The organism is Gemmatimonadaceae bacterium (assembly GCA_036504815.1).
Classification (GTDB): domain Bacteria; phylum Gemmatimonadota; class Gemmatimonadetes; order Gemmatimonadales; family Gemmatimonadaceae; genus PNKL01.
Genome location: DASXUN010000021.1, coordinates 1 through 57,671, shown reverse-complemented (window position 1 = coordinate 57,671; position 57,671 = coordinate 1). Strand labels below are relative to the sequence as shown.

General features: G+C 67.4%; 49 protein-coding genes. 34 read left to right on the top strand and 15 right to left on the bottom strand.

The genetic code is table 11. From position 1 onward, the window contains the following. Position 1: 1 nt before the first annotated feature. Positions 2-2,218 (bottom strand): SulP family inorganic anion transporter, encoded by a 2,217-nt coding sequence (locus VGJ96_09970; protein ID HEY3287428.1) that lies wholly within the window; start codon positions 2,216-2,218, stop codon positions 2-4. A gap of 252 nt (positions 2,219-2,470) precedes the next feature. Here VGJ96_09970 and VGJ96_09965 point away from each other — a divergent pair, with 252 nt between their 5' ends. The 4 genes from VGJ96_09965 (at position 2,471) to VGJ96_09950 (ending at position 9,756) form a co-directional block, all read left to right on the top strand. Beyond that, complete coding sequence (locus tag VGJ96_09965) at positions 2,471-3,490, top strand: cytochrome c peroxidase (GenBank protein ID HEY3287427.1); 1,020 nt, start codon at positions 2,471-2,473, stop codon at positions 3,488-3,490. A gap of 121 nt (positions 3,491-3,611) precedes the next feature. After that, a complete protein-coding gene (locus tag VGJ96_09960; GenBank protein HEY3287426.1) occupies positions 3,612-6,788 on the top strand; it encodes a protein kinase in 3,177 nt (1,058 codons plus the stop codon). Between the two features lie 134 nt (positions 6,789-6,922). Beyond that, entirely contained in the window at positions 6,923-7,612 is a 690-nt protein-coding gene (locus tag VGJ96_09955) for a VIT family protein (GenBank protein HEY3287425.1), read from the top strand. A gap of 1,400 nt (positions 7,613-9,012) precedes the next feature. Next, the gene (locus VGJ96_09950) at positions 9,013-9,756 is read left to right on the top strand and encodes a thioredoxin domain-containing protein (GenBank protein HEY3287424.1); all 744 of its coding nucleotides are present in this window, start codon (positions 9,013-9,015) and stop codon (positions 9,754-9,756) included. 845 nt (positions 9,757-10,601) lie between these two features. Here VGJ96_09950 and argG read toward each other — a convergent pair. Beyond that, entirely contained in the window at positions 10,602-11,936 is a 1,335-nt protein-coding gene (argG, locus tag VGJ96_09945) for an argininosuccinate synthase (protein ID HEY3287423.1), read from the bottom strand. Positions 11,937-12,108: 172 nt separating this feature from the next. Here argG and VGJ96_09940 point away from each other — a divergent pair, with 172 nt between their 5' ends. Genes VGJ96_09940 through VGJ96_09930 form a run of 3 tightly spaced genes read left to right on the top strand, consistent with a single transcriptional unit; the run spans position 12,109 to position 13,662 of the window. Continuing rightward, positions 12,109-12,636 carry an SRPBCC domain-containing protein gene (locus VGJ96_09940; protein HEY3287422.1) on the top strand — a complete coding sequence of 176 codons (528 nt, stop codon included), beginning with the start codon at positions 12,109-12,111 and terminating at the stop codon, positions 12,634-12,636. Continuing rightward, entirely contained in the window at positions 12,633-13,043 is a 411-nt protein-coding gene (locus tag VGJ96_09935; protein HEY3287421.1) for a DoxX family protein, read from the top strand. Before VGJ96_09940 ends, VGJ96_09935 begins: the two co-directional genes overlap by 4 nt. 19 nt (positions 13,044-13,062) lie before the next feature. Further along, complete coding sequence (locus VGJ96_09930; protein ID HEY3287420.1) at positions 13,063-13,662, top strand: MBL fold metallo-hydrolase; 600 nt, start codon at positions 13,063-13,065, stop codon at positions 13,660-13,662. 18 nt (positions 13,663-13,680) lie between these two features. Here the strand turns inward: VGJ96_09930 and VGJ96_09925 are convergent, their stop codons facing one another. Beyond that, complete coding sequence (locus tag VGJ96_09925) at positions 13,681-14,202, bottom strand: RsmD family RNA methyltransferase (protein ID HEY3287419.1); 522 nt, start codon at positions 14,200-14,202, stop codon at positions 13,681-13,683. After that, a complete protein-coding gene (locus VGJ96_09920; GenBank protein HEY3287418.1) occupies positions 14,199-15,953 on the bottom strand; it encodes a serine hydrolase domain-containing protein in 1,755 nt (584 codons plus the stop codon). The genes VGJ96_09925 and VGJ96_09920 overlap by 4 nt, the downstream gene beginning before the upstream one ends. A 71-nt stretch (positions 15,954-16,024) precedes the next feature. On the opposite strand from VGJ96_09920, the gene VGJ96_09915 reads away from it, so the two are divergent. The 4 genes from VGJ96_09915 to VGJ96_09900 all read left to right on the top strand — a co-directional run bounded on the left by VGJ96_09915 (position 16,025) and on the right by VGJ96_09900 (position 20,678). Continuing rightward, on the top strand, positions 16,025-16,801 hold the full coding sequence (locus VGJ96_09915; GenBank protein ID HEY3287417.1) for an NmrA family NAD(P)-binding protein: 777 nt from the start codon (positions 16,025-16,027) through the stop codon (positions 16,799-16,801). Next, positions 16,798-18,720 (top strand): ABC transporter ATP-binding protein, encoded by a 1,923-nt coding sequence (locus VGJ96_09910; GenBank protein ID HEY3287416.1) that lies wholly within the window; start codon positions 16,798-16,800, stop codon positions 18,718-18,720. The genes VGJ96_09915 and VGJ96_09910 overlap by 4 nt, the downstream gene beginning before the upstream one ends. 105 nt (positions 18,721-18,825) lie before the next feature. Continuing rightward, complete coding sequence (locus VGJ96_09905) at positions 18,826-19,260, top strand: hypothetical protein (protein HEY3287415.1); 435 nt, start codon at positions 18,826-18,828, stop codon at positions 19,258-19,260. A 14-nt stretch (positions 19,261-19,274) separates the two neighbouring features. Beyond that, on the top strand, positions 19,275-20,678 hold the full coding sequence (locus VGJ96_09900; GenBank protein ID HEY3287414.1) for a carboxypeptidase regulatory-like domain-containing protein: 1,404 nt from the start codon (positions 19,275-19,277) through the stop codon (positions 20,676-20,678). A 65-nt stretch (positions 20,679-20,743) separates the two neighbouring features. Here the strand turns inward: VGJ96_09900 and VGJ96_09895 are convergent, their stop codons facing one another. Then, positions 20,744-21,460, bottom strand: a complete 717-nt coding sequence (locus VGJ96_09895; GenBank protein ID HEY3287413.1) for a peptidase E — start codon at positions 21,458-21,460, stop codon at positions 20,744-20,746. Between the two features lie 214 nt (positions 21,461-21,674). On the opposite strand from VGJ96_09895, the gene VGJ96_09890 reads away from it, so the two are divergent. Genes VGJ96_09890 through VGJ96_09875 form a run of 4 tightly spaced genes read left to right on the top strand, consistent with a single transcriptional unit; the run spans position 21,675 to position 29,595 of the window. Then, the gene (locus VGJ96_09890) at positions 21,675-23,879 is read left to right on the top strand and encodes a penicillin acylase family protein (GenBank protein HEY3287412.1); all 2,205 of its coding nucleotides are present in this window, start codon (positions 21,675-21,677) and stop codon (positions 23,877-23,879) included. A gap of 22 nt (positions 23,880-23,901) precedes the next feature. After that, on the top strand, positions 23,902-27,204 hold the full coding sequence (locus tag VGJ96_09885) for a hypothetical protein (GenBank protein ID HEY3287411.1): 3,303 nt from the start codon (positions 23,902-23,904) through the stop codon (positions 27,202-27,204). Then, complete coding sequence (locus VGJ96_09880) at positions 27,201-27,803, top strand: DUF305 domain-containing protein (protein ID HEY3287410.1); 603 nt, start codon at positions 27,201-27,203, stop codon at positions 27,801-27,803. Before VGJ96_09885 ends, VGJ96_09880 begins: the two co-directional genes overlap by 4 nt. A 31-nt stretch (positions 27,804-27,834) precedes the next feature. Next, positions 27,835-29,595: a hypothetical protein gene (locus tag VGJ96_09875; GenBank protein HEY3287409.1), complete on the top strand. Its 1,761-nt coding sequence runs from the start codon at positions 27,835-27,837 to the stop codon at positions 29,593-29,595. A gap of 70 nt (positions 29,596-29,665) precedes the next feature. On the opposite strand, the gene VGJ96_09870 is transcribed toward VGJ96_09875, so the two are convergent. Next, entirely contained in the window at positions 29,666-30,913 is a 1,248-nt protein-coding gene (locus VGJ96_09870) for an aminotransferase class V-fold PLP-dependent enzyme (GenBank protein HEY3287408.1), read from the bottom strand. Positions 30,914-31,054: 141 nt separating this feature from the next. Here VGJ96_09870 and VGJ96_09865 point away from each other — a divergent pair, with 141 nt between their 5' ends. The 4 genes from VGJ96_09865 (at position 31,055) to VGJ96_09850 (ending at position 34,032) form a co-directional block, all read left to right on the top strand. Next, on the top strand, positions 31,055-31,930 hold the full coding sequence (locus tag VGJ96_09865; GenBank protein HEY3287407.1) for a hypothetical protein: 876 nt from the start codon (positions 31,055-31,057) through the stop codon (positions 31,928-31,930). 111 nt (positions 31,931-32,041) lie between these two features. After that, the gene (locus VGJ96_09860) at positions 32,042-33,034 is read left to right on the top strand and encodes a multicopper oxidase domain-containing protein (protein HEY3287406.1); all 993 of its coding nucleotides are present in this window, start codon (positions 32,042-32,044) and stop codon (positions 33,032-33,034) included. A gap of 74 nt (positions 33,035-33,108) precedes the next feature. After that, on the top strand, positions 33,109-33,519 hold the full coding sequence (locus VGJ96_09855) for a DUF3224 domain-containing protein (protein HEY3287405.1): 411 nt from the start codon (positions 33,109-33,111) through the stop codon (positions 33,517-33,519). A 24-nt stretch (positions 33,520-33,543) separates the two neighbouring features. Beyond that, complete coding sequence (locus VGJ96_09850) at positions 33,544-34,032, top strand: LURP-one-related family protein (GenBank protein ID HEY3287404.1); 489 nt, start codon at positions 33,544-33,546, stop codon at positions 34,030-34,032. A 14-nt stretch (positions 34,033-34,046) separates the two neighbouring features. Here the strand turns inward: VGJ96_09850 and VGJ96_09845 are convergent, their stop codons facing one another. Continuing rightward, the gene (locus VGJ96_09845) at positions 34,047-34,460 is read right to left on the bottom strand and encodes a DUF2177 family protein (protein ID HEY3287403.1); all 414 of its coding nucleotides are present in this window, start codon (positions 34,458-34,460) and stop codon (positions 34,047-34,049) included. 94 nt (positions 34,461-34,554) lie between these two features. Here VGJ96_09845 and VGJ96_09840 point away from each other — a divergent pair, with 94 nt between their 5' ends. Together VGJ96_09840 and VGJ96_09835 are read left to right on the top strand one after the other, a co-directional pair. Beyond that, the gene (locus VGJ96_09840; protein HEY3287402.1) at positions 34,555-35,352 is read left to right on the top strand and encodes an SGNH/GDSL hydrolase family protein; all 798 of its coding nucleotides are present in this window, start codon (positions 34,555-34,557) and stop codon (positions 35,350-35,352) included. An 18-nt stretch (positions 35,353-35,370) separates the two neighbouring features. Beyond that, positions 35,371-35,826, top strand: coding sequence for a PaaI family thioesterase (locus tag VGJ96_09835; GenBank protein HEY3287401.1), 456 nt, complete (start codon positions 35,371-35,373; stop codon positions 35,824-35,826). Here the strand turns inward: VGJ96_09835 and VGJ96_09830 are convergent. Further along, positions 35,823-37,802, bottom strand: a complete 1,980-nt coding sequence (locus tag VGJ96_09830) for an amidohydrolase family protein (GenBank protein HEY3287400.1) — start codon at positions 37,800-37,802, stop codon at positions 35,823-35,825. The genes VGJ96_09835 and VGJ96_09830 overlap by 4 nt on opposite strands. A 135-nt stretch (positions 37,803-37,937) precedes the next feature. Between VGJ96_09830 and VGJ96_09825 the strand changes: the two genes are divergently transcribed. Then, a complete protein-coding gene (locus VGJ96_09825) occupies positions 37,938-38,348 on the top strand; it encodes a RidA family protein (GenBank protein HEY3287399.1) in 411 nt (136 codons plus the stop codon). A gap of 61 nt (positions 38,349-38,409) precedes the next feature. Here VGJ96_09825 and VGJ96_09820 read toward each other — a convergent pair whose 3' ends face one another. Further along, positions 38,410-39,186, bottom strand: a complete 777-nt coding sequence (locus tag VGJ96_09820) for an arginine deiminase family protein (GenBank protein ID HEY3287398.1) — start codon at positions 39,184-39,186, stop codon at positions 38,410-38,412. Positions 39,187-39,449: 263 nt separating this feature from the next. Between VGJ96_09820 and VGJ96_09815 the strand changes: the two genes are divergently transcribed. Both VGJ96_09815 and VGJ96_09810 read left to right on the top strand, forming a co-directional pair. Further along, on the top strand, positions 39,450-40,784 hold the full coding sequence (locus VGJ96_09815; GenBank protein ID HEY3287397.1) for an acetyl ornithine aminotransferase family protein: 1,335 nt from the start codon (positions 39,450-39,452) through the stop codon (positions 40,782-40,784). 64 nt (positions 40,785-40,848) lie between these two features. After that, the gene (locus VGJ96_09810; protein HEY3287396.1) at positions 40,849-42,210 is read left to right on the top strand and encodes an amino acid permease; all 1,362 of its coding nucleotides are present in this window, start codon (positions 40,849-40,851) and stop codon (positions 42,208-42,210) included. Here VGJ96_09810 and VGJ96_09805 read toward each other — a convergent pair. Genes VGJ96_09805 through VGJ96_09790 form a run of 4 tightly spaced genes read right to left on the bottom strand, consistent with a single transcriptional unit; the run spans position 42,197 to position 46,137 of the window. Continuing rightward, on the bottom strand, positions 42,197-42,697 hold the full coding sequence (locus VGJ96_09805) for a hypothetical protein (GenBank protein HEY3287395.1): 501 nt from the start codon (positions 42,695-42,697) through the stop codon (positions 42,197-42,199). The two genes, VGJ96_09810 and VGJ96_09805, sit on opposite strands and share 14 nt — an antisense overlap. A 25-nt stretch (positions 42,698-42,722) precedes the next feature. Further along, a complete protein-coding gene (locus tag VGJ96_09800) occupies positions 42,723-43,061 on the bottom strand; it encodes a cupin domain-containing protein (GenBank protein ID HEY3287394.1) in 339 nt (112 codons plus the stop codon). Between the two features lie 44 nt (positions 43,062-43,105). Then, positions 43,106-44,653: a helicase HerA-like domain-containing protein gene (locus VGJ96_09795; protein ID HEY3287393.1), complete on the bottom strand. Its 1,548-nt coding sequence runs from the start codon at positions 44,651-44,653 to the stop codon at positions 43,106-43,108. A 32-nt stretch (positions 44,654-44,685) separates the two neighbouring features. Beyond that, positions 44,686-46,137, bottom strand: a complete 1,452-nt coding sequence (locus VGJ96_09790; protein HEY3287392.1) for a sulfatase-like hydrolase/transferase — start codon at positions 46,135-46,137, stop codon at positions 44,686-44,688. Between the two features lie 151 nt (positions 46,138-46,288). On the opposite strand from VGJ96_09790, the gene VGJ96_09785 reads away from it, so the two are divergent. Then, on the top strand, positions 46,289-46,867 hold the full coding sequence (locus VGJ96_09785; protein ID HEY3287391.1) for a histidine phosphatase family protein: 579 nt from the start codon (positions 46,289-46,291) through the stop codon (positions 46,865-46,867). Between the two features lie 66 nt (positions 46,868-46,933). Then, positions 46,934-47,566, top strand: coding sequence for a carbonate dehydratase (gene can / locus VGJ96_09780; protein HEY3287390.1), 633 nt, complete (start codon positions 46,934-46,936; stop codon positions 47,564-47,566). Between the two features lie 229 nt (positions 47,567-47,795). On the opposite strand, the gene VGJ96_09775 is transcribed toward can, so the two are convergent. Next, a complete protein-coding gene (locus VGJ96_09775) occupies positions 47,796-48,842 on the bottom strand; it encodes a fatty acid desaturase (GenBank protein ID HEY3287389.1) in 1,047 nt (348 codons plus the stop codon). Between the two features lie 157 nt (positions 48,843-48,999). Continuing rightward, on the bottom strand, positions 49,000-50,259 hold the full coding sequence (locus VGJ96_09770) for a hypothetical protein (protein ID HEY3287388.1): 1,260 nt from the start codon (positions 50,257-50,259) through the stop codon (positions 49,000-49,002). Between the two features lie 155 nt (positions 50,260-50,414). Here VGJ96_09770 and VGJ96_09765 point away from each other — a divergent pair, with 155 nt between their 5' ends. From VGJ96_09765 to VGJ96_09730, 8 genes are all read left to right on the top strand, one after another. Then, positions 50,415-50,801, top strand: coding sequence for a surface-adhesin E family protein (locus VGJ96_09765; protein HEY3287387.1), 387 nt, complete (start codon positions 50,415-50,417; stop codon positions 50,799-50,801). Between the two features lie 20 nt (positions 50,802-50,821). Then, positions 50,822-51,586: a creatininase family protein gene (locus tag VGJ96_09760; GenBank protein ID HEY3287386.1), complete on the top strand. Its 765-nt coding sequence runs from the start codon at positions 50,822-50,824 to the stop codon at positions 51,584-51,586. Beyond that, positions 51,583-52,245 carry a hypothetical protein gene (locus VGJ96_09755; protein ID HEY3287385.1) on the top strand — a complete coding sequence of 221 codons (663 nt, stop codon included), beginning with the start codon at positions 51,583-51,585 and terminating at the stop codon, positions 52,243-52,245. Before VGJ96_09760 ends, VGJ96_09755 begins: the two co-directional genes overlap by 4 nt. 57 nt (positions 52,246-52,302) lie before the next feature. Beyond that, positions 52,303-53,187: a nuclear transport factor 2 family protein gene (locus tag VGJ96_09750; GenBank protein HEY3287384.1), complete on the top strand. Its 885-nt coding sequence runs from the start codon at positions 52,303-52,305 to the stop codon at positions 53,185-53,187. A 69-nt stretch (positions 53,188-53,256) separates the two neighbouring features. Further along, entirely contained in the window at positions 53,257-54,714 is a 1,458-nt protein-coding gene (locus VGJ96_09745) for a pyridoxal-dependent decarboxylase (GenBank protein HEY3287383.1), read from the top strand. Positions 54,715-54,778: 64 nt separating this feature from the next. Beyond that, the gene (locus VGJ96_09740) at positions 54,779-55,264 is read left to right on the top strand and encodes a MarR family transcriptional regulator (GenBank protein ID HEY3287382.1); all 486 of its coding nucleotides are present in this window, start codon (positions 54,779-54,781) and stop codon (positions 55,262-55,264) included. Positions 55,265-55,415: 151 nt separating this feature from the next. Then, positions 55,416-55,949 carry a YceI family protein gene (locus VGJ96_09735; GenBank protein HEY3287381.1) on the top strand — a complete coding sequence of 178 codons (534 nt, stop codon included), beginning with the start codon at positions 55,416-55,418 and terminating at the stop codon, positions 55,947-55,949. Positions 55,950-56,113: 164 nt separating this feature from the next. Next, positions 56,114-57,622 (top strand): amidohydrolase family protein, encoded by a 1,509-nt coding sequence (locus VGJ96_09730; protein HEY3287380.1) that lies wholly within the window; start codon positions 56,114-56,116, stop codon positions 57,620-57,622. Positions 57,623-57,671 lie beyond the last annotated feature (49 nt).

Below are 57,671 nucleotides of genomic sequence, written 5' to 3'. Positions count from 1 at the left end.
GCTACCGCTCTTCGAGCACCCGCAGTTCAGTGTCGGCCGAGCGAAGCCGCTTGGAGATGGCGACGGCAAGCCGCTCGAAGATGGTGCCGCCCAGCGCTGGATACTTGCCGGCCACTTCATTGAACCGGGCACGCGACAGCACGAACAACTCCGTGGGCGTGACGGCCTCCACGCTCGCCGAGCGAGGCTCCTGGTCAATGAACGCCATCTCGCCGAAGAAGTCGCCACGGCAGAACGTCGCCACGTGGTGCCGCTTGCCCGTCTCGAGCGGCAGCAGCGCGCTCACGCGGCCGCGACGCAACAGGAAGAGCTCGTCGCCCGCGTCGCCCTGTTTGCAGATGGTGCCGCCGGCCGGCACGCTGAGTGTCGTGACCGCACCCGACAACTCGCGGATGGTCTCGGCGTTGAACTCGGAGAAGATCTCGATCTCGTTGAGGTCGAGCGCGGCGCCCTCGTCCTCCTCCGTGTAGCCGTGCGTGCGGAGGATCTGTTCCTCGATCCACTCGATGGCGCTGTCACGCGTCTCGAAGAGGCGGATGCCGTGCCCGCTGCCAACCAAGCCGAGTTGAGCGAGGTAGCTCTCGATGTCGCTGCTGCGCGCGAGTCCAGACGGCATGGAGCTGAAGATGAGCTCGCCCTTGTTGTCGGCCACACGCGCCTTCATCTGCTCGAACAGGTGCGCCGCGGTGAAGTCCATGCTCTGCACGCGGCGCATGTCGAAGAGCAGGTAGCGGCAGTGCGTGAGATCCGCCTCAAGCTCGCTGAACAGCTTGTCGGTGGTCCCGAAGAAGAGGTTGCCATGCAGCTGCACGGCCACGGCTTCGGTGCCGAACTCGTCGAGGATCTCCGACTCGGCGAGCAGGCGCCGCCGCTTGGAGTGCACCGTGCGCAGGTCGCGCTTGTTGACTATCACCGAACTGCGCGCCTGGTCGCGTATGAAGAGCAGGATGGCAAGGAAGACACCGACTGCCGACGCGGCGATGAGCTCGTGCTGGGCGACGGCAATCACCGTGAGGATGACGATGAAATCCACGCGCGTGGACGGATTGCGCACGAGTTTGAACATCGTCCGATCGAACATCCGGAACGCGACGACGAGCAGGATGCCGGCCAGCGCGCCGATCGGGACCCAGGCGATGAGCGTGCCGAGGACGAGATAGGCGAGCAGGACGAAGACGCCCTCCGCCACGCCGGACCAGCGGCTGCGGCCGCCGCTCGTGACGTTCACGAGCGTGGCGCCCATCGTGCCGGCGCCGGCCATGCCGCCGATGAAGAACGACGCAAGGTTGGCGGTCCCCTGGCCAATGAGCTCGCGGTTCGAGTTGTGGCGGCTGCGCACCAGCGTGTCCAGCACGACGCCGGTCTTCAGGGTGTCAATCGAGAGAAGGACGGCCAGCGTGATGGCCGAGCTGAACACCAGCGAGACGTCGGACGGCCCGATCTGGAGGAGCGACGAGGCGCGCGCACTCACGGAATCCACGAACGACCCAGACGCCGTAATCGGGCCGATAATCAGCTTGTTCCCCTCGAGCGTCAGCAGGGAGGCGTCCACGAAGGTCAGCGCGAAGTACGACGCCACGCCAATGGCTAGGCCAATGATCGCGGCGGGCACCTTGGTGGTCACCTTGGGTGCGAGCAGCACGCCGGCGATGGTGATGAGACCGACGACGATGCCCTGCCATCGCCAGAGGTCCGGCGACACCAGCATGGTGCCGAGATGCGTCCCCTTGGGGACGCCGAGCAGCTTGGGCAACTGGCCGACGGCGATGATCAGTGCGACACCGGAGAGGTAGCCGCTCACCACCTGATACGGGATGAACTTGATGAGCCGCCCCACGCGCGCCACACCGAAGACCAACTGCAAGAGCGCGGAGAGCAGGGCGGTGAGTCCGAGCAGCGCGATGATGCGGTCGGGGGGCATCTGCCCCTGCGCGGCGAACGCGGCGGCGAGCGCCGACAGGATAGCGGCGGCCGGTGCGCACGGCGCGGTGATGAAACCGCCGTTGCCACCGACGAGCGGCGCCACGATCCCCAGCGCGGCGGCGCCGAGGATGCCGGCGAGAGCGCCGGCTCCGGCCTGCTCGGGGCCGATGGCGCTGTAGATAAGGACGCCAAAGGCGATGGAGGAGGGGAGCGCGACCAGCATCGCCGCCAGTCCGCCCCAGAGATCACCGGCGCGCGACGGCGCGCTGCCGGTGGGGAGTTCCATGGTTGCCATTGTTCCCTCGTGGCTCGACGCCCCGGTGGCCCGGAGCGTGCCTGCTATCATGGCATGAATTGGGAGCGCCGGCGAGAGTACGGGGGATTATCCCACGTCCGACCCGTGGTTGCCCGACTGACGATGCCGGCTGATGGTCGCACAATAGAGCTATCGCTCCAGACGACGATGTCTGTCACGAATGCGGCGCAACCAGCGGACCGCTCGGACGCGTGCCCGAGTTCCGCTCATCGGCACAGGAGGGATTCCCAGATGAATCGGTATTCACTCGTGGGTGCGGCGATCCTCGTGATCGCTGCGGGATGCGGCACCAGGCAGGAGCAGGGAGGCGGCAACGCGCCGATCACCAAGGCCGATCTCGCCGTCTTCGCACCGCTTCCGGCGGTGGTGGAAGTCGCCAATCAGCCACTCTCCGACGCGAAGATCCAGTTGGGGCGTGCGCTGTACTACGAGACGGTGCTCTCGGAGAGCCACGACGTGTCGTGCAACGGGTGCCATCCGTTGAATGGCTGGGGAGCAGACGGCCGGAGCGTGTCGCTGGGCCACAACGGCAAGGCGGGCAACCGCAACGCGCCAACCGTCTATCACGCCGCCGGGCATATCGCGCAGTTCTGGGACGGGCGCGCCGCCGATGTGGAGGCACAGGCGAAGGGTCCGATCCTGAATCCGGTCGAGATGGGAATGCTGGACACCTTGGAGGTGCTCGCGCACTTGCGCGGATCGCCGGCGTACGTGGCGCAGTTCCGCGCGGCGTTTCCCAATGATCGGCAGCCCGTGAGCTACGACAACGTCGGCAATGCGATCGGCGCCTTCGAGCGCAAGCTTCTCACGCCGTCGCGTTGGGACAAGTTCGTCGCCGGTGATTCCACGGCGCTGACGGCCGAGGAGCAGAAAGGGTTGAGAACGTTCCTCAACACCGGTTGCCAGGCCTGTCACATGGGGACGTACATGGGCGGCGATCGCTACCAGAAAGCCGGGGCGCAGGTGGCCTGGTTCTCGCAGGCGGACAGCGGGCGCTTTGCGGTGACCAAGGACGCGAAAGACCTGTTCGTCTTCAAGGTGCCGTCGCTGCGGAACATCGAGAAGACGGGGCCGTATTTCCACGACGGATCCGTGGCGAGCCTCAACGAGGCGGTGCGGCTGATGGCGCACCACCAGCTGAGCAAGGAGCTTCCGCCGGCGGACGTCCAGTCCGTCGTCACGTGGATGGGCTCGATGACCGGCGATCTCAACACCGACTATATCGCGTTCCCGCAGCAGCCGAAGAAGTAGCGGAGGCGGGGCGAGAACTGGGGCGGGGCGGGCGTGCGAGCGCCCGCCCCGCTGGCGCTCCGGCGGGAGTGAACCGCATATTCGAGGCTAATCGTCGGACCGTCCCCCTCCAGCCCCCCGCATGGACGATCTTCGGCAGCGCCTCGAGACGGCACTCGAGGGCTCATACATTTTCGAGCGCGAACTCGGTGGCGGCGGCATGTCGCGCACGTACCTCGTTCGCGAACGCGCCCTCGATCGGCGCGTCGTCGTGAAGGTGCTGGCTCCCGAGCTGCTCGCGGGCATCTCGGTGGAGCGCTTCCGTCGCGAAGTGATGATGGCGGCCAAGCTCCAGCATCCGCACGTCGTCCCGGTCCTCACGGCCGGTGACGTGGACGGTCTTCCGTGGTTCTCGATGCCGTATGTGGACGGTGATTCGTTGCGACAGCGGCTGGGTCAGGGGCCGATGTCTATCACCGAGATCGTCGGGATCCTGCGCGACGTGGCGCGCGCCCTCGCCTACGCGCACGCCAACGGCATCGTGCACCGCGACATCAAGCCCGACAACGTGCTCCTCTCCACGGGGAGCGCGACGGTCACCGACTTCGGCATTGCCAAGGCCATCAGCGCCGCGCGCACCACCAGCGAGGACTCGGCGCCGAACACGATGCTCACGGTGGCCGGCACCTCCATCGGCACGCCGACGTACATGGCGCCCGAGCAGGCGGCGGGCGATCCGGGCACCGACAGTCGCGCCGATCTCTACTCGTTCGGGGCGATGGCGTACGAATTGCTCGCGGGCCGCCCCCCATTCCACGGGATGACGCCAGCGCGGCTGCTGGCCGCGCAACTGGGCGAGACGCCGAAGGACGTGCGCACGCTGCGAACGGACTGCCCGGAGACACTGGCCGACCTGGTGATGCGCTGCCTCGAGAAGGAACCGGCGGCGCGTCCGCAGCAGGCGCTGGACCTCGTGCGGGTGCTCGACACGATCACGTCGAGCGGCGCGGCCGCCGCGGCGCCGGCCATCCTTGCCGGCGGGCGCATCAACCTTGGCAAGGCGTTCGCGCTCTGGGCCGGCGCCGCGGTGCTGACCGTAATCACCGCCTGGGCGGCGATGCGCGTCATCGGCCTCCCCGACTGGGTGCTGCCGGGCTCCGTCGGCGTGATGCTCGCGGGGCTGCCCGTCATCGGCATCACCTGGTACGTGCAGAAGGTGGCACACCGCGCCTACACGGTGACGCCGCAGTTCACGCCCGGCGGTTCCACGGCGCCGCAGGGGACGATGGCGACCCTGGCGATGCGGGCCGTGCCGCACGTCTCGTGGCGGCGCACCTGGCTGGGCGGGAGCATCGCGGTGGGCGGCTTCGTGGCACTGGTCATCGCCTTCATGGTGATGCGCGCGATGGGCGTGGGGCCATTCGGTTCATTGCGCGGACGCGGCACCTTCGGTGATCGCGAGACGATTGTGGTCGCGGACTTCCGCAGCCCGGCCGGCGACTCGACGCTCGGCGGTACGGTCGCGGAAGCGCTGCGCACGGACCTGGGGCAGTCCAGCTCGCTGCGCGTGCTGACGCGCGCCAACATGCGCGACCTGCTGGGGATGATGCAGCGCCCGCGGGAGAGCGTGGTGCAGTTTGACGTCGCCCGCGAGATCGCCACCCGCGAGGGCGCCAAGGCGGTGCTCGACGGTGAAGTCGTACGGCTCGGCAAGGGCTACGTGGTGTCGGCGCGGCTGGTGAACGCGCTCGACGGCAACGAGCTGGTGACCTTTCGCGAGACGGCGGGTGGCGAAGACGACCTGATCACCGCTCTCGGGAAGCTGTCCCGCGCGGTGCGCGAGCGCGCCGGCGAGTCGTTGCGCAGCATCCAGAAGAGCTCCGAGCTCGAGCGCGTCTCCACGCCCTCGCTGGCGGCGCTGCGCAAGTACGTGCAGGGCTCACAGGCCTCCGACGAGCTGGGCGACGCCGAGCGCGCCGTGGCGCTGCTGCAGGAGGCGGTGTCGATCGACAGTGGATTCGCCATGGCGTGGCGCAAGATCGCCGTGGTGCTCGGCAACGAAGGGACGAACCGCCCGCTGCAGCTGGCGGCCATGGAGGCCGCGTACCGGCACCGCAGCCGGCTCACGGAGATGGAGCGCCTGCTGACCGAGGGGTACTACTTCACCCGCGGTCCGAAGCACGACCGGGATAAGGCGCTCGCGGCCTACGATGCCGCGGCGCAGCTCGATTCGCTGAGCACCGCGGCACTCAACAACGCCGCGGTCATCTACGGCGAGAAGCGCGAGTTCGCGCGCGCCGAAGAGCGATACCGCAAGGTGACGGAACTGCCGCGCAGCTTCGGCGGCGCGTTCACCAACCTGATGCAGATGCAGACGATCCTCGGCCACATCTCGGGGCTCGACTCCACCCGCAAGGCGTTCCACGCGAAGCTGCCGAACAGTGCCGACCTGTGGGAGGCGGACGCCTATGTGGCGATCGGCACCGGCGACCTGCGGGCGGCGGATTCCGTCGGCCGCGCGGTGCACGCCGTTGCGCGCACGACGCGTCAGGCGACGCGCAGCGCGAATACCGTCGCGTCGGTCGCTGAGTTGCGCGGGCAGCCACGCGAGTCGCTGCGCTGGTCTTCGCAATCCAGTGAGGCGTCGCTCAAGGCGGCCGCGACGCCGGTGAACCAGCTGCAATTCTATCTCGACAGCGCGTACATGCTGGCCGGGACGCTGGACCGGCCCGCCGAGGCGCGCGCGGTCATCGCACGCGGCCTGGCTCGCGTCCCCCTCAGCAAGCTGGCCCCGTCCGAGCGGCCGTACCGCTACCTCTCGCGGATTGCAGCCAAGATGAGCGATCCGGCCACCGCCCGGCTTGCCGCGCAGGGGTGGGAGAAGGACCAAGTCGGCGAATCGCCGGACGTCATTGGTGACCGCGCGTTCTACGCGGGACAGGTGGCGCTGGCCGAGCATCGGTGGGATGCGGCGATCGCCCAGGTCCTCGAGGCCGACAAGCGGGCGACCATCAACTGGCGCTATGCGTGGGTCGCCTTGGCACAGGCGCACGACAATGCGAGCCGCCCCGACTCGGCCATCGCGTACTTCGAGAAGTTCACGAACTCGCGGGGCTCGCTCCCCGACTTCGATGCCGAGTTCCGGGCCGGGTCGTACAAGCGTCTCGGCGAACTCTATGACGCGAAGGGGAACAAGGCGAAAGCGATCGAGAACTTCGAGAAGTTCACCGCGATGTGGAAGGACGCCGAACCCGAACTGCAGCCCAAGGTGCGCGAAGTGCAGGACAAGCTGAAGCGACTGCGCGGACTGAAGGGGTAGCGGCGCCGGCGGTCGCGTTCCGGGACGCGACCGCGAACACAGCGCCCTCGCGCCTTCGTGGCGCGCGGGCGTCTGTGTTTCCGCCTGCCCCTGGGTGCTTGTGTCATCAGCACCGATGGGGCTAAGCTGGCTCCATGACCCACACCGAACGGCATCGCACGGAGCACATCGGCTGGCTGCGCGCCGCCGTGCTTGGCGCCAATGACGGACTGATCTCGACCAGCAGCCTCGTAGTTGGCGTGGCTGCCGCCCAGACCGAGAGTGCGCCCGTCTTGCTCGCGGCGACGGCGGGACTCGTCGCCGGCGCGCTCAGCATGGCGGCCGGCGAGTACGTCTCCGTCAGCTCGCAATCAGACACGGAGATCGCGGACCTCGCGCGCGAACGCCAGGAACTGGCGACGATGCCGGAACATGAGCACGCCGAACTGACCGGCATCTACATCGAACGCGGCCTCACGCCGGAACTCGCCAAGCAGGTGGCCCAACAGTTGATGGCGAAGGATGCGCTGGGTGCCCATGCCCGCGATGAACTCGGCATCCATGAACTCACCCGCGCCCGCCCGATCCAGGCGGCGTTGAGTTCGGCGGCGGCGTTCGCCGTTGGCGCGGCCCCGCCGCTGATTGTGGTCCTGGCCGTTCCGCTCGCGCAGATCACGCCAGTGGTGATGGGGGTGACGCTCGTGCTGCTGGTCGGACTCGGTTCACTCGCGGCGCGGCTTGGCGGAGCGCCGATGCTGCGCGGGGCAGTGCGCGTCGCGTTCTGGGGGTCGGTGGCGATGGCGGCGACGGCTCTCGTCGGAAAGCTGTTCGGCGAGGTGGTTTAGGCAGAGCCTAGACGCTGTCAGAGCTTTCCGCGAAGAATCGTTCCTTCCGGCGACGCTGTAGCGTGGAGTGCTATTGTGTTGATGTGCTCGGCGCAAATCTCGTAGCCTGGGTCAACACGAATCCTGCTCCATGTATCTGCACGTGGCATTGAAATTCCCTGAGCGCCAAGCCCGACTGTCGCCGAACCAAGCGCCGAAGGGACCCAGCGTCAATGAAACCGACAAGGCAAGCGACATCGCCGGTCGGCGTGGGCGTGCGCGCGAGGACGTTTGCGACGACGGCGAAACGTGCGCGACTCAGAATCACCTTGACCGAACAGCCAGCGTTCTTCTTGCACAGTCCGTGCAGTGAAGATCGGCTGATGCCGAGGTGGCTCGCCAAGCGTTTGGCGCAGATCTGTGAGACGCCGGTCAGGAAGATATTGTCGACGAGTTGATGCGCGATTGGGTTCGTCGTAGTCCGCAACGCGCACCAAGCGTCGACCGCTTCTGATGGGAATCGGTCGTTAGCGCGGGCGATCAGTTTGGCGATATCCTCATCCGCGGCGGGTGCCCGACGCCGATCATGTGTCCCCCGTGACACCGACTCACGATTAGGCGAGTACCGTGCGAATGACACGACGCTCGGCTCACCCGTTGCAAGGTCTCGCAAGGGTCCCCCTTATCAAGCCAGGCGCGCAATGCGCCACTCAGTTCATGGCGGCCTGGGCGTTATGACGGGGGGCAACCGTGAGGTCGGGACGGAGGCACCACCGTACATTGCGCGGCGCCGTGACCCCAAGCTAAGGCAGAACATTGCCGAGCGCCATTACATCACGTAACGGTCTGCCCCAACCGTCGCCTGACACATTTTGGGGCTTGCGAGATAGGTGGAGCGGGGGGGGGATATTGAGTTCGGCAAAAGGAATGGCGCCCCCTGAGTTGTCGCCAAAGCGGCTTGCTCTGCAGATCCAATGGCGGCTTTGCCGCCGCACCGCTGTGTTCTTGTTCACACTCAGTATCTTGGAGGAGCCAAGTCATGACGAGACGAAGACTGATGCTGAAGGCCGCCGCGACGTGCATACTCTCGGTCGCAGCCCTTCTTGGTCAGCGAATGCCCGCCGCCGCATCACCGGTACAATGCGGCATTTGCGGGCAAGCAGGAGGATTCTGCCCGGGTCTTGAAGTGCTACCGGAGTATGACATGCAGTGCAGGTTCGTATGCGGCTACACAACTTACGCTGGTGCGTGTGTAGAACCTCCGAACGACGACTGCCCGCCCGGACACTGGAAGGTGCTCTGCTATTACGAGCAGTAGTGGCTAAGCCAGGAAGCTACTTGACAGAGATCCCCGCCTTGCGTCCTGAGACGGCAGCCTCTATCTCCGACTGACGATGTGGTCATCGGAGGGGTGACTCATCATGGACACGACACTTGATCGCGTACTGACGATCACGCTTACGGTGGCTGCCGTTGGGCTCGTTGGCATCGCCATTCACCGTGAGTTCTCCGGCGCATCCGCCAAACCTGGCCCAAGCGTGCCGGTAGAAGCACTGAAACGCGAGTCAAGCTGGAAGAAGTTGAGGGACGCCTCAGTGGCGATTGGCGACAGCGTTGCGTCCGTCGAGATTGTCGTGTTCACTGACTTCGAATGCCCGGCGTGTCAAGAGTTTCATAAACGCGTCATGCACCTGAAGCAAAAGGAGCCGAGTGCGTTTGCGTTGCGCATGGTGCACTACCCGCTTGCGATGCATCGCTTTGCGAATGCGGCCGCACGCGCGGCAGATTGCGCCGCACGACAGTCACGCCTATCGTCAATGTATGATCTGCTCTTCGCGAAACAGGACTCGTTTGGCCTGAAGGAATGGACGGCATACGCGAGAGATGCTGGCATCACCGATACCGCCGCATTCGCCAGATGTGTTCGTGACGAGAACTCTCACACAGCGATTGAAGGTGGTCGACAGCTCGGCCAGGCACTGGCAATCGAAGGCACCCCCACGGTGTTGTTAGTGGTTGGCGGTTCGCGAGGCCACCCGATGACTCGCAATTGCTCCGAACCATCAATGCATTGCGCGCCGGCAAGGATCCTACTCGATAGTGAACCTGCGAGTCCGATGAAGTACGACGAAGGTGACGCGGATCATGAATTAGTAGGGGAGTGATGTCGAATTGCGGATGAGCAGAATCACATGGTCATGGATCTGCCTCCTGTGCGGAGTCGCGTCACTGGTGCGCGCGCAGAGCCCCGTGCGCACCATAGTACGCGTGACGACAGGCGAAGGACACCCCGTACCGTACGCGTGGGTGAGCATCAATGGCGGGAATGCTGTCACGGCCGACTCAACCGGCGCCGCGGTGTTTCTTGTTGCTAGGCGCGATACAGTCTCCGTCGTGGTCCGGCGAATGGGATTCCGACTTTTCGATGCGCGACTTCCTCGTTCAACCTCCGATGGGGACGTGCACGTGACGTTGACAAGACTCACTCCCATTCTGGACACCGTGAGGGTGATGGCCACTTATGCAACGCCACTAGCAAGCCGAGGGTTCTATGATCGCCTCGAGCGCGCAAAGCGTGGGGCATTCACCGCGGAGTTCGTCACGCCAGAAGAATTGGACGCTCGCGGAGCTATCTACCTGTCTCAAATGTTTCAAGGCCGGCGCTCAGTGTCAGTTGGTTACGTCTCGCGGTTACGCGAGCGTACGCAGACCGTACTTCTCGGCCGCGGCCGGTGTCCGATGACGATCCTCGTTGACGGCCAACGGGTGCGGGGCACCCTCCAGGACGACATCAGTTCAGAAGTGCCGCAGTCCATCAATCCAAGTGGTTCCCGGCAGGTCGGATCGGACGTCCTACGACTCTCTCTGGACAACATCGTGGACGTGCGATCCGTGATGGGTATAGAGATCTACCCAAGCACGGCTAATGCCCCAGTCGACCTGATTCCGATAGGCGGCAGAGGATCGTGCGGTTTCGTCGCGATCTGGACGCGGGCGCGTCGGTAACTCGCTATTCTTCCCCAGACGGTATCTGCGGTACTCCGCTATCCGTAGACGCGCGCAGCAACCCGGTCTGCGTGTAAAGCCGCAGCTTGTCACGCGTGTCCACGATGTCGAGGTTGCGCATCGTAAGCTGGCCGATGCGATCCTGCGGCGTGAAGAACGCCTCGCCCTTCTCCATCGTCAGCCGCTCGGGCTTGTACGTGAGGTTGGGGCTCGTGGTATCGAGGATCGAGTAGTCGTTGCCGCGGCGCAGTTCGAGCGTCACCTCGCCGGTGATGGCGCTCGCCACCCAGCGCTGCGCGCTCTCGCGCAGCATCATCGCCTGCGGGTCCAGCCAGCGCCCCTGATACAACAGGCGGCCCAGCCGGCGGCCATTGTTGCGGTACTGCTCGATGGTGTCCTCGTTATGGATGCCGGTCACGAGGCGCTCGTACACGATGTACAGCAGCGCGAGTCCCGGCGCCTCGTAGATGCCGCGGCTCTTGGCCTCGATGATGCGGTTCTCGATCTGGTCCGACATGCCAAGGCCGTGACGTCCGCCAATGGCGTTCGCTTCCATGAACAGGTCGAGCGGCGTGTCGAACTGCTTCCCGTTGATGGCGACCGGATGCCCTTCCTCAAAGCGGATCGATACCGTCTCCTTCTTCACGACCACGTCGTCCTTCCAGAACGCGACGCCCATGATGGGCTGGACGATATTGATGCCGTTCTTGAGGAACTCGAGATCCTTGGCCTCGTGCGTGGCGCCAAGAATGTTGGAGTCGGTGGAATACGCCTTCTCGGCGCTCATCTTGTAGGCGAAGCCGTGCTTCGTCATGTACGCCGACATTTCCGACCGGCCGCCGAGCTCGTCAATGAACGCCTGGTCCAGCCACGGCTTGTAGATGCGCAGGTCGGGGTTGGTGAGCAGGCCGTAGCGGTAGAACCGCTCGATGTCGTTCCCCTTGAACGTGCTGCCGTCGCCCCAGACGTTGACGTGGTCCTCGCGCATCGACGCCACCAGCATCGTGCCGGTGACGGCGCGCCCGATTGGCGTGGTGTTGAAGTAGACCTGGCCGGCCGTTGTCACATGAAAGGCGCCGCACTGGAGCGCCGAGATCCCTTCAGCCACGAGTTGCGGGCGGCACTCGACCAAGCGCGCCTTCTCGGCGCCGTATTCCATGGCCTTTCGCGGGATCTCGTCGTAGTCCGTTTCATCGGGCTGGCCGAGGTTCGCGGTGTAGGCGAACGGAATGGCTCCCTTGGCCCGCATCCAGTGCAAGGCGGCGCTGGTATCGAGGCCGCCGGAGAAGGCGATGCCGACCTTCTCGCCGACGGGGAGGTGCTGCAGGATGGTGGCCACGCGAGGGTCTCGTGCTGATGGTAGGGGACGGGCCGCGCAGGAGCACGGCCCGGACGAAAAATACACGGCCGGGTCGCGAATTGAGAGCCTCGGGCGCTCCGTTTGGAGGCACCGGAACGTCCGTAGCGGGTAGAGAGGGGACGCAGACGGACGCGAATTGCGGAGGCCCCCCATGGCTGACTCGGCGACCCAGATGGCATTGCGCCACCTGGAGATGAAACTGACGCGTGTGGTGCATGCACCGCGTGAGGTGGTGTGGAAGGTGTGGACCGAGCCGAGACACCTGGCGCGGTGGTTCGGCCCGAAGGTGGTGACGGTGCCCGAATGCACCGTGGACCTGCGTGTCGGCGGTCAGCACCGGCTCACGATGCGCCTGCCGAACGGCGTGGATTATCCGATCCGCGGCGAGTATCGCGAGATATCGGCGCCGTCCCGCCTGCAGGTCGCCTACGACCTGACGGAGCATCCCCCCGAGTTTCACCGGATGTGGCGCGAGGCAGCCGGGACGGGTTCCGACGCGCCGGCCGTGCAAATCCTGACCACGGTCAACCTCGAGGCACTCGGTCCATATGAGACGCGACTGGTCATCACCCAGCGCTTTACCTCGGATGCCGATCGCGACGCGAACATCGAGCTGGGGGCCATCAGTGGGTGGGACGACAGCTTCGAGAAGATGGACGAACTGCTGGAGGGTCTATGAGCGACGCGACAATCGTTGAACGGTGGAAGTCGGCGACCCCACAGGTGCAGGGCATATTGCGCATCATCGCCGCCTTCCTGTTCATGCAGCCAGGGATGATGAAGCTGTTCGACTACCCCATGCCGCTGCCGCCGGGAATGCAGGTTCCGTTCCTCTCGCAGGCGTTCATTGGCGGTGTGCTCGAGGTGTACGGTGGAGCGCTGATGCTCGTCGGCCTGTGGGTGCGGCCGGTGGCGTTCGTGCTGGCGGGGGAAATGGCCGTGGCCTACTTCCAGTTCCATGCGCCCGGCGGCTTCTGGCCGCTCGCGAACGGCGGCGCGGATGCCGTCCTCTTCTGCTTCACCTGGCTCTTCTATTCGGCGGCCGGCGCCGGGGCGTACAGTCTCGACGCTCGACGAACGACCTGACACGCCGCAACTTGGGCGCATGCCAGACGCGCCTTCCATCGTCAATGTCGGCTATCGCTCAACCAACTTCTGGGTGGTGAGCGCCGGACGGTCGCGCCTGCTCATCGACCTTGGCTGGCCCGGCATGTTCGGCGCGCTCGAGGCTACCCTGCGCAAGATGGATATCCCGCTGCGCGAGATCACCCACGGCATCGCGACACATTACCACATGGATCATGCCGGTGCGGCGCAGGATCTCAAGAACGCTGGGATGCGCCTGATCGTGGCCGAAGAACAGGTGACGGCGATCGGACAGATGGCGCAGCACATGAAGCCAACCGATCACTACACCGTCATTCAACCAGAGGGGAACCTCGTCGTCCCGTGTGCGGAAAGTCGGGCCCTGCTGAAGTCGCTCGGCCTCGAAGGCGAGTTCGTGCACACGCCGGGACACTCCGACGACAGCATCACCGTGCTGCTCGACAGCGGCGAAGTGTTTACGGGCGACTTGACGTGGCCAACCTTCGCCACCGAAGAGGCGATGGACGTCGTGCTGGCGAGTTGGGCGGCCCTTCGCGCGAGGGGTGCGCGCGTGGTGCACGCGGGGCACGGCCCGGTGCGACCGATGCCGGCCGCGTAGGGCGCGCCTAGGGCGCGCCTAGGGCGCGCGGTAGATAGTGATCGCCGACGCGCCGTAATCGTAGCGCCGCCCCCCGGGCGGCAGCTTGTGCGTGGCGGCGTGCTCCGCCACGAAGACGCGGGCGAAATATGTCGCCTGCCAGCTTTCGATCACTTTGTCGAGCATCCGCGACTCATACGGCGGGTCGCAGAAGCAGATGTCATAGGCGCCCGCGGTGGTGATGGCTGCCGCAAACGGCAGGGCGTCGCGCTTGAAGACGCGGGAGTTGTCGCGCGCGCGGAGCACGGCAACGTTCGCCTTGAGCGCATGCAAACTGGCCGGACGCGTTTCCACGAAGTCGGCGCTCTTGGCGCCGCGCGACAATGCCTCGAGTCCCAGCGCCCCGGTTCCCGCGAAGAGATCGAGCACGCGCGCGTCCTTCAGGTCGCCCTTGAGCAGGTCGAGCGTGGCCGCGCGCACCTTCTCCGCCGTGGGGTGCACCCGGAAGTCATTGGGAGAGGTGAGGTCCTTTCCCGCCCACTTGCCGCCGACGATTCTCATTCGCGCCTGAGGGTTATTGGTCCGGAGGGCGTGGCGGCGATGGCCGAGCCGTCCACGAAACGTAGCCGCACAGTCGTGCCGCCGCGCAGGTCGAACGTCAGGAACTCGCCGCCCCCGGTCAGTATGAGTTCAACCGCGGAGTACGGACGCGCCCCGAGGTCCTCGATGCGCCGGCTGCGATTGAAGGTATAGATATTGGTGGCGCCGCCGCGCGCGAAGTTGAGCCGCACCGTGGTGCGCAAGCCGCCTTCCGGGCCGCGCAGCGAACCAATCACGTCAATGGATTGAAAGTCGCCAAGCCGCTCGCGGCGTCCCGCCATCAACTGCGCCTCCTGGCGCGCGACTTCCGCCGAGTCGGGGCCGCCCTCGCCGCGTGCCGCGAGCAACGGGCCGACATTGCCAGCGACGAGCGCCTCGACGATGAGCCGCGCGCGCGCATTCGCCTCGGCGGCACCCGGCGGCGAAGTCGTGTCGCCCGTGGCGAGCAGGGCGTATGCCTGCTGCCCGATGGCTTCGGCCATCAGGCGGCCATTCACGACGCGAAGAGTCAGCCGGCTGCTGTCAGCGAGGCGGTAGGTGCCGGCGACGTCCGCGAGCACCCTGGCGGAGGCCGTCAACCGCTCCGGCGGCAGTTCATAGGGTTCGCCGAAGGCGATGCGCGTGAGCACGCGCACGACGGGAGTGGCGGTGAGCTCCGATACCGTGGATGTCGCGAAGATGGTGACACTGTCGTCCACGAAGCGAAGGAACTCCGCCACGTAGACGCCATTGCCGCCGTTGTGGGTGACCAGGCGTGTGCCACGCCGCGTCTTCATCACCGCCCAGCCGTACGCGTACTGCGAATCGCCTTCAGGGCCCTCGTTGACGTAGCCGGTCATGAACTTGCGGCGGCTTGAATCGGTAAGGACGCGGGCGTCGTTGAGAGCGGCGTCCCAGCGCGCCATGTCGCTCAGGGTCGTGTGCAGGCCGCCATTCCCTCGCAGCGCCCAATAGGGGGCATCGGAGGGAGCAATGCGGTCGACGATCGTCCCCCAATCACGGCCGTTCTGGTAACCGTGCGCGATGCGGGCAGACGGCCAGCCGGGCGCCTTGTATCCCGTCTCGCGCATTCCGGCCGGCTCCAGCACGAGCTCGCGGAGCGCGGTCTCGTAAACATGACCGGTGACGACTTCGACGATCGCCGCGAGCATCGAATAGCCGGCGTTCGCGTAGAAGTGCGTGCTTCCCGGCGGTGTGCGCAGCGGCGCCGCGAACATCCGGCGCACGTACTCATCGCGCGACGTCACCTCGTAATCCGACGGCGAGTAGTCGGAGTTGAAGCCCGCCGTGTGCGTCAGCAGCTGGTGCAGGGTGATGGCGCGCTTGTCGGCGGGGGCATCGGGGAAGAACCGCGCGATGGAATCGGTCGTGCGAAGCTTGCCGAGTTCCTCGAGGCGGAGAATGGCCGCCGCCGTGAACTGCTTGGTGATCGAGCCGAGGTTGTACACGGTCGCCGTGTCCGCGACGACGCCCGCGGCACGGTTGGCCATCCCGTAACTGCGCTCGAGCACCACTCGGCGATTCCGGACGACGAGCACGCCGCCAGTGTAGCCGAGATTCTCGAGCCGCATCATGTACTCGTCCACCCGGTCCGTGAGCTGGGCATCGGTGGGCGGCGCTCCCTGCGCGGCGAGCGCGCTGCTGGCGACGGCGAGCAGCGCGACTCCTGCAGCGAAGACGCCGATGGCGTGGCGGAGGACGCGCGTGGGCATGATGGATATTAGTCAGCCGGGCGCCGGGTGTATTATCGGGTGGGGCCAACCAACCGATGGAGGACAGGGCAATGCGCGTTGCGGTCATTGGCGGCACAGGGATGGTTGGGCGTCAGGTGGTCACCGCGCTCCAGAACGCGGGGCATCAGGCGGTGGTGGTGGCGCGGTCGGTTGGCGTCGATCTCCGGACGGGAGCGGGACTTGATGCGGCGCTCGAGGGAGTGCACGCCGCAATCGACGTCACCAACGAAAGTGGCACGAACGCGGCGTCGAGCCGCGAGGCGTTCGGCCTGCTCACCGGCAACTTGCTGGCCGCCGAGCGGCGTGCTGGAGTTCGTCATCACGTACTGCTGTCCATCGTGAGCGCGCCACGCCTGCCGCAGGTGCCGCACTACGCGGGAAAACTGCGGCAGGAAGAACTGGTGCAGCAGTCGTCGATTCCGTACACCATTCTGCGAACCACGCAGTTCCACGAGTTCGCGGGACAGATGGCGGGGTGGTCGCAGCGCGAGGGGATCGTCACGCTGCCTCCCGTGCTGCTGCAGCCGGTGGCGTCGGCGGACGTGGTGGCCGTGCTGATCGAGCTGGCACTGGGTGAGCCGCATGGGCTGGCCCCCGACCTGGCCGGGCCCGATACGCACGACCTGGTGGACATGGCACGCCGCACTCTCGAGGCGCGTGGTGACCGGACGCCCATTCGTGCCAGCTGGCGGGGCGTCTCGTTCGGCCCGGACGCGTCGGGTGAAGTCTTCCTGGCCGGACCGGATGCACGGATCGGACCCACGACGTTCGATATGTGGCTTGCGCAGGAGCGGATGCGGGCGCAATCGTCCAATGCCCCCCTATGACGGACCTGACGCCCGGCCCCGACCGCCCGCGCACCTCGCGTGCGCGCTTCCGAAAGTTCCTCGCGGACTATCGAGCGCGACGCATTGACGAGACGCTGGACGCCACGGGCGGGCAGAAGCCGGGAGAGCCCGCGAAGCCGGCGCGTCGCCGCCAGTACATGCGCGAATACCTGCGCTGGCTCAAGCCGCACGGCTGGGCGGTCGGCGCGCTCTTCGCGCTCGCCCTCGCCGCCGCCGGCCTGCAGATGGTGGAGCCGCTGTTCATGCGCTTCATCGTGGACAAGGTGCTGCTGGCCACGGGCCTCACCGCCGCTGAGCGCGCCACGCGGTTGCATACGGCGGGCGCACTCTTCCTGGCGCTGATCATCGTCTCCAACCTGCTGGGGGCGTTCAAGGACTACCGCCAGCGGCTGCTCAACACCACGGTGATGCTCTCGCTGCGGCGCGCGCTCTTCGAGCGCCTGCTGCACCTGCCGCTCCCCCGGCTGTGGGACATGAAGACAGGCGGCATCCTGTCGCGCATCAGCGGCGACGTGGACACCACCACGGGGATGCTGCAGCTCGCCATCGTGTCACCGGCCGTCTCGCTGATCCGCCTGATTGTCGCCGTCGGCATCCTGATCGCGCTCAACTGGCGGCTGGCGTTCACCGCGATGGCGATCCTTCCGGGGATCGTGCTCATCAGCTTCATCTCGGCCAAGCGCATCCGCCCCATCTACCGGTCGCTGCGCAAGGACGCCGAGGCGGTGGACGGGCGCGTCGGCGAGACGTTCAGCGGCATTCGCGTGGTGCGCGCGTTCCGGCGCGAGATGCAGGAACTGCTCGATTACATGCGCGGCCGGCACACGATCCTGCGCAAGGAGATGTTCGCGCAGCGCCGCGAGATGGTCATCTGGACCTCATGGGGGCTGCTGCTGGGCGTGGTGAACGTCGTGATCCTCTGGTACGGCGGCGTGCTGCAATTGCAGGGACGCGCGTCCATTGGCGACATCATGGCCTTCCAGTGGTACACGTTCCTGCTGTTGAATCCTGTCTGGCAGCTGGTGAACTCGTTCTCTGAATTGCAGCGGTCGCTGGCGGCGATGGAACGCGTCTTTGAATTGCTCGCGCTCGAGCACGACAAACCCGACCGGCCGGGCGCGACCGACGCGCCGCCGGTGGTGCGGGAGCTGCGCCTGGAGGAGGTGGAGTTCGAGTACCGCGAGGGACGGCCGGTAGTGCGCGACTTCACCGTCACGGTGCCCGGCGGCAGCGTGGTGGCGCTGGTGGGGCGCAGTGGCGCGGGCAAGACGACCGTCACCGACCTGGTGGCGCGCTTTCATGATCCAACGCGCGGCCGCATCACGCTGAACGGAACGGACATCCGCGACTACCGGCTGGCGAGCTACCGCGACCTGCTGGCCATCGTCCAGCAGGATGTCTTCCTGTTCGACGGCTCGGTGCGCGACAACATCGCGTATGGACGGCACAACGCGACGGACGCCGATGTGGAGGACGCGGCGCGCCGCGCCAACGCGCACGAATTCATCGTGCGCCTCCCCGACGGCTACGAGACCTTCGTCGGGGAGCGCGGCGTGAAGCTGTCCGGTGGGCAGCAGCAGCGGCTGGCCATCGCGCGCGCCATCCTCGCGCGGCCGCAGATCCTGATCCTCGACGAAGCAACGAGCAACCTCGACACCGAAAGCGAGCAGCTGATCCAGGCGTCAATGGCCGACCTGCTGGCGGGGCGCACCACGTTCATCATCGCGCACCGCCTCTCCACGGTGCGGCGCGCCCACCTGATCCTGCTGATGGAGGAAGGGCGCATCGTCGAGCAGGGGACGCACGAGTCGCTGATGGCGGCGCAGGGACAGTACTACCGGATGGTGCAGCGGCAGGCGGCGAGCGCCGAACAGGGAGCCGACCCGCTGCTCGGCTAGCCCGCAGCGCGCCTGCCACCTAGCGAGGACGCGCCGACTTTGGCTAGTTAGTGCACGCCGGCTCGAGCGGTGAACGCCGAGCCTGCCAAGCCATTCGGAGCGTCCATGCGATTTCATCTGTTGCTCGCCGCGGCCAGCTTGAGCGCGTGCTCCCTGCACACGCGCATGACACCAGCGACCACGCCGGCCATCGAACGCGGCACCATCGCGCAGATCTACTACTGGCGCGCGAAGCCAGGAAAGTTCGAGGAGTACACGCGCTACGTGCGCGACGTCGCCGAGCCCATTGACGCCGAGGGGCAGCGGAACGGGGCGTTCATCTCCGTGACCACGTTCATGACGCGGGACACCGCGAGCACGTGGACCCACATGCGCGTCTTCGTTCTGCGCGACTCCACACAACTGCTCGAGATGAGTGGCAAGTTGGATGCCGCAGGTGTGAAGCTGGAGCCGGATAGCGTGAAGCGGCGCCTGCGCGGCGAGTACTCGGCGTCCTTGCGGGAAAGCGCCGGTCGGGCGACGGTTCAGATACTGCCCTAAGTAGCCAGGGGCCCATGCCGGTCGGGCGAAGCGGGTGGTGGCTGGCGTTGGCGGCGGCGGGACCACTCGCCGCGCAGGTGCCGGTCGCGGCGCCGCGCGGCGCCGTGTATGGTGTGGTCTACGATTCCGTGGCGGCGCGCCCACTCGCCGGCGCTGCGGTGCAGCTCGCGGCGGCGGGCGCCACGCAGGCACCGCATAGCACGCAGACCGACAGCGCCGGCCGCTATCGTATCATCGGCCTCGCCCCCGGCCAATACACGCTCGGCTTCTACCACGACGCGCTCACCGCGCTGGGGCTCGACGCGCCCACGCGCGGCATCGCGCTCGATGCTGACGCTGAGGTGATGGCGGATCTCGCTGTGCCGTCGAGCCGCACGATCCGCACCCTGCGCTGCGGCGACGAGGACGCCGAGTCGTCGTCGGGGATGCTGGTGGGATATGCGCGCGATGCGCGCCAGCAGCATGCGGTGGCCGGCACGGCGGTGCGGCTGAGCTGGAAGGCCTTCGCGCTCGACTCCGGGAGTTACCGCACCGTGACCGAGCGCGCGACGGCGAGCATCGAGGACGACGGCGCGTTCCTGGTCTGTCATCTACCCATCGACGCGCCGCTGGAACTGGACGTGACCAGCCCGGGGCATCACCGCATCATCGGGTCGGTGACGCCCATCCCGCCAAGCGGCATCGGGCGGCTGGAGATTGCGCTCGCCGATTCCGCCGAGTCGCATGGCGACGCCATCATTCGCGGGCGCGTCGCGCGCGTGAACGGCAAGGCCGTGGAGTCGGGACGCGTCGTCGTGCCGGCGCTCGGCCGCGAGGCGGCCATCGCCCGCGGCGAGTTCACGCTGGGCGACCTGCCGCCCGGCAGTTGGGTGGTTGAGGCTCGCGCCATCGGCAGTGAGCCGCAAAGCCTGCTCGTGAACGCCCCGGAGGGGGCGAGCGCGATGCCGACGATCGCACTCCGCAGCCAGGTGCAGGCGCTCGAGGCGGTGACCGTGGTGGGGAAGAAGGACGCCAACCTGCGACTGCTGGATGAGGTGCTGCGGCGCAAGCGGATCGGCATGGGAACCACATTCCTGCCCGGCGCGCCGGCGCTACGGTCGGCGATCCTCACCTCCGATGTGATGCGGGAGGCGCGCGGGTTTGTTTATAGCGGACAGAGCAAGATCATTGGGCGGGCGGGGTGCCAATTTACTGCAGTCTATGTGGATGACGTTCTGCAGGCCGGCGGATTCGCGGACGCGGACATGCTCGCACCACCCAGCGAAGTACTGGCCATCGAAACCTGGCCGGACATTCTGCTGGCACCCGTACAGTACCGGATCGCAAAGGGGGTGAACGCTCCGGCGGTCCGCGGAAGCCTGTCGGGATCCTACTGCGCCGTCGTCCTCATCTGGACCAAGAACCGGCCGCGAGGGTAGCGCGATAATGCGAAACGCCCGGCGGCACCGCGTCGGTGCCACCGGGCGCTGTCGTTCCCAGTGCGTTACGCGATCCGCTCCGGCTCCAGAACTTTCTCCACGATCTCGCCATTCACCGCGCTGACGTGGTAGCACTTGGCGTTGTCCTTGGCCGCCACCACGCGCTTGAGCTCGGTTCCTTCGAAGTAGAGGCCAGCCTCGTTGTCGCAGGCATACCCCGGCTTCAGCTGCCCGGTGCGGATGAGTTCCTGGTACAACGGCCGCCGCCCCGGCTCAGCGTCGTAGTGCGGCGAGTGGCTTCCCGGCAGGAACCCGAGGCACTTCACGATGGAAAGCGCCTTGGGGCGTGAGTCCGTGGTGCCTTCCTCGAACCAGCACAGCGACCCGGCGCTGGCGCCGCCCAGCACGATCCCGCGCTCCCACGCCTCGCGCAGCACCACGTCGATCCCCTGCGCCCGCCAGATGGCCTGCTGGTTGAGCGTGTTGCCACCCGAGACGAGGATCGCATCGGCGGAGAGCAGGACCTCGTCCCACCCCTTGGTCTGCGTCAGGCTCTCGATGAAGACGTCCTGCACGAACGGCTCGACGTTCAGCGGCGAGCACCAGTTGTAGAAGTTGAGTTTCGCGTCAGGCCGGTCGCCGACGGCGGTGGGGAGGTAGCCGATGCGGGGCCGCGCCTTGCCGGTGAGTTCCGCCATCAGGCGGAGGAACGGCGTCATGAAGCCGCCGCCGGCGATGAGAATCTTGGGAGTGGGACGCGGCACGTTTGTCTGGGGCGTCATGGTGGAAAGGTCGGTTTGCATGCGTTCACAACGTCAGGCAGTGGGCCGACGTTCCTTGAGGGAAGGTGCCATCGGCCGCGGGCGCGAGCAATGGCGCTTTCACGCATAGCCGCATCCGGTGCCAGCGCATCTATTATATGAGCGTCATTTGTCCGTCATACGGCTCCGTACGGCCGCTCGATCCCACCGCCGATTACCCCTGCAGGAACCCGCCATGAAGAAACTGCTCCTTCTCGCGACCCTGGCCGTTGCCGCCCAGTTGCCAGCGCAGTCGCGTTCCGACGTTCGGCGCTGGGAGCGCCAGGCCCAGACGGTCACCATCACGCGTGACGACTGGGGCATTCCCCACGTGAAGGGGAAGACCGACGCCGATGCCGTCTTTGGCGTCATCTACGCGCAGGCCGAGGATGACTTCAATCGCGTCGAGGTCAACTACCTGAACGCCATCGGGCGACTGGCCGAGGCCGATGGCGAGGGCGAGATCTGGCGGGACCTGCGCATGCGGATGTTCATCGACAGCACGGAACTGAAGGCGCAGTACGCCACCAGTCCCGACTGGCTCAAGAAGCTGATGAACGCGTGGGCCGATGGGCTCAACTACTACCTGTACACGCACAAGTCGGTGAAGCCGAAGGTCCTCACGCGCTTCGAGCCCTGGATGGCGCTCTCGTTCACCGAAGGGAGCATTGGCGGCGATATCTCCGGCATCGGCCTGCGCGGCGTCGAGCAGTTCTACAGCGCGCGCGCCGGACAGGCGCCGTCGGGCAACGACGCCGCGAGCGCGGCAGCGCTCGCCGAGGAGGAAGCCGAGGCGAGGTTCGCGGTGCCGATGGGCTCCAACGGCGCGGCAATCGCCGCGGCGAACACGAAGAACGGTCACGCCCTGCTGCTCATCAACCCGCACACCTCGCACTACTTCCGCGAGGAGGCGCAGATGACGAGCGACGAAGGGTTGAACTCGTACGGCGCCATCACCTGGGGACAGTTCTTTATCTATCAGGGATTCAACGCCACCGCCGGGTGGATGCACACCTCGAGCGCGGCCGATGTGGTGGATGAATACGCCGAAACGGTGACGAAGGCGGGGGACGACTACGTGTACGCCTACGCGGGAACCACCCGGCCGGTGACCACGAAGTACGTGACGGTTCGCTACAAGACAGCCGAGGGAATGAAGTCCCGCGACTTCACGCTCTACTTCACGCACCACGGCCCCATCGTCCGCGAGATGAACGGCCAGTGGATCGCGGTGCGCCTGATGAACGAACCGGTGAAGGCGCTCACGCAGTCGTACACCCGCACCAAGGCGCGCAATTACAAGGAGTACCGCGCGTCGATGGAGCTGCACACCAACTCGTCCAACAACACCATCTACGCCGACGCCGAAGGGAACATCGCGTACCTGCACGCCAACTTCGTCCCGAAGCGTGACCCGAGGTTCGATTGGTCGAGGCCCGTGAACGGGAGCGACCCGGCCACCGAATGGGGACCGCTGCACGGCGTCGAGGAAAGTCCGCTGGTGCTGAACCCGCCGAACGGCTGGCTGTACAACACCAACAACTGGCCGTACACCGCTGCCGGGCCCTACAGCCCCAGGAAGAGCGACTTCCCTACCTACATGGATCCGAGCAGCGAGAACCCCCGTGGCATCCACGCCATCGCGGTGCTCTCCGGCAAGAAGGACTTCACGCTCGAGTCGCTGCGCGACGCCGCCTACGACAGCTGGATGCCGGCCTTCGCCACGCTAATTCCACGGCTTGTCACGGCGTGGGACAACCTCGCGTACTCCGATCCGGTCAAGACGAAGCTCGCGGATCAGATCCAGCTGCTTCGGAAATGGGATTACCGCTGGGGCGTGACGTCGATCCCGACGACGCTGGCCGTCTTCTGGGCCGAGGAGCTGTGGCGCCTTCCGCGCGAGGGCGCGTCGATGGACCCCTACGAGTACGTTGCTACCCGCATCACGCCCGACCAGCAGTTGCAGGTCCTGTCCCGCGTCAGCGACCGGTTGACCGCCGATTTTGGAACGTGGAAGACGCCGTGGGGTGAGATCAACCGCTTCCAGCGCATTGCGCCGGACATCAACTCGCGCTTCGACGACAACGCGCCAAGTGTGCCGGTGGGCTTTGCGTCGGCGCGGTGGGGCTCACTCGCCTCGTACGACATGCGCACGGCACGCACGACCAAGAAGATCTACGGCACCTACGGCAACAGCTTCGTGGCGGTGGTGGAGTTCGGTGACAGCGTGCGTGCCCGCGCAGTGATGGCCGGCGGGCTGAACAGCAACCCGGCGTCCAAACATTTCGCCGACCAGGCCAAGAACTATGCGGACGGCTATCTCCGCGAGGTCTATTTCTATCCCAATCAGTTGCAGGCGCACACCGAAAAGACATACCGGCCAGGCGCGAAGCAGGACTGACCCTCCAGCCCAGGTGAATTCCGTGCGAACTTTCCTTGCCCGCGCGACCGTCGTCGCGCTCACGCTCGTGCTGGTCGTGGACGCGCTGCCGGCGCAGGCACCGACGCCGTCCGCGGCGATGCAGTGGCGGCAGATCGGCCCCAACCGCGCGGGGCGCGGCCGCGCCGCGGTCGGCGTGCCGAGCCAGCCGAACGTAGCGTATGTTGGCTTCGACAACGGCGGCGTCTGGCGCTCCACCGACTACGGCAACAACTGGGAGCCGATCTTCGACAAGGAAGGAACGGGCTCCATCGGCGCCATCGCCGTCGCGCCGTCGAACCCCAACGTCATCTACGTGGGCACGGGAGCGGGGATCATTCGTCCCGACCTGGCCACCGGGCTCGGCGTCTACAAGTCCACCGACGCGGGGAAGACGTGGACGCATCTCGGTCTGTTCGACAGCCAGATGATCGCGTACATCGACGTGGATCCGCGGAATCCCGACCGCTTCTTTGTGGCGGTTCTCGGCCATCCCTATGGCCCGAACGCCGAGCGCGGCATCTTCCGTTCGACCGACGGCGGCAAGACGTTCGCCAAGGTGCTGTACAAAGACGAGTATACGAGCGCCAATGAAGTGCGCATCGATCCAATCGATCCGAACATCGTGTACGCCACGCTCTGGCAGCAGCAGCAGACCTTCTATGAGGGGAGCACGTTCGGCGGCGGCGGCAACGGCATCTTCAAGTCCACGGACGGCGGCAGCACGTGGAAGCAGCTGACGGATGGCCTGCCGGCCAGCGTGCTGCAGGCGAACATCGCGATCGCGCCGAGCAATCCGCAGTTGGTGTATGCGATGGTTGCGCCAGCGCTGGCGAACGGCGCGTCCGGACCCGTCGCGTTCTACCGTTCGACTGATCGCGGCGAACACTGGCAGCTGGCCGTGAACGGGCCCGATGGCAAGCCGCGTCGCACTCCCGACCCGCGCCCGCTTGGGCGCATCGGCGGCGGCGACCTGCCGCCCATCGTCGTGGATCCCAAGAACGAGAGCGTCATCTACAGCGCGTCCACCGTGATGTGGCGCACCGAGGACGGCGGGCTGAACTGGTCGGCCGTGCGCGGCGCGCCGGGCGGCGATGACTATCAGCGGATCTGGATCAACCCCAACAACCCCGACATCCTGATCGCGATCTCCGATCAGGGCGCGGTGATCTCGGCCAACCGCGGCGTCTCGTGGAGCAACTGGTACACGCAGAACACGGCGGCGATGTTCCACGTCACCGCCGACAACGCCTTCCCGTACCGCCTGTGCGCGGGGCAGCAGGACAGCGGCTCGGCGTGCGTGGACAGCCGGTCGATGGACGGCCAGATCACGTTCCGCGACTGGACCCCGGTGAACATCCAGGAGTACGGCGTTGCCGCGCCCGACCCGCGCGATCCCGACGTGGTGTTCGGCAGCGCGCGTCAGGGCGTGTCGCGCTGGGACCGTCGCACGCGGCAGACGACGCAGGTGGGCCCCGACATGTCAGCGCGCGGCCCCAACGGCGAGGCGTTCAACCGCAACGTGCGGACGATGCCGTTGAGCTTCTCGCCGGTGAACGCCGACCTGCTGTTCTATGCGTCGAACGCCGTCTGGAGGACGGCCGACCGCGGCCTCACGTGGTCGCGCATCAGCCCTGACCTGACGCGCGGCAAGAAGTGGGACGTGCCGACAAGCGCCGGCAAGTACGCATCCGTCGTGAAGGACTCCGCACTCGGCGCGATTACGGCGCTTGCGCCGTCATACAAGGACGCGAAGGTGCTCTGGGCCGGCACCGACGACGGCCAGGTGCAGGTGACGGTGGATGGCGGCGCAACGTGGACGAACGTGACGCCCGCCGGCCTCAAGGCGTGGACGCGCATCTACAACATGGAAGCGGGACGTCACGACCGGCTGACCGCGTACATCGCGGCGAACACGCTGCGCATCGACGACCACAAGCCGCACTTCTGGAAGACGCACGACGGCGGCAAGACGTGGACGGAGATCAACGCCGGCATCAACACCAACTATCCGGCAAATTCCATCCGCGAAGATTCGCGCGTGAAGGGGCTGCTTTACGCCGCCACCGATGCGCAGGTCTGGGTGTCGTACGACGACGGTGCGCAGTGGCAGTCGCTGCGCAACAACATGCCCGCCATCTCGGTGCGCGACATCAAGGTGAAGGATGACAGCATATGCCAGTGCGCCGACCTCGTGGCCGGGACGCACGGACGCGGCTTCTGGATCCTCGACAACCTGACGCCCATCCGGCAGGCCGCGGAGATTGCGCAGGCCGCCGCGTCGCACAAGGCGTTCCTCGTGAAGCCAATGCCGGCGCTGCGCATCCGGTTCGGCACCAACGAACCAACGCCCCTGCCGCCCGAGGTGCCGGCAGGCCAGAACCCGCCGCCCGGGGCCATCCTCGACTACTTCTTGCCGCACGCAGCGGGCGACGTGAAAGTCGAGATCCTCGACGCGAAGGGAGTCGTGGTGCGCACGTACTCCAGCAAGGAGCCGGTGCTGAACCCGCATCCGGCGCTCGACCGCGCGGCCTACGACAAGATCTGCCAGCAGAACATCTCGGCAACCTTTTGCGGGCTGCCGCTCTACTGGCCGGGCGAGCCGGAGATCTTCGGCGCGTCGGCCGGAATGCATCGCGTCACGTGGGACATGCGTCTGCAGCCGCCTCCGGTGGAGGATGTGAACGCCGCGGGTGACGTGGATGCCACCGGCGCCGTGCCCGGACGCGCGATGCTTCCCGAGAACTCGCCGTGGGCGCCGCCGGGCGCTTACAACGTGCGGCTGACGGTCGACGGGGCCGCCGGGGCCGCGTACACGCAACCCATCACGGTGAAGCTCGATCCGCGCGTGAAGACGCCGGCCGCCGCGCTCGCGCCGCTGCACGCGCTGTCGCGGCAGATGTGGGATGGCGCCAACTCGGCGCGCGCGGCGTTCGCCGAGGCACGCGCGCTGGCGGCCAGGCTGGCGAACGAATCCGGCGCTGAGGTGGATGCGCTGAAGGCGGCGCTCGATTCGATTGCTCCGGCGCCAGCGCGTGGCCGTGGCGGACGCGGGTTTGGCGGCCGCTTCGGCGCGCCGGCCGGTCCGCCGACGCTCTCGAGCGTGAGCGGCACGCTGATGGGCGCGGCGATGGCGATGCAGGGAGCGGAAGTTGCACCGACGACGCGCCAGGTAGCGGCGTGCACCGCGGCGGGCAAGCAGCTCGACGAGGTGATGAAGCGGTGGACGGCGCTCAAGACGACTCGCCTCGCCGCGCTCAATGCCAAGCGGAAGGCGGCGGGGCTCACACCGCTCGTGACGCCGTGACCGTGGGTCGCCGACTGATCTTCAGGATGGCGCTGGCCGTTTCCTGTGCGGCGGCCAGCGCGGCATCCCCGCGCGCGGCATCGGCGCAGGCGGCCGGTGCCCCGGCGGCCGCCGACGTGCAGTTCATGCAGGGCATGATCCATCATCATGCGCAGGCCATCGAGATGGTGCGGCTCATCGCCGACCGCACCACCTCACCGCTGTTGCGTTCGCGCGGCGAACGCATCGACGTCTCCCAGAAGGACGAGATCGCCATGATGCAGCAATGGCTCCGCGCGCACGGGCAAGAAGCGCCTGATCCGCTGCCGCATCTCGGAATGGACATGGGCGACCACGACATGCCGATGATGCCGGGGATGCTCACCCGGGCGCAGATGACGGACCTCAAGGCAGCCCGCGGCGCCGCCTTCGATCGACTGTTCCTGAGCGGGATGATCCAGCACCATTCGGGAGCGCTCGACATGGTCGCGGCGCTCTTTGCCACTACCGGAGCGGCACAGAACACCGCCATCTTCCGGTTCGCGTCTGACGTCGATGCCGACCAGCGCGCGGAAATCGCCCGCATGCGAGCGATGCTGTCCAACCTGCCGTCGAAGTAACTGCCCGACTCCATCACCAACCGAGGTACGAATGCCCCCCATTCCGTCGTTCCGCGCCTTGCGCGCGGCCGCGATCGCGTTCAGCGCGCTGCTCAGCGCTTCCCACGCGGGCGCACAAGGCGCCAGCACGACCGATCCACGTGCCACCCTGAAATCCGGATGGAAGGATGCGGACGAAGCGGCGTGGAACCTTCACGTCGTCTCGACGACGTGGAAGCCCGAGGCGATGTACGACGCGAAGAACCTCGGCAACTTCTCGTTCATGAACTCCGACCTTGCCTTTGCGGGCAAGCATGTCTTCCAGGGGAACTTCAACGGGTTCCAGATCTGGGACGCGTCGGATCCGAGGCACCTCAAGCTGACGACGGCCTACCCGTGTCCGGGCGGACAGGGCGACCTGTCGGTGTGGGGCCACCTGATGTTCATGTCGGTGGAAGAGACGCGTGGACGCGTCGACTGTGCCGCTGGCGGGGTGAAGGACACCGTCAGCGCCGAGCGTTTCCGCGGCGTGCGAATCTTCGACATCAGCGACATCGAGCACCCGACGCTCATCACGCAGGTGCAGACATGCCGCGGCTCGCACACCCACACGCTCGTCGAGGATCCCAAGGACAAGGGGGTCGTCTACATCTACGTCCAGGGCACGAGCCTGGTCCGGTCGCCGAACGAACTGGCGGGATGCTCGGGCGCCCTGCCGGACAAGGATCCCAATACGTCGCTCTTCCGCATCGAGGTCATTCGCGTCCCGCTGGCCAATCCGGCCGAGGCGAAGGTGGTGAACACCCCGCGCATCTTTGCCGACTCCTCGGGCGCGATCGCCGGGTTGTGGAAGGGCGGTGAGCACGGCGCCGGGACGCAGGCGACGGCCCGGACGGACCAATGCCATGACATCACGGCATACCCCGCCATCGGACTCGCGGCGGGCGCCTGCTCGGGCAACGGCATCATCCTCGACATCAAGGACCCGGCGAATCCCAAGCGCATCGCCGAGGTGATGGACCCCAACTTCGCCTACTGGCACTCGGCGAACTTCAGCAACGACGGCGGCAAGGTGCTCTTCACCGACGAGTGGGGTGGCGGTGTCGCGCCGCGCTGTCGTGCGAGTGACAAGCTCACCTGGGGCGCCGACGCCATCTTCACGCTGAAGGACCGCGCGCTGACGCTGGCTGGCTACTACAAGCTTCCGGTGGCGCAGACGAGCACCGAGAACTGCGTCGCGCACAACGGCGCCATCATCCCAGTCCCCGGCCGCGACCTCATGGCGCAGGGGTGGTATCAGGGCGGCGTCTCCGTCTTCGACTTCACCGATCCGGCGCACGTGCAGGAGATCGCCTACTTCGACCGCGGCCCGGTGAACGCCGACACGCTGCACATCGGGGGTTCGTGGTCGGCGTACTGGCACAACGGATACATCTGGAGCTCCGAGATCGCGCGGGGACTCGACGTCCTTGAACTCGCGCCCAGCGAGCTGCTCTCCGCCAACGAGATCGCCGCCGCCAAGCTGGTGCAACACGAGGTGAACAACCCGCAGAACCAGATGAAGAACTGGTGGCCGGCGCAGGCCGTGGTGGCGCGGGCCTACCTCGACCAGCTGGTGCGTGGCCAAGGGTTGCCGGCGGCGCGCACGACGGCAATCAGCGGGGCGATTGACGCCGCCGAGGCCGCCAGCGGCGCGAAGCGCAAGTCGGCGTATGCGGCGCTCGCCAAGACGCTGGCTGCGGACGTGACGGGAGCCGCGGATCCGTCGCGCGTGCACGCGCTGGCGGCAGTGCTGGCGGAACTGGCGAAGTAACGGGTCGCCGGACCTGCACGAGCCCCTCGCGCCACCACGGCGCGAGGGGCTCGTGTGCAAACGGGGCGCGCTACGCGGCGATCGCCTTCAGCGCCTTCACGAACGCATCCAGTTCCGCGGTCGTGGTGTACACCTGCGGCGTCACGCGCACCCCGCGCACGCCGGCGCCATCGATGGCCACCGTCCAGATGTGGTGCTGCTCGAACAGCATCTTCATCAGGTCGGCCGGCTTCACGCCCTCGATGCCCACGTTGGCGATGCCGCACGATCGCGCGGGATCCGCTGGCGTGTTAAGGATGAACTTCGGACGTCCGCGCACCTGGTCGCTCCAGTAGCGCTGCAGGAAGCGCAGGCGCGCCTCCTTGCGCGCGTTCCCGATCGCCTCGTGAAACGCGATGGCATTCTCGATGCCGAGGTCCGTATGGCACGGGTGCGTGCCGGTATGGTTCAGCTTGCGGATATCGTCGTCGGGCGCGCCGTCGCCGTAGATGGGCCATAGCCCGGCGATGCGATCCTTCTTCACGTACAGGATTCCCGCGCCGAGCGGAACCGACAGCCATTTATGCAGTGACGCGCCGTAGTAATCGCAGTGGAGGTCGGGAATCCTGAAGTCGAGATGGGCGAAGGCGTGCGCGCCGTCCACCATCACCTGCACCCCGCGGGCGTGCGCCATGTCGCAGATGGCGCGCACCGGGAGCACGTGGCCGGTGATGTTCACCATGTGGCAGATCATCAACAGGCGCGTCCTGGGCGTGATGGCGTTCGCGTACACTTGCACGACCTCGTCGTCGCTCGCCGGATTGATGGGCACGTCCACGAAGCGGTTGATCATCCCGAACCGGCGCGCCTGCAACCGGAACTGGTCGAGCATCGCGCCGTAATCCTGATTGGCCATCACCGCCTCGTCGCCCGGCTTCCAGTCGAAGCCGGCGATCACGGTGTCGAGCGACTCGGTGGTGTTGCGCGTGATGATCAGTTCGGCCGGCGAACAGCCCGCCATCGCGGCCAGCCGGGTGCGCACGCGCAGCTTGTCCTCGTCTTTCACCGTGCGCATGTAGCGCGAGCCCATGTAATTGATGCGGCGCACGTGCCCCATGAAACCTTCGAGCACCTCTTCCGGCTGGAAGCAGTAGTAGCCGTTCTCGAGGTTGATGTAGTCGGGGTTCAGCTTGAACTTGGCGCGGACCGCCGCCCAGAACGGCTCATCCTCGGCGAGCGCCGTGGCCGGGACGGCCGCATACTGCGCGAGCAGGTCTGGACCAAACACGAGGCCGGCCGAGACGCCGCCCATCGTGCGAATGAAGTCGCGCTTGTTCATCGGATCGCTCCTCTGGTGCCAACCGGCCGGGCGGGGTGACTGGATGCCTGCGCGGTGCGCGGCGACTATATACTAGCGGTCACTGCCGCCGCTGGTCAGGCGGCGACCTCCCGAGCCTCTGCCCACATCTTCGGAGTGCCCATGTCGCTTCGCCCCCTGCTGCTTGTCGTTGCCGTTCTGCCGCTCGCGCTCGCTGCCCAGGCCGCTCCGCCGGGCGCGCAACAGCCCTCGCCGCGCGCAGACAGCACGCGCCTCGCCAGCCGCCTCGACGCCGACGGCGAGACCGCCAAGGCGCGCGAGATCTTTCAGGCGCTCATCGCCAGCGCACCCAACGCCGCCGCCAAGGCCACGTCGCAGCGCGCCATGGCCATGTCGTATGCCTTCGACGGCGACTGCGCGAACACCGTCAAGTACGAGGAGATGGTGATCGCGTACTGGAAGACGCGTGAAGCCGAGGAGCCGCAGAACGCGTTCTACCAGCAGGGCGAAATGGCCAACGAAGCGGCGCGCATTTGCATTGACGCCGGCGACCTGAAGGCAGCGGACAAGTACTATCGCCTGGGGAGCGAACTCGGGAACAAGGAACCGGAGCCGCGGACGCACCCGAAGAGCCTGTGGGACTTCCGACTGGAGCACGCGCTCGCGCGTCTGGCCGCCCGTCATGGCGACAAGAAGGGGGCGGCCCAGCATGTGGCCGCCGCCCGCAAGGCGCTGGACAGCGACACGGCGATGGCACGCCAGCAGGAACGATTCTTCCCGTACCTCACGGGCTATGTCGCGCTGTACACCGGCGACCTCGCCACCGCCGAAGCCAACCTGACGAAGGCGCTTGCCCTGCGCGGCAATGAACGCGATCCGTTCATGCACGCGCTCCTCGGAATGACGTACGAGAAGCAGGGGCAGGCGGTAAAGGCGAAGGAATTCTTCCAGAAGGCCTACGACCTGGCGGCCGGAGCCCACAACCCGCCAGCGGCCTTCACGCGGCCCTTCGCGCGGAAGAAGCTGGCGACGCCGTAGCTCCCAGGCGTACCGAGGCGGCCGCCGCGCTCCAACGCGCGGCGGCCGCATCGTTTGGCACTGCGCGGGGTATTATGGTATATCACATACTTCTTGCCCCCCGAGAATCTTATGCGCCCCCTGCTCGTCGCGGTGGTTCTCGCCGCCGCCTGCGGTTCGCCCGCTCCGCAGCGCCCCGCTGCTGCCCCCTCCACCGCTGCCCCGCTCACGCCGCCCGCCGAGATGTCGCATGGCGAGGCTCCCGTGGGAGCAGCGACCACGAAGCCGGATCGCGCGGCTGACGCCCCGCCGCGCAGCAGCGCACGTCGACACCGCATCCGGATGACGAGCGTTGCCGTGCGTCACGAGGTCTCCACCGGCGTCTGGTATGACGCCTGGACCTTCGACTCGATCGTCCCCGGTCCGGTGCTGCGCGCCACCGTCGGCGACACCATCGAGTTCACCCTGGTGAACGGCGCCAACATGCCGCACTCGATGGACTTTCACGCCGCCGAGATTGCGCCCAATCGCGCGTATCGCAACGTGAATCCCAAGGACAGCATCCAGTTTACGTTCGTGCCGCGGGTTCCCGGCGCGTTCATGTACCACTGCGGCACGGCCCCGGTGGCCGCCCACATCGCCAACGGCATGTACGGGGCGCTGATCATCGATCCAGTCTCGCCGCGTCCGGCGGCGCAGGAGTTCGTGCTGGTGCAGAGCGAGTTCTACATGGGGGCCGGGCAGGGGAAGGACTCGCTGCGAGCGCTCGACTGGCAGAAGCTGCTGGGCGCGTCACCCGATTTCGTGACATTCAACGGCGTGGCCTCGCGCTACGCCACGCACCCGATTGCGGTGAAGCCACGCACGCCCATTCGCCTGTACGTCGTCAACGCCGGCCCCAACCGCACCAGTTCATTCCACGTCGTCGGCGCCATCTTCGACGCCATCTACGCGGATGCGTTCGGCTCGCCATTGAAGGGGGTTCAGACGTACAATGTACCGGTGGGCGGCGGCGCCATCTTCGAACTTCGGCTCGCCGAACCAGGGGTCTATCCCTTCGTGTCGCATGCCTTCGCCGACGCGACCAAGGGGGCGATGGGCGTGCTGGAGGCGGCAAAACGCTGACCGTCGGCGGGTGACGGCCGGCGTCCATCGGGAACGTATGCGAGGCACTCGATTGCCTCGGGAGCAAGGACGCCGTGACCAATCACTCGATGACCGCGCGCGGGACCTTTGAGGTCACGATGACGCCGCAGGCCAGCAATACCCACGACGGCGTGACGGAGTCACGCCTCGCGATCGACAAGCGATACCACGGTCACCTCGAGGCGGCGGGGGCCGGGACGATGCTTGGCGCGACCACGGCGATACCAGGCTCCGCCGGCTATGTCGCGTTGGAGCGGGTCTCGGGGACGCTGCACGGCCGCGCCGGCAGCTTCGTCCTGCAGCACTCGGGGATCATGACCGGGGGCGTACAGCAGTTGAGCATCAGCATCGTCCCTGATTCGGGGACCGGTGAGCTGGCCGGCATCAGCGGCCAGTGCCACCTCACGATCACGCCCGGGGTGCACGCCTACGAGCTGCACTACACGCTCAAGACGGCGTCGTAGGCCACCTCGCGGACGGAGAATCCCATGCGCTATGTGCTGCGGCAGAAACTCCTCGCCTGGGGGAACGACTTCACCATCCGCGACGAGGACGGCAACGACGTCTACTTCGTGGACGGCAAGGCGATCAGCGTTGGCAACAAGGCGTCGTTCCAGGACATGGCGGGCAACGAGCTGGCCTTCATCAGCCAGAAGTTCCTCTCCCTGGCGCCGACCTATGAACTGTACGCCGGCGGCGCGCTCGTCGCGGTGGTCAAGAAGGAGCTCTTCACCTTCTTCCATCAGGTCTTCACCGTCGACGTGCCGGGCCCCGACGACCTGGTCGCCGAGGGCGACCTGATGAAGCACGAATATCTCTTCCGTCGCGGTGATGCCCCGGTGGCCCACGTCTCGAAGCAGTGGTTCACGCTCGCGGACACCTACGGTGTCGACGTGGGCGCGGCCGAAGATCCCGTGCTGATCTTGTCGTGCGCCGTCGTCATTGACCTCGTCTGCCACGACCATCGGCGGCGATAGCCGCCGAGCCTCGCTCACCCGTTCAGTATCCACCGTCCGACCGCGGTCGTCGCGCCGCTTACGGTGGCCGTGAGCGCCGTGCCCCAGATCAAGTCAACGATCGCGCCCTTGGTCGGGAAGTCCTTGAGCAGCGCCAGCGCGGTGAGATCAAAGGCCGCGTACGCGGCCAGGCCGAACAGCGCGCCGAGTGCGGCCGCGCGGCCAATCGAGTCGCGATCCAGGCCGGGCTTTACGCAGAGCATCACGATGGCCACGACATAGATCACGTAGAACAGGATGGCCGGTCCCCACTGCACGTCGGCGCGCGTCAGGTGGCCCATCTGCTGGGCGTAGAAATTCCTGGCCACGACGCCGAGCCAGGTCAGGTCGAGGGCGAAGAAGACGACAATTGCCGTTGCGTACAGCTTGAGAAACAGGATGAGGGGCACGGGCGTATGCGGGTAGGAGGGTATCAGACAAACCTGACAGGCCCGGCAAACGTTCCCATCGGTGGTGACCGCGCCGTATATTTTCCGTTCCCCCATGACGAACACCGCCCCCCGGCACTACGCCCGCTATGTCGCCATTGGCGACAGCTCCACCGAAGGCCTGGATGATCCGGATGGCCGTGGTGGGTATCGCGGCTGGGCGAATCGGCTGGCGGCACACGTGTCGGCGGCGCAGGGCGGCGACCTGCTCTACGCGAACCTCGCCGTTCGCGGGCGCCTGACCAAGGACGTGCGGCGTGAGCAGCTGCTGCCGGCCCTCGCCATGCACCCGGATCTCGTCACGGTCTTCTCCGGCGTGAACGACCTCGCCCGGCGCCGCTGCGACGTGAAGGCCGTGGCCCGCGAGACGGAGCGCATGCTGGCGGCCTTTGCCGACGCCGGAGCCACGGTGCTGACCATCACGATGCCCGATCTCAGCGAGGTGGCGCCGGTGGCGCGTCTCGTCCGCGACCGGCTGCTGTCGCTCAACGAGCTCGTGCGCGAGATCTGCGCGCGCACCGGGGCCACGTGCGTCGACCTGGCGCGCGAACCCGTGACGAGCGACCTGCGCCTGTGGAGCGCCGACCGGCTGCATGCCAACAGCGAGGGCCATGCCCGCATTGCGTCCGCGCTGGCGCACGCGCTGCGCCTTCCCGGTCATGACGATGCGTGGGCCACCCCGCTGCCGCCGATGGCGCCGGCATCGATCGTGTCGCGCCTGGGCGACGAGCTCCGATGGACCGGCGAACACCTGGTGCCGTGGCTTTGGCGCCACGCGCGTGGTATTTCATCAGGGGATGGCCGCACGGCGAAGCGGCCGACCCTGGAGACGGTGGACGCCGACAACATCTGAATGACGCGGGAGGGGGCCATGGCGCGAGGCGCGGTGCAGGACCCCAACTATGAGTTTCGCGTGCGCGAGAGTTTTGCCCGCCAGCAGTTCATGGCCACGCTGGGCGCCGCCCTCGTGCTCGTCGAGCCGGGTGAAGTGCTCATCGCGCTTCCCTTCAATGCCAAGCTGACCCAGCAGCACGACTTCCTCCATGCCGGGGTGGTCGCGTCCGTCCTCGACAGCGCCTGCGGCTACGCCGCGCTCACCCTGATGGAGCCGGGGGCTGGCGTGATGAGCGCCGAGTTCAAGGTGAACCTCATGGCGCCGGCGGCGGGCAATCGCTTCGTGGCGGTGGGCCGCGTGGTGCGCGCCGGACGCACGCTGACGGTCTGTCAGGGTGAATTGCGCGCCGTGCAGGATGAGGGCGAAGTGATGGTCGCCGTGATGCAGGGAACCATGATGGCGGTGCGCGACCGCGCGGGGATCGCCGACTAGGGGTCGAGGTGCGCGCCACAACCGTCCACGTCGGCGCCTTCCCAGGCGCCGTTCGTGCGAATGCCGCTGCGCGGGTTCACCGCGAGGAGCAGGTCGCTGACCTTGTAATACCGGCCGCCGCGAATCACCACCTCCAGCTTCTGCAGGTCGCTGATGCGTTCCAGTGGCTTTCCCCCGACGACGAGAATGTCGGCCACCTTGCCGGGGGCGATGCTGCCGTACTCCCCCTCGTCCTTCATGACGCGGGCCGCGTCGATGGTGGCGATCTGCAGGATCTTCGCCCGCGGAATGCCGGCCCGTTCATACATCTCGAGTTCGCGGCGATAGGTGACGCCGGCCGAATTGTCGGTGCCCGCCACGAGCGGCACCCCCGCCGCGTACAGACGGCGGATCAACTGCATGTACGCGGAATCGGCCTTCTCCTGGTCGCGTGAACCGCCGGCGCCCACGAGCGCGCCACCGCCGCCGATCCACAGGTTGAACGTGCCGTCAACGACCGTCTTGTGCGCCGCCAGGAACTCGATGAGCGACGTCATGCCCGCGCCGTTCACGTCGAACGACGGCGCCACGGCGGTCGCCACCTGCGAGTAGGCGCGCATCTGCGGCAGGTAGAGCGAGTCCTGGAAGAAGTTGGAGAAGAAGAACGCCGCGTGCTGCACCTCGTCATAGCCGAGTGCGACCGCCGCCTGCATGGAGATGCCGCGCGGGATGTGGCCGCTGAGCCGCATGCCGCGCCGGTGGGCCTCCGCGGCGATCACCGGAATGAGGTCGGGATGCGTGATGTTGTAGAGCTTGATCTGCTTGTAGCCCAGCGAGTCATAGCGTGCCACCCAGGCCCGCGCCTCGGCTTCGGTGCTCACCAGCACCTCGGTCGGTCCCGCCCACTTGAGCGGTCCCTCCATGAAGCCGGCGAGGATGATGCGGGGCGAGGCGAGCTTGCCGGCTCGTTCGCGATCGCGCTGCGAGACGGCGACGTCGAGGTCGGCCGCGAGGTCGCGCGCCGTCGTGAGTCCCTGGGCGAGTTGCATCAGGCTGAAGGCCGACTGGTTGGCGACCTGCAGGTGCGTGTGCATCTCCCACATGCCGGGCATGATGGTCTTGCCCGACGCGTCAATGACCGTGGCGCCATCCGGTACCGGCGTGCTCGCGGCCGGTCCGACGGCAACCACGCGGCCGTCGCGCACGATGACGGTCTGGGCGGGGAGCACGACCCCGCGTTCGCTGTCGAACAGGTCGCCATTCTGGAGCACGAGCGCGCCCTTCACCGGCGTCACGGCCTTCTTCGCCACGGCCTCGCCCTGCGCATTGCGCCACTTCAGTTCAATGGCGCGCAGGGCGGGAAGGAAGCGCTGCATGTCGGGACGCACCGTGATGAACCACTGCACCTCCGTGGCGAGCAACTGGCCCTTGTCGTCGAGCCACGTCCCGGTTGGCGTCGACGAGCCGTTGCGATAGACCATCACGAGCCGGGCACGCTGGCGTCGGGCGCCGTCGCGGAGCGTCGTGTCGGCGAGCAGCTCTGCGCGCGCGGCGCCACCGCCCATCACTGGCGCGGCGTGTCCGGGCCGGGCAATCAGGAAACGAGCGAGCGCGGCCTGCTCCCATGGCGTGCCGCCGCGCGCGCCGACGTACGCCCCCGGCGTGCGCTTGGCGGCCGTGCGTGGCACACCGTTGGTGAGGCCATACCAGACTGAATCGGCGCCCACCTCAAAGCCGTCGGTCGCGGCGCCCGACGTGCCGTCGCCCAACACGGGGCGCTGCTCGCCGCGCACCGCCTCACCCTTGCCGTTGAGCTGGTAGCGCATCTCCACGCGCGTGCCGCGATTGCGGTCAGTGAACACCCAGCGCACGACCGCCGAATCGGCGGTGCGCACGAGCACCAGGTCGCCCGCTTCGCGGCCGTGATTCGAGACGATCCAGCGAGTCGTGTCGGCGGGGACGAGGGCGCCAACGAGAGCGAGCAGCGGGAGCAGCATGGCGAGGGAGGCTAAAGGGCGAAAGCGACGCCTTCAATAATGCGCACCAGCCCGCCGCCGGGCAGGGGGGATCTGGCGCGCCGACGTCCTCGGCCCGAAAATCCCCCAGTCTCAACCTTCGCACCAGAGCCCCTCATGAGCCGCAAGCTGATCAGCACCGAGTCCACGTTCGAGAAGGCCATCGGCTATTCCCGCGCCGTCGTCGACGGCCGCTGGGTCTTCGTCTCCGGCACCACCGGGTTCGACTACAACACGATGACCATCAGCGACGACGTCGTGGTGCAGACCGACCGCTGCTTCCAGAACATCCAGCGCGCGCTGGCCGATGCCAAGTGCCGGCTGACCGACGTGGTGCGCATCACGTACATCGTCCCCGATCGCGACGACTTCCCAAAGACATGGCCGGTGCTGCAGCGCTATCTCGGCGACATCCGCCCCGCGGCGACGATGATCGTCGCCGGACTCTCCGATCCGCGCATGAAGATCGAGATCGAGGTCACCGCGCGACGGCAGCAGCGCGCGAAGAACGGGAAGGAAGAGAAGTAGCGCGCCCGCGTTCGTACGCGGCCCGTACGCGCGGCGTGCCGCGCTGCGCTCAGCGCGGCGATCACGCGCGCACGATCAGGCTGCAGCAGGTCACCGCGCCCTCGGCCTTGGCCAGTTCCGAGACATCCACCGTGTGCACCGTGACGCCCAATGACTCGAGGCGCTCGCGGGTGCGCGGATAGGCGGCGCCGGCCACGACGGCATGGCCCAGGCGCAACACGTTGGCGCCCATAGGCTCCGTCTCGTCGACGGTGACCACGCGATAACCGCTGAAGTCGGCGGGATGCACCCACGCCGGGTTCAGCAGCACGGTCTCATCATCGACGGCGGTCACGGCACTCTTGAGGTGCAGGCAGCCCGAGACCGCCACGGCGCGCACGGTGTAGCCGTGCGGTGCGAGCGCCGCGGCAAGTTGCGCAATGCCGGCGTCGTTGGTGCGCAGCGAACGGCCGGCGAGGACCGTGCGTCCGATGACGAGCACATCGCCGCCATCGAGCGTGGCGGGTGCCCGGAGGCGCACGAGCGGCCGCAACGGCGCGAGCGCCGCGGCGACGGCCGTGACTTCATTGCGGCGCGACTTGGCGCCGGGCCGCGCAACGACGGCCACCTCGTCGAGCACGACCGCGGTATCCTCGACGAAGACCGCGTCGGGATCGTCCGGCGCCGGCGTGATCCGGCGAACGTCGCATCCCAACGATGCGAGCAACCGCTCGTAGCCGCGGTGCTGCGCGTGCGCGACATCCACGCGTATCGGCGTGCGATCCAGGTGCGTGAGCTCGCACGCGACAATCGTTGGCGAAACGTCACGCGTGAATGCGATCCAGGATGCGGAGTTCATCAGCGGATAGAATGCGCGCGCGAACCCGGTGGCGCCACGGATGCCTGCCCAGAGGCGGGCACCGACGCCTTCGACGCGGGTCAGGGAATTACGGGCATTTCTCCTCTGGCGAAGCTGACACACGAATGTGCGCGCGCGAGCGCCAAGGGGTCACGCGAAAGAGCGTCGCATGGCATCTTTCAGGAGGGTCGCACGGGCGACCCGAGCGCGGTGGCCGCTGCGACGACGCGAACCGCGCGACTGACCTGTTGAGGACCGTTCCAATGACCGCTATCGCGACCAAGCCCCCGCGCATCATCACCGAACTCCCCGGCCCGAAGGCGAAGGCCATCATCGCCCGTGACGCCGAAGTCGTATCGCCGTCGTACCCGCGCGGCGTGCCGTTCGTGATGGACCACGGCAAGGGTGCCGACGCCTGGGACGTGGACGGCAACCGCTTCCTCGATTTCTGCGGCGGCATCGCCGTCTGCAACACGGGGCACGCGCATCCGCAGGTGGTGCAGGCCATCAAGGACGCCGCCGACCAGTTCCTGCACATCTCCAGCGACTTCTGGCACGAAAAGTGGGTGCGGCTCGCCGAGCGCATCAACGCGCTCAAGCCGATGGGTGATGAACCCGTGATGAGCTTCATGTGCCAGAGTGGTGCGGAGTCGGTGGAAGGGGCGCTCAAGCTCGCGCGCTATGTCACCGGCCGCACGCGCTTCATCGGGTTCCTCGGCGGCTTCCACGGCCGCACGATGGGCGCGCTCGCGTTCACGGCCAGCAAGTACACGCAGCAGGCGGGCTTCTTCCCCACAATGCCCGGCGTGACGCACGTGCCGTATCCCAACAGCTTCCGTCCGCTCTTCGCGGGCAAGGACCAGGGCAAGGCGGTGCTCGACTACATCGAGCACCAGCTGTTCCAGAACAACGTGCCGCCCAGGGATGTCGCGGCAATCCTCATCGAGCCGATCCAGGGCGAGGGCGGCTACATCGTGCCGCCGGACGGCTTCCTCGCCGGGTTGCGCGCGCTGTGCGACAAGCACGGCATCCTGCTGATCTTCGACGAGGTGCAGGCCGGCATCGGACGCACGGGCAAGATGTTCGCTTCGCAGCACTGGGGCGTCGTCCCCGACATCATGACGCTTGCCAAGGGACTTGGGTCGGGCATTCCGGTGGGCATGGTGGTCGCGAAGAAGTCCATCATGTCGCAGTGGAAGAAGGGGGCGCACGGCAACACCTACGGCGGCAACCCGGTGGCCGCCGCTTCGGCGATGGCGACGCTCGATCTCGTCGAGCACGGCCTGATGCAGAACGCGGCGAAGGTCGGCGCCTACTTCATGGATCGCCTTCGCGAACTGCAGGCGCGGCACGCCTGCATCGGCGACGTGCGCGGCAAGGGGCTGATGATTGGCTGCGAGTTCGTGAACCCGGACGGCAGCGCCGCGGCCAAGCTCTGCGACGACATCATCGTGCGTGCCTACCACCACGGGCTGCTGCTCCTGCCGTGCGGACTGAGCACGGTGCGCTTCATGCCGCCGCTGCTCATCACCACCGACGAGGTGGATGAGGCGATCGAGATGCTCGACGCCGCCATTCACGAGGCGCTCGACGCCTAGCGAAACGCGGAAGGCCCCGGGATCTTCTCCGGGGCCTTCTTCTTTCCCCCAAGCCCCCCGTGCCGTGACCGACACGCCCGCCCCTCACGTTGCGCGACGCAAGTTCGGCTTCTGGCTCGCCACGGCGCTTGTCGTCGGCAACATCATCGGCTCTGCCATCTTCATGCTCCCGGCCGGCCTCGCGCCGTTCGGGTGGAACGCGGTGGCGGCCTGGGGTGTGACTTTCCTTGGCGCGCTCAGCCTGGCGTGGGTGTTTGCCGAGTTGTCGCGCGCCCTTCCGGAAGCCGGCGGCAGTTTCGGCTTCATGCGGCTCGGCGTGGGAGAGGAGGCGGCGTTCATTGGCGCCTGGGGATACGTCGTGTCGATCTGGGCGGCGAACGCGGGCATCACGATCGCCGGCATCAGCTATTTCACGCGGCTCGTCCCTGGACTCGCCGCCACGTCGATGACCGCGCCGATCGCTGCGCTCGGCGCCATCTGGCTGCTGACGTGGGTGAACCTGCGCGGGCTGCGGGCCGCGGGGACGGTGCAGTTGGTGACTTCGGTGATCAAGCTGCTTCCGTTTGTCGCGGTCATCGGGCTGGCAGCTTGGCGGCTGTCGGTGCGCGGCATGTCGCTGCTGCCGCCGGTGCACGCGGACAGCTTCACGTTCGCCGGGGCGACGGGCGCCGTGGGACTCACGCTCTTCGCGATGCTCGGACTCGAGAGTGCGGCCATGCCGGCCGATGCCGTGGAGGATTCGGGCAGGAACGTTCCGCGCGCGACGATGGCCGGCACCGCGCTCAGCGCGGTGGTGAGCCTGGTGGCCACCTGCGCCGTCGCACTCATGCTGCCGGCTGATGTCGTCTCCACATCCGGCGCTCCCGTCTCGGACTTCATCGCCGTCTCGTGGGGAAGCATCGCCGGCGGTTTCGTGGCGCTCTGCGCGGTGGTGAGCTGCTTCGGTTGCCTCAATGGATGGCTGCTGCTGGGCGGCGAGGTGCCGGCCGCCATGGCGCTGGCGGGGACGCTGCCGCCGTGGTTCGGGCGGCTGAATGCGCATGGTGCGCCGACGCGAAGCCTCGTGCTCGGCGCCGGCATCACCTCGCTGCTCACCCTGATGGCCTACACCAAGGTCGGCGTCGCCGCGTACAACTTCGCGATCCTGCTGGCGACCGCGACCAACCTGCTGCTCTATCTCTTCTGCGTGCTGGCCGTCGCGCGCTTCATGCGCGACGGCCGCGTTCGTCGGACCGGCGCGCTGCTGGCCTGCACGCTCTGCGCCCTGGTCTTTGTGTTGTGGGCGTTCTACGGCTCCGGCTGGGAGTCGCTGGCGTGGGGCACCGTGCTGATCGCGGCCGGCTGGCCGGTGTACCGTGTCGCGCGGCGGGCGCGCGCAAAGGCGCCCGCCGCGCCGCAGGAACCGCCTGTCCTCAACGGACCGTGACGCGGAACATCTCGTGACACGCCGTGCACGAACCGGTCACCTGCGAGAGCCGCACCAGCACCGTGTCCTTGAGCGCCTGCGGGGTGCGCGACTGACGCGCGGCGATCGCGAGCGTGTCGAAGGCTGCGTGCGTCCGCTCGGCGAGTTCCTTCCACTCGGCCGGAAGCATCGATTCCAGCGCGGGATCGGCAGCGGCCGCCGTTCCGGCCGGAGCCACGGCGGCAAACAGCGCCGCGGTGTCGCCCTTCACCGCCGCGCCCATGGTGGCGCCCATGGCGCCGAGCATGGAGCGCATTTCGTGCAAGACGGCCTGCTGGCCGTCGGCGGGCAGCGCCACCGCCCGGCGCTTGTCCGCGGCCTCGGCGTCCGCGGCGGGCTTGGACGTAACACCGAAGCAACCAAGCGCGAACAGGAAGAGCGTCGCGGTCATCGCACGTGTACCCGGGAGCATCTGCGGCTTCATTTCCACCTCGACGTTGGCAAGCACTGCCTGCGGCGTCCGGCGTCGAACGCTATTCCTTGATCATCACCAGCAGCATCTTGAAGCGTTCCGTCGCCTTGAGCGCGTGCGGCTGGTTGGCTGGGAGCCGGAGCAATTCACCGGCCGCCACGTGGTGCGGGGCACCCGCAATGGTGACGTCGCACGCGCCCTCGACCAGGACGATCAGGGCGTCGTACGCCGCGGTGTGCTCACTCAAGCCCTCGCCCTCGTCGAAGGCGAAGGCGGTGACGGTCCCCGACTTCTTCTTGACAATGGTCCGGCTGACGACGGCGCCGGGCTGGTAGTCGACGAGCGAGGCGAGCGCCACGGCGTGCTCGAGATCATCGGACTTCTTGGGTTCGCCAGTCATCGTCTGTTCGTTCTCCAGGTGAAGCGCGATCCGCCGCGCTGGTGCTAGCGCCGACGCCCGCCGAGCAGGGAACCCAGCACGCCGCGCACCAGTCCGCGGGAGATCGCCGTACCCGTGCTGCGCGCCGCGCTCTTGGCGACGATGTCGAGCAGGCCGTCGTGGCGACCGCCGCGCGGTCCCGTGCTGCCAAAGAGCAGCGCGCCGACGCCGCCAAGCACCGCGCCCATCGCGCCGGCGCCCGCGGCGGCGCCAAGACCACCAGCCGGAACGGCGCTGTTCGTCGGCGCGCCGATGGTCGGCGCGCTGGCCGCCGACCCGGCCGCGCGCGCCTGCAGCATCTCAAAGGCCGATTCGCGGTCAACTACCTTCTCGTAGACACCGGCCACCACCGAACGCTGGAGCAGCTGCTTGCGCTCGTCGGGCGTGACCGGCCCGATCTGCGAACCCGGCGCGAGCATCCACGCGCGCTCCGTGATGCCGGGCGTGCCCTTGGCGTCGAGCAGCGACACGAGCGCCTCACCGACGGCGAGTTCGAGAATCACCTTCTCGATGTCGAGGGCGGGGTTGGCGCGCATCGTTTCGGCCGTCGCGCGCACCGCCTTCTGGTCGCGCGGCGTGAAGGCGCGCAGCGCGTGCTGCACCCGATTGCCCAACTGGCCCAACACCTTGTCGGGAATGTCGATGGGATTCTGGGTGACGAAGTAGACGCCGACGCCCTTGGAGCGAATCAGGCGCACCACCATCTCGACCTTCTCGAGCAGCGCCGGCGGTGCGTCGGCAAAGAGCAGGTGCGCCTCGTCGAAGAAGAAGACCAGCTTGGGCTTCTCCGCATCGCCGACCTCGGGAAGATTCTCGAACAGCTCGGAGAGCAGCCAGAGCAGGAACGCCGCGTAGAGCCGCGGACTGTTCATCAGCTGGTCGGCGGCGAGGACGTTGACCACCCCCTTGCCGTCCACCGTCTGCATCAGGTCGTCGATGTTGAGCATCGGCTCGCCGAAGAACTTCTCGCCGCCCTGTTCCTCGAGCTGCAGCAGGCCGCGCTGGATGGCGCCGATGCTGGCGGCCGACACGTTGCCGTACTGCGTCTTGACCTGCGCCGCGTTGTCACCGACGAACTGCAGGATCGCCCGCAGGTCGGCGAGGTTGAGCAGGAGCAAGCCGTGATCGTCGGCCACCTTGAACGCGAGGGAGAGCACGCCCTCCTGCGTGTCGTTCAGGTTGAGCAGCCGCGCCAGCAGGAGCGGCCCCATGTCCGAGATCGTCGCGCGGATGGGATGTCCCTGCTCGCCGAGCACGTCCCACAGCGTCACCGGGCAGGCACCCCACGCTGGCGCCGGAAGCGCGAGCTTCTGAAGCCGCTCGCTCAGCTTCTCGCTCGGTTGCCCCGCCTTGGCGATGCCGCTCAGGTCGCCTTTCACATCGGCGAGGAAGACGGGAACGCCAATGGCCGAGAAGCGTTCGGCCAGCACCTGCAGCGTGATGGTCTTGCCGGTGCCCGTCGCTCCGGTGACGCATCCGTGGCGGTTGGCGAGGGCAGGGAGCAGCGCGAGCTCGGCGCTGCCAGACTTGGCGATGACGAGAGGCTCTGGCATATCCCAATAGTGGGTGCGCCCGTCGCGGCGCGCTACGGCTGCTTCGGTGGTTCCGGATGCGCGCCGCGCCGGTCGGCGCTGTCGCGAATGGCGGTGAGCCGCTGCACGACCTCCGGCTGCAACGGGGCGAGGTCCTTGGTCTCGCCCGGGTCCGCCGTCACGTTGAACAGGCGCAGGGTATCGCGCATCCAGACAGCCTTCCATCCGCCGAAGAGCACCGCGCTCTGATTGCGGTCCGGGGAAAACCAGACGAAGGCATCCTTCGTCTTCACGGCGCCCTTGCCGATGAGCGCCGGGAGCAGCGAGCGGCCATCGATGCCCTTTTGCTCCGGCAATCCGGCGGCGGCGGCGATCGTCGCGTGCACGTCGGTGAAGTCGGCACGCACGGCCGAGGTGCTGCCCGGCCTGACCTTCCCCGGCCAGACGGCGATTGCCGGCACCCGAAGGCCGCCCTCGTACAGGTCGCCCTTGTAGCCGCGATAGTTCATCGTGCCGTTGAACCAGCGCCCAATCTGCGTGGTGGTGCCGTCGTCGGCGCCGCGCAACATCGTGGCGCCGTTGTCGGAAAGGAAGATGATCAGCGTGCGCTTGGCGACGCCGAGCGAATCCAGCAGGGCGCGCACGTGCCCAAGGTCGCGGTCAAGCCGCCAGATCTGCGCCGCATAGCTCTTCTTGGCCATCGGCCACGGCTTGTCGGCGTACGGTCCCAGGTCGGTGACTTCGTATCCGCCGTCGTCATATCCGCGCGCGCCCTCATTGTTGATGTGCGGAAGCGTCGTGGCCCAGTAGAGCAGGAACGGTTTCTTCGCATTTGCCCGCATCCAGGCGAATGCCCTGGCCCCGATCAGGTCCGGCGCATACGCCACGCGCGTCGTCGCGCGACCGGTGCCCATTGGCCCCGGCGACGGCACCACGTTCCCCGTGCTCACCGAGTCGCCGTTGCTGATGAGATACTCGGGGAAGTAATTGTGTGCGTGCTTCTGGTCGCGGAACCCGAAGAAGGCGTCGAACCCCTTGGCATTCGGCCAGCTTTCCCGCTCGCTGTCCCAGCTGAGCCCCCACTTGCCGAAAAGTCCCGTCGCGTAGCCCCTGGCCTTCAATCGCTCGGCGAGCGTCAGGTCGCTTGCGCGCAGATAGTCATTGTCGTTGTCGTCGAGCCGGCAGTGGCCGTTGTGGAGCGCCGTCATCAGCGAACAGCGGGCCGGACCGCACACCGCCGCGCTGGATCGCATCTCCGTCAGCTTCATGCCGTCGCGCGCAAGCCGGTCGATGTTGGGCGTCAGCAGTTCCGCCTGCCCCCACGGGCCGATCTCACCGATGCCGAGGTCGTCGGAGAGGAAGATCACCACGTTGGGCGGGGACTCGGCTGGCTTCGCCGGGACGCGGCGAGCCGGCGAACGCCGCGCGCGCTGGGCAAAGGCCGACGAGGCGGGAAGGACCGCCAGCGCGACCGCGATGAACAGCAGGATTGAACGGCGAGTCATACTTCGCTCCAAGCGGCAGCGGTAACCCCGAGTGGCACCCCGGCGCACGCTGGGGGTTCCGAAACGTATCGCCGCGGCCCCAGAGGCGAAAAGCGCGCAACGGGCTTATCGTATGCGCGGGTGCCTGACCCCCCAAGTTCCCGGAGTCGTGATGAGATTGCTGTCCCGGGCCATGCTCCTCGTCGCCGTCATGCTTGCGCCGCCGGCCGTCGTGCCTGCGCAGGGCAGCGCTGTCGGCGACAAGCTGGTTTTCGTCGTGCGCCATGCCGAAAAAGCCAGCGTCACGGATCCGGATCCGTCGTTGAGCGAGGCCGGGGAAGCACGCGCCGCGGCACTGGCGGTGGCCCTGCGCGACGCGCACGTCACGGACGTGCTGGTGACGCCGCGCAAGCGCACCATCGAAACCGCGGCGCCGGTGGTCGAGGCCCGGCAGCTCACCGCGCATGTGGTCCCCTTTGGCGCATCCACCGAGGCGCACGCGATGGCCGTCGCCGACGCGGTGCGGAAAGCCAGGGGAAACGCCGTGCTGGTCGTCGGCCACAGCAACACCGTGGCGCTCATCGTGGCGGCGCTCGGCGGTCCGCGCCTTCCCGAACTGTGCGACGCGCAGTACGCTGGACTGTACATCATCCGCCTCCCGTCGCACGGCGCGGCGTCGCTCATTCGCGCCCAGTACGGCGTTCCCGATCCGCCAGGCGCGGCCAACTGCGCGGCAGGCGCCATGCGCTAGCGCCCTCGGTTCGTCTCAGGCCGCGTTTTCCGCGGCCCCTGCACCCGACTCCAGCACCCCGCCCTCGTGCCCCTGCACTCACTCTTCGAAAACAACCGCCGCTGGGCCGCCCGCATCGCGGCGGAGAATCCCGCGTTCTTCGGCGAGCTGCTCGAGCAGCAGACGCCCGAGTACCTCTGGATCGGCTGCTCCGACAGCCGCGTGCCGGCCAACGAGATCGTCGGCCTGCTCCCCGGCGAACTGTTCGTGCACCGCAACGTGGCCAACGTGGTGGTGCACACCGACCTCAACTGCCTGTCGGTGCTGCAGTACGCGGTGGACGCGCTGAAGGTGAAGCACGTGATCGTCTGCGGGCACTACGGCTGCGGCGGCGTGCGCGCCGCGCTTGAGGACGCCCGCATGGGACTCATCGACAACTGGCTGCGCCACGTGCAGGACGTGCAGCACAAGTACCACCACCTGCTCGCGCACGGTGACGGCGAGACGCGCCTGCGGCGCCTCTGCGAACTCAATGTGGTGGAACAGGTGCGCAATGTCTGCGAGACGACCATCATGCGCGACGCCTGGGAACGCGGACAGCGCGTCACCGTGCACGGCTGGATCTACGGCCTCAGCGACGGTCGCCTGAAGGACCTCGGCCTCGTCGCCCGGTCATGGGCGGAGTGCGAAGCGCAGATCGCCGCCGTGACGCGTGCGTGACGAGCCGGCTTTCGTCGCCGGTGAACTGGGCTTTTTCACCACGGAGGCACGGAGAAGGACCCGAGGGCCACGGAGAACCACCAGGACTCTGGGTAAAGACAGCGCGCCACGCAGAACATCGCGTGGCGCGCGTTGTTACCCCAAGAAGTGGACGTCCTCCGTGGCCCTCAAGCAGTCCTCCGTGCCTCCGTGGTGAAGGAACTCCCCGAAGCGCACCGAACCCCAGGCGCTACCCCCGCCGCACGCGCCAGCGGCGCCGGGCCTCGCCGAAGGAGACGAGCTTGCGCTGCTCCTCGTCATACAGCGCGAGCCGCAGCACCTTCACCGCATCGGGCATCTGGAGCACCGGCGCCAGCTGGAACATGGGGTGCGAGTTGTGCGCCGCCTCGAGCTTGTAGTTCGGCACCTTCGGGGCCAGGTGATGCACGTGGTGCAGGCCGATGTTCCCGGTGAACCACTGCATGATGCGCGGCAGCTTGAGATACGAACTCCCGCGAATCGCCGCGTTGGCATAGTCCCACTCCTCGTGCTCGGCCCAGTACGCGTCCTCGAACTGGTGCTGCGCGAAGAAGAGCCAGATGCCGCCGAGGAGCGACAGATAGTACGCCGGCAGGTACGTCGTGAGCAGCGTCTTCGTGCCGAGGACCATCACGAGGATGGCAATGAGCCCGATCACCGAGATGTTGGTGAGGAGCACGCTCGTGAGCTCGTCGCGGGCCGCGCCCTTGCGCAGCGTTGGGAAGCGCTGGTGCAGGAAGAAGTACACCGGGCCGATGGTCAGCAGGAACGCCGGCATCCGCGACAGGCGGTAGCCCAGCCGCCCCATCCATCCCTTCGAGAAGTACTCCTGCACGGTCAGCGTGTAGATGTCGCCGATGCCCCGGCGGTCCAGGTCGCCGGACGACGCATGATGCAACGCGTGCTCGCGGCGCCACTTGGCGTACGGCATGAACGTCAGGAAGCCCGTGATCACGCCCACGATGTCGTTGGCCCGGCGGCTCGTGAAGAACGAACCGTGGCCGCAATCGTGCATGATGATGAACGTCCGCGTGAGCAGTCCGGCCGTGGGAAGCGACAGCGCCAGCGTCAGCAGGTACGACACCTTGCGCGCCCAGTACAGCGCCACGAGCGCCACCAGCAACAGGGCGACCGTGGTCACCAACTGGAACAGCGAGCGGTTCCGCGAGGCCTGCGCATACGGCGCAACCAGCGCACGCCAATTCTGCGGCACCGCGGAGGTCGCCTGGGCTTCGGACACGGGGACGGTTACGGCCATTCGGTCTTTCTCCTGAGTTTATGCGCAACTAATAAAGTTAGTCGGAACTTGTCGGGGACACCACCGCCACGGCGTGAGCATTCACCTGACATCAATTCGCACGCAAGACAAAGGCCCGGCAGACGTTACGTCCACCGGGCCTTCGTCATGGGGTCAACTATTTCTTCGGCTTCTTCACATTCGCCGCGTTATCGACGAGCGTCGCCTTGGTTTCGGACACCAGCGTCACCTTCACGGCGCCCCCTTCCTCAAGCGCCTTCATCGCGACCTTCGAGGAATCCAGCGAGGCGGACATCGACACCGGACGATCGAGGAACGAGCTGTCCTTCGGCGTGATCTCGATGCCGTACCACTTCCGGAATTCGGCCAGCACCTTCCGCAGCGGCTGGTTGTGCGCGTCGAAGTTGCCGCCAATCCATCCGAACGCGAACTCGGCGCGATTCTCGTCGAGATCCATGAACGTGCCGTTGCTCAGCACCAGCATCGTCGCGCCCGCGGCCAGCGACTTCTCGGTCTTGCCGGCCACCACGGTCACGGTGCCGCTCAGCGTCTTCAGCATGGCCGAGTTGCTGTCTTCCATGAATGAACGCCCAATGAACTCGGCGTCGTTCGCGTGCACCCAGACGTTGCCCACCTTCACCAGCAGCGGCGAGGAAAGCTTGGGCGCCTTGATCGCGGCCACGCCAATGATCTGCATCGCGCGCGCGTCGAGCGGATAGCTCTCCGAGTACTTCACGTAGGTCGAGGAGCCGAGCCGCACGACGACGCTGTCCTCCATCGTCACGGTGCCGCGCTGGCCGTCCTTCGACCGCATGGACTTCGCTTCCTCCTTGTTCAGCAGCGACTGCGCCTTGGTCCCCTCGGCGCCCTTGTTGAGGTACCAGAGGGGGATCCCGGCGGCGAGCGCCAGGACGATCACCATGACGCCGTAGAAGCCGGTGCGCTTCTTGCCAGCGACCTTCTTCATGTGCGCGGCCGCCTCGTGGCGGCTGTGCTCGGCGCGCTGTTTCGCGACATCCGATGGATCCGCATGCGCGGCATGCAGCACGCCGGAGACCTTGGCCCACCACTGGTCGAGCGTCTCGGCGGGCGTCGGCTCATGGGTCTTGGCGTGGTTCCCCGCCATATGATGGGCCGCCGCGCGACGGCGCATCTCGTGCGCCGCCTCCCCGGCCACGGCCTGATGCAGCAGCGACTGCATCTGATCGACCGACTCGAGCTTGGCGCGCCGATCCCAGATGTCGAGGAACGCGCTCGCGGCCACCTTCTGGGCGCCGCCGGGATCGTCCAGCTTTTCGTTCGCCTCCTGCGTGAAGGCTTCGAAGTTCGCGCGGAAAACCTGTTCCAGCGCGGTCTCCTTGCCGGCCTTGAAGTCAGCGAAGAGCTCAGGGCTGATCGGGGCAAGGGAAGCAGGCATTACATCCTCCTGATGGATTTGTGTGGTGCGTGTGCGACCGAATCCACTGCAGGGGGGCAACCGGCGCCACCGGGGCCGGGCACTTCCGTTAGGCGCGCCCGTGACGGCACGCGTCGGGCGGAGTACCTTCATCGCCACCGCACCTGAGGTGAGCGATGCATCCAACGGCGCCACTCCTGCTTCTCGCCGCTGCTGTACTCCCACAATCAAAGTGGCAGGAAATTGGCAAGACGTCTACAGGGAATTCCGTGTATCTTGACGGAAAATCTGTCAGGAAAGCGCCTGACGGCATTGTCACGGCGCGCGTGCGCGTCACCTACGCGCCGCCGCTCGATACCCCCAAGGGCAAGATCACGAGTTCGCGCGTGCTGGCCATGTTCGATTGCGCCAAGGGGCTCGTGGCGACCAGGGAAAGCGTGCTCTACCTGAACGAAGCCAAGGGCGTGGAGTACAGTCGCCGCACCATCGGCAAGCCGGGCTTCGGCCCCGCGCTTTCCAGCACCTTCGCCGACGTCGCGCTCAAGCACCTCTGTCGGAAGTAACCCCATCCCCGTGATTCGCCATGACTACACCTCCGTCCATCCTCGCCGAGGCACATTGGCCCGCCGTGGCCGGCACGCAGTATGAGGTGGCGGTGCTGCCCTGGGGGGCGACGGAACCGCACAACCGGCACCTTCCGTACGCCACCGACAACATGGAAGCCGACGGCATCGCCGCCGTGGCCGCCACCCGCGCGAATGCGCGCGGCGCCCGCGTCATCGTCCTCCCGGCGGTTCCCTTCGGCGTGCAAACGGGCCAGCTCGACCTCCCGCTCGCCATCAACATGAATCCGAGCACGCAGGCGCGCGTGCTGGCCGACGTCATAGCCTCGGTGGAGCGCGCCGGCGTGCGCAAGTTCGTGCTCTTCAACGGGCATGGCGGCAACGATTTCAAGCAGATGATGCGCGAACTGCAGCCCACCACGCCCGTCTTCCTCTGCGCGCTCAACTGGTGGCAGGTCGTCGATGGTCGCGGCTATTTCGACGAGCCGGGCGACCACGCGGGAGAGCTGGAGACGAGCGTGATGCTGCACCTGCGTCCCGACACGGTGCGTCCACTCGCCGAGGCGGGCGATGGCGCGGAGAAGAAGCCGGCCATGACGGGATTTCGTGAGCGCTGGGTGTGGACGCAGCGTCCGTGGACCACCGTCAGCGCGGACACGGGGATTGGCAACCCGCGCGCCGCCACGCCCGACAAGGGGGCGCGGTTCGTGGACGCGGTGGCCGAACGGATTGCGCAGTTCCTGTTGGAGCTGTCGCAGGGTGATCCGGCGGCCATGTACCGATGACCCGCCTGGCCACCCTGCTGCTCGTCGTTGTCGCCTGCAGGGGGCCCTCCACCGACGCCAGGCCGTCGTCCGCGGACAGCGTGCGCGCGTCGGCGACACGCGCGGCCTATGCGCGGGGCACGCTCCTCGTAAGCGCCGACAGCACCATGCGATTCGCCGCCTGCGGCACGACCGTCGAGCGCCCCGTGGCCGACACCCCCGCGTCGCGACTGCGCGAGGCCGTGAACGCCGTGAACGGCTCGCTGCGCGACTCGTTGTTCGTGGAGTTCCTGGCCGACACGCTGGACGAACGCGTGGTGGTGCGCGAGACGCTGTTCGCGACGTCGCTCGCCGAGGGGCCTCACTGTGACCGCCCCCGTGAACCGTTCGAGTGGGTGGCGCACGGCGTCGAGCCGTTCTGGCGCGTGACCTTCGATGGGACGCAACTGGTGCTCGAGCGTCCGGAACCCCCGCGCGAACTCGTCTTCGACGCGCAGCCGGCCGATGTTCGAGGGGCGCTCACGACCGTTGCCGGCACGCGATCCCTCGGAAAGGTGCATTCCCTCAAGGTTGGCCTGCTCCGCGAAAGCTGCCGCGACGGCATGAGCGACGCGTGGTTCCCGTTCCGGGCTGAAGTCCGCGTCGGCGACGTCGCCCTGGCCGGATGCGCCCGGCGTTAGGGCGCAACTTCCGTCGGTGAACCGGCGTAGGTACGAGACAACAGGGAGGAGTCTCCAGTGCGCATTCGATGCCTGCTTGCCGGTGCCGTTCTGCCGCTGTCGCTCGCGGCGCAGGACACCACGACGACCAAGGCCAGCCTGATGGCGGCGGAGCGTTCGGCGATTTCGAACGCAACCACGCTGCGACGGGCGCTGACTCCCGCGGCGACCGTCCTGCTGCCGGATCGGCCGATCCTGCACGGGGCGTCGATGTACGAGGCGCACCTCGCTGATGTCTCACCGGATCGTGGCACCATCTGGACTTCAGTGCACGCGGTGGTGGCACCCGACGGCGGTTTCGGGTGCACGACCGGCGTCGTGCGGCGCCCGTCCGCTGACGCGGCGCATCCGTCCGCCGGCCGGTATGTCACCTGCTGGCGCCGCGCCCGCGGCGGCGACTGGCGCATCGTCGCCCTCTCGGTGCTCTACGCGCCGGCTGCCGTGCGATCGCTCCCCGACACCCTGGCGGCCCCGCCCGGCTCGACGGGAGTGCGCGGCATGCGCCGGGCGCGTGCCGCGCAAGCGATGGCCGACGCCGACCGCGCGTTCGCCCGCTTCAGCGCCGATTCCGGCGGGCCGGCCGGCGCCTTCTCGCGATGGATTGCCGCTGACGGGATGATGATTGGCATTCGCGACGTTCCCGTGCGCGGACCGGCGCAGGTGCGTGAAGCCTTCGCGCCGTTTCCGCCCCACGGACGCTTCGAATGGGGGCCCATCGACTCGCTCGCGCGGGCGTCGCGCGACGGCAGCCTGGGCTTCACGATAGGCGAAGCCCGCAAGGAGCCGACGCCGGGGACGGTGTCGTATTCGAAGTACCTCACCGTCTGGCGGCGCGAGCCCGACGGGACTTACCGCTTCATCTTCGACACGGGATCGGACCGGCCGGCGCCGGTGACGAGATAGCACGACACGCGTCGGGGCCGGCGGTGCGGCCGCACGTCACGAGGCGTGGCTCGCATTAGATTTCGCCGAATGTTGCCCGAGGAACTCCGCGCCGCCGTTGATGCCGATCGTGCCCGTGGTGCCGGCGCGCTCTTCGTCGATGCCGTCGCGCGCTACTTTGCCGAAACGGGATACGGCGAGAGTGCGGTATCGCCCACGGCGGGGCATCCGGAGCGGCGCGCCACGTTCGACGAACCGATGCCCGCGAACGGCCGCCCGCTCGAGGAGGTGGTTGCGCGGCTCGAGCGCGAGTTCCTCGCCGGGGCCAATCGGCTGTCGCACCCGATGTACATGGGGCATCAGGTCGCCGCACCGCTTCCCGCCGCGGTCTGGAGCGAGGCGGTCATTGCCGCGCTGAACAACTCGGTCGCCGTCTCCGAGATGTCGCCCACCGGCACCGTCGTCGAGGAGCGCGTGATTCGCTGGATGTGCGACCTCGCCGGCTTCGGACCGGGGTCGGGCGGCACGCTGACCTCGGGCGGCCTGGAGGCCACGCACACCGCCCTGCTCGCCGCTCGGGCGGCCGTCGCGCCCGAGGCATGGAAGCGCGGCATCAGCGGGCCGGCGCCGGTGATCGTGTGCGGCGAGCACGCGCACTACGCGATTGCCCGCGCCGCCGGCGAGATCGGACTGGGCACGGACAACGTGCGCACGGTGCCGAGCGTCGACTGGAAAATGGACGTCAGCGCGCTGCCGGCGACGCTGGACGCGATCAGGGCCGAAGGCCGGCGCGTGATGGCGGTGGTGGCGACGGCCGGGTATACGGCGACCGGCGGCTTCGACGATCTGGCGGCCGTCGGGGCGATCTGCGACGCGCGCGGCCTCTGGTTCCACGTGGACGGCGCGCACGGCGCCTCGGCGCTCTTTTCGCCGGCGCACCGCGCGCGGCTCGCGGGCATCGACCGGGCCCGCACCGTGGCGTGGGATCCGCACAAGATGATGCTGGTGCCGCTGGCCGCCGGCGCGTTGCTGGCGCGGGACGAGCGCGACCTGACGGCCGCCTTCGACCAGCAGGCCCCATACCTGTTTCACGGGGTGGAGGGGACGCGCAGCCCCGATCAGGGGACGCGGTCGTTCATGTGCTCGCGACGCGTGGACGCGCTCAAGGTCTGGGTGGCGCTGCAGCGCTACGGCGCCGCGGGCGTCGGCGCGCTGTACGACCACCTCTGCGCGCTCGCCACGTCGCTGCACCAGATGATTGGCGACCGCGGCGACTTCGTGGCGCTCCACGCACCCGAGAGCAACATCCTGTGCTTCCGCTGGCTCCCGCCGGACGTGGATGACGAGCCGACCGTGGACTGGCTGAATCTCCGATTGCGCGAGCGCTACAACGCCTCGGGGCGGGGCTGGATCACCACGACCGTGCTCGGCGGCCGCCGCGTGCTGCGCGTGACGCTGATGAACGTCCGCACGCAGGGATCGCATCTCGAGGCGCTGCTGGACGGACTGTCGGCGGAAGGGCGCGCGCTGATCAGCGAGCCGGCCTGATTGCGGCCGGGTCTGGCGCGGCGGGCGGGATGGATATAATCTTAGTACTAAGATGACAACCACCATGACGGCCCCCCCGACCCCGAAGCGCAAGGCGCCCGATGCCGCCACGGCGAGCGCGCTCAAGCTCTTCGTCGTGCTTTCCCGCGCCCAGCGCGCCATCAGCGAGCGCATCGAGGCGAGCCTCGTGACGCACGGCCTCACGCACACGGAGTTCGCCATCCTCGAGGTGCTCTACCACAAGGGGCCGCTCCTGCTTGGCGAGGTGCAGCGCAAGATCCTCGTCTCGAGCGGCGGCATCACCTTCCTGGTGGACCGGCTGGCGGAGCGCGGGCTCGCGGAACGCCGGCTGTGCGCGTCGGACCGGCGGGCGCGGTACGCGGCGCTGACGCGCAAGGGCGAGGCGCTGATGGGCCAGATCTTCCCGCAGCACGCCGACGCGATCCGCGAGGCGATGTCGGGGCTCTCGCGGGCCGAACAGAAGCAGGCGTCGGCCCTGCTCAAGCAGCTCGGGCTGGCCGCGGCCGGGGCGAAGGCGGCCGCCGAGTAGGGCGGGAACCCCGGCGCCGCGCCGGAGGTTGACCGGGGGGCTTGACGCCCCCGTTCCTTGTCGATATTATCTTAGTAGTAAGAGTTTCACAACATAACTAATTGGGTGCCCCGGACGCGCCGGCCCCATAAGACCTCAAGGAGGCAGACCCATGCAGTGGAAACTTGATACGACGCACACACAGGTTGGCTTTTCGGTGAAGCACATGGCCATTTCCACCGTTCGCGGCCGGTTCACGAAGTTCGACGGCGCCGGCGAGACGGATGCCAGCGGCCGGATCGTGAAGGCGAGCTTCACGATCGACGCGGCGAGCATCGACACCAACCAGGAGCAGCGCGACGCGCACCTGCGCTCGGCCGACTTCTTCGACGCCGAGAACCACCCGACGCTGGCGTTCGAGTCGACGGCGATCAAGCAGGACGGCACCGACATCACGATCAGCGGCAACTTCACCATGCGCGGCGTGACCAAGCCGGTGACGCTGAAGGGTGAACTGGCGCCGATCGTGAAGGATCCGTGGGGGATGACCCGCACGGCGCTGTCGCTCGAGGGCAAGCTCAACCGCAAGGAGTGGGGCCTGAACTGGAACCAGGCGCTCGAACTGGGCGGCCTGATGGTGAGCGAAGAGGTGAAGCTGTCCATTGAACTCGAGGCCGTCGGCACGGCCGAGGCGCAGGCAGCGTAGGAATCCGGCGCCCGCCGCATTGCGGCGGCGCGGCCGGCGCGAGGGACATCACGGGCGTTCTGCCCGTGGTGTTCTTCGCGCTTTGAGGCGTGTCCGGGCCCTCCGGGCTACCGCGGCGGGTCGGAACTGGATAGGCTACTGCCGTCCTCACCCCGGAACCCGCCATGCTCCGCATCGTGCGTGCGGCCCTTGCCGCCCTGCTGCTCGTGTCACTTCCCCTCGTCGCGCAGCCGACGGGCGTGGCGTCCGGCCGGAAGGTGCCGCGCCTCGTCATCCGCAACGCCACGATGGTGGATGGAAACGGCACGCCGGCGCGCGGCCCGGTGGATATCGTCATCGAGAATGGCCTCATCGCCGACATCGTGACGCTGGATCCCGTGGCGCTCCGGCGGGGCGAAGGGCGGCGGCCGGCGGGGGACGCGCAGATCGACGCCACCGGAAAGTTCGTCCTGCCGGGGCTGATCAACGCCCACACGCACATGCAGAGCAACCGCTCGGGGCAGTCGATGGGCGGGTTCGAGTACTACCTGCTCCTGCAACTGGCCAACGGCGTCACGACGCTGCGCGAGGTGGGGGCGGAGAACGAGCTGCAGAGCGTCAAGATGCGCGACCAGCAGGCGCGGGGTGAACTCGTGGGCCCGCGCATGCTCATCTACCCGATGTTCGGCAATGCGCGCATCCGCACGGCCGCCGACGCCCGCGCCCGCGTGCAGGAGCTCAAGCGCATCGGGGTGGACGGCATCAAGATCCTCGGCATCGAGCGCGACATCATGCAGGCCATGGAAGACGAGGCGCACAAGGTCGGCCTCCCGGTGGCGCACCACGTGGGCGTCGAGGAGACGAACGCCTGGGACGACATCGCCTTCGGCACGCGCTCCATCGAGCACTGGTACGGCATTCCGGACGCGGCCATCGTGGACGGCCGCCAGCACTTCCCGAGCGACTACAACTACCTGGACGAGACCGACCGCTTCCGCTGGGCCGGGCGGCTGTGGCGCGAGGCCGATCCGGCGCGCCTCGACACGGTGCTTTCGTCCATGGTGAAGGCCAACGTGGCGTGGGTGCCGACGCTCGACATCTATGAGGCCAGCCGGGACCTCCAGCGCGCGCAGACGCAGCCGTGGTTCACCGACTACCTGCATCCGTCGCTCGCCAGCTACTTCAGGCCCGATCCGGCCAATCACGGCTCGTACTTCATCGGATGGAGCAGCACCGACGAGGTGTACTGGAAGGAGAACTACCGCCTCTGGATGGCGGCGCTGCGCAGCTTCGAGCGCAAGGGCGGCACCATCGGCTGCGGCGATGATGCGGGGTTCATCTACCAGATGTACGGCTACGGCCTCATCCGCGAAATGGAACTGCACCAGGAGGCGGGGTTCCATCCGCTCAAGGTCATCCAGCACTGCACGGGGAACAACGCGAAGATCCTGGGCTTGGAGGACAAGATCGGCCGCGTGCGCGCCGGGTGGGCGGCCGACCTGCTCATCGTGGACGGCAATCCGCTCGAGGACCTGAAGACGCTGTATCCCACCAACCAGGTGCAGCTGCGCGACGGGAAGGAAGTGCGCGCCGGGCTCGAGTGGACGATCGCCGGCGGCGTGCCGTACCACGTGCCGACGCTTACCGCGCGGATCAAGCAGATTGTGGACTCGGCGAAGGCAGGCGCGAAGTAGGGATTCTCACCGTCCGGCTGCACGAGGCGGGGGCGGGGCGCGATGTTGC

Excerpts from the sequence above, each read along its gene's own strand:
- VGJ96_09970 (HEY3287428.1), bottom strand. The coding sequence starts at position 2,218 with ATGGCAACCATGGAACTCCCCACCGGCAGCGCGCCGTCGCGCGCCGGT.
- VGJ96_09965 (HEY3287427.1), top strand. The coding sequence starts at position 2,471 with ATGAATCGGTATTCACTCGTGGGTGCGGCGATCCTCGTGATCGCTGCG.
- VGJ96_09960 (HEY3287426.1), top strand. The coding sequence starts at position 3,612 with ATGGACGATCTTCGGCAGCGCCTCGAGACGGCACTCGAGGGCTCATAC.
- VGJ96_09955 (HEY3287425.1), top strand. The coding sequence starts at position 6,923 with ATGACCCACACCGAACGGCATCGCACGGAGCACATCGGCTGGCTGCGC.
- VGJ96_09950 (HEY3287424.1), top strand. The coding sequence starts at position 9,013 with ATGGACACGACACTTGATCGCGTACTGACGATCACGCTTACGGTGGCT.
- VGJ96_09940 (HEY3287422.1), top strand. The coding sequence starts at position 12,109 with ATGGCTGACTCGGCGACCCAGATGGCATTGCGCCACCTGGAGATGAAA.
- VGJ96_09935 (HEY3287421.1), top strand. The coding sequence starts at position 12,633 with ATGAGCGACGCGACAATCGTTGAACGGTGGAAGTCGGCGACCCCACAG.
- VGJ96_09930 (HEY3287420.1), top strand. The coding sequence starts at position 13,063 with ATGCCAGACGCGCCTTCCATCGTCAATGTCGGCTATCGCTCAACCAAC.
- VGJ96_09925 (HEY3287419.1), bottom strand. The coding sequence starts at position 14,202 with ATGAGAATCGTCGGCGGCAAGTGGGCGGGAAAGGACCTCACCTCTCCC.
- VGJ96_09920 (HEY3287418.1), bottom strand. The coding sequence starts at position 15,953 with ATGCCCACGCGCGTCCTCCGCCACGCCATCGGCGTCTTCGCTGCAGGA.
- VGJ96_09915 (HEY3287417.1), top strand. The coding sequence starts at position 16,025 with ATGCGCGTTGCGGTCATTGGCGGCACAGGGATGGTTGGGCGTCAGGTG.
- VGJ96_09910 (HEY3287416.1), top strand. The coding sequence starts at position 16,798 with ATGACGGACCTGACGCCCGGCCCCGACCGCCCGCGCACCTCGCGTGCG.
- VGJ96_09905 (HEY3287415.1), top strand. The coding sequence starts at position 18,826 with ATGCGATTTCATCTGTTGCTCGCCGCGGCCAGCTTGAGCGCGTGCTCC.
- VGJ96_09900 (HEY3287414.1), top strand. The coding sequence starts at position 19,275 with ATGCCGGTCGGGCGAAGCGGGTGGTGGCTGGCGTTGGCGGCGGCGGGA.
- VGJ96_09895 (HEY3287413.1), bottom strand. The coding sequence starts at position 21,460 with ATGACGCCCCAGACAAACGTGCCGCGTCCCACTCCCAAGATTCTCATC.
- VGJ96_09890 (HEY3287412.1), top strand. The coding sequence starts at position 21,675 with ATGAAGAAACTGCTCCTTCTCGCGACCCTGGCCGTTGCCGCCCAGTTG.
- VGJ96_09875 (HEY3287409.1), top strand. The coding sequence starts at position 27,835 with ATGCCCCCCATTCCGTCGTTCCGCGCCTTGCGCGCGGCCGCGATCGCG.
- VGJ96_09870 (HEY3287408.1), bottom strand. The coding sequence starts at position 30,913 with ATGAACAAGCGCGACTTCATTCGCACGATGGGCGGCGTCTCGGCCGGC.
- VGJ96_09865 (HEY3287407.1), top strand. The coding sequence starts at position 31,055 with ATGTCGCTTCGCCCCCTGCTGCTTGTCGTTGCCGTTCTGCCGCTCGCG.
- VGJ96_09860 (HEY3287406.1), top strand. The coding sequence starts at position 32,042 with ATGCGCCCCCTGCTCGTCGCGGTGGTTCTCGCCGCCGCCTGCGGTTCG.
- VGJ96_09850 (HEY3287404.1), top strand. The coding sequence starts at position 33,544 with ATGCGCTATGTGCTGCGGCAGAAACTCCTCGCCTGGGGGAACGACTTC.
- VGJ96_09840 (HEY3287402.1), top strand. The coding sequence starts at position 34,555 with ATGACGAACACCGCCCCCCGGCACTACGCCCGCTATGTCGCCATTGGC.
- VGJ96_09835 (HEY3287401.1), top strand. The coding sequence starts at position 35,371 with ATGGCGCGAGGCGCGGTGCAGGACCCCAACTATGAGTTTCGCGTGCGC.
- VGJ96_09830 (HEY3287400.1), bottom strand. The coding sequence starts at position 37,802 with ATGCTGCTCCCGCTGCTCGCTCTCGTTGGCGCCCTCGTCCCCGCCGAC.
- VGJ96_09825 (HEY3287399.1), top strand. The coding sequence starts at position 37,938 with ATGAGCCGCAAGCTGATCAGCACCGAGTCCACGTTCGAGAAGGCCATC.
- VGJ96_09820 (HEY3287398.1), bottom strand. The coding sequence starts at position 39,186 with ATGAACTCCGCATCCTGGATCGCATTCACGCGTGACGTTTCGCCAACG.
- VGJ96_09815 (HEY3287397.1), top strand. The coding sequence starts at position 39,450 with ATGACCGCTATCGCGACCAAGCCCCCGCGCATCATCACCGAACTCCCC.
- VGJ96_09800 (HEY3287394.1), bottom strand. The coding sequence starts at position 43,061 with ATGACTGGCGAACCCAAGAAGTCCGATGATCTCGAGCACGCCGTGGCG.
- VGJ96_09795 (HEY3287393.1), bottom strand. The coding sequence starts at position 44,653 with ATGCCAGAGCCTCTCGTCATCGCCAAGTCTGGCAGCGCCGAGCTCGCG.
- VGJ96_09790 (HEY3287392.1), bottom strand. The coding sequence starts at position 46,137 with ATGACTCGCCGTTCAATCCTGCTGTTCATCGCGGTCGCGCTGGCGGTC.
- VGJ96_09785 (HEY3287391.1), top strand. The coding sequence starts at position 46,289 with ATGAGATTGCTGTCCCGGGCCATGCTCCTCGTCGCCGTCATGCTTGCG.
- VGJ96_09775 (HEY3287389.1), bottom strand. The coding sequence starts at position 48,842 with ATGGCCGTAACCGTCCCCGTGTCCGAAGCCCAGGCGACCTCCGCGGTG.
- VGJ96_09770 (HEY3287388.1), bottom strand. The coding sequence starts at position 50,259 with ATGCCTGCTTCCCTTGCCCCGATCAGCCCTGAGCTCTTCGCTGACTTC.
- VGJ96_09765 (HEY3287387.1), top strand. The coding sequence starts at position 50,415 with ATGCATCCAACGGCGCCACTCCTGCTTCTCGCCGCTGCTGTACTCCCA.
- VGJ96_09760 (HEY3287386.1), top strand. The coding sequence starts at position 50,822 with ATGACTACACCTCCGTCCATCCTCGCCGAGGCACATTGGCCCGCCGTG.
- VGJ96_09755 (HEY3287385.1), top strand. The coding sequence starts at position 51,583 with ATGACCCGCCTGGCCACCCTGCTGCTCGTCGTTGTCGCCTGCAGGGGG.
- VGJ96_09745 (HEY3287383.1), top strand. The coding sequence starts at position 53,257 with ATGTTGCCCGAGGAACTCCGCGCCGCCGTTGATGCCGATCGTGCCCGT.
- VGJ96_09740 (HEY3287382.1), top strand. The coding sequence starts at position 54,779 with ATGACGGCCCCCCCGACCCCGAAGCGCAAGGCGCCCGATGCCGCCACG.
- VGJ96_09735 (HEY3287381.1), top strand. The coding sequence starts at position 55,416 with ATGCAGTGGAAACTTGATACGACGCACACACAGGTTGGCTTTTCGGTG.
- VGJ96_09730 (HEY3287380.1), top strand. The coding sequence starts at position 56,114 with ATGCTCCGCATCGTGCGTGCGGCCCTTGCCGCCCTGCTGCTCGTGTCA.